The sequence below is a fragment of the Aestuariibacter salexigens DSM 15300 genome (genome assembly GCF_000429145.1).
GTDB classification, from domain to species: Bacteria; Pseudomonadota; Gammaproteobacteria; order Enterobacterales; family Alteromonadaceae; genus Aestuariibacter; species Aestuariibacter salexigens.
Window position 1 is genome coordinate 288,357 of record NZ_AUBH01000002.1, and the last position, 57,671, is coordinate 346,027.

Sequence of the window (57,671 nt, forward strand, 5' to 3'; positions counted from 1 at the left end):
CACGGTTGTCGAATCTTATAGCCATAGGGTTCCCTTGTTAACTTGGATAGCGAGCCTGCAGGCCGGCATAGACCTGGTCACTGTAGTTTTCGGCACTGATATCCAGACTGTTCAACACCTCAACGAGGTGTTCATTGTCCTCTCTCTGGTGCCAGATTTTAATGTAAGTACCTTCTTTATAGCCGTTATCCTGACGGAAAAAGTTCAATACATTCTTGCCGACGTACTGACGGTATAATTCATCGGAATTCATCTCAGCCTGCTCAACGATACGAATGAACAGTGGCACATCAAACCGATTCGCCGCGCACAGCCCCGCCATCAGTTGCAAATTATCCAGAATATCTCGGTTAGCAAAATCATAGTCTTTGCCGTCAAAGGTGACGTTCTGACGGCCTGAGGCCAGCTGCTGAGCAATAGTGGCTGCGGATTTATCGATATCTCCTGCAAACTCAATAATGATGGCAGACAGCGCGAAATGCCAGATATCAACCAGTTCCATCTGCAGCTGCGGCAGGTCTTTTGACTGCGCCTTCCACCACTTCCAGCCATGATGTTCAATGCCTTCTACCGACTCAATCATGGCGGCACGCAAGTAGGCGTACCCCGCAGTTAACCACTGCGGATTAACCTTTTTATTCATTTTATCTTGCAGAGTAAGCATGGTGGAAAGTTGTGTAGAAGAGAGCATCAGTGACCCACAGTTTGAAAATTTTCGACCATTCTAGCGACCTTGACGGGGCTTGCAATGTGAATAACGCAAAGTCGTGTTTTCGGAAAAAGCCGAAGCTCTATAAAAACCGTCGTCACGGCAAAGGCTGGAAACTCATTCAAAATCAGTCGTCCCAGCGAAGGCTGGAAACTTACCCAAAAGATGTCGTCCCGGCGAAGGCCGGGAACTCCTTGAGTCAACGTCAGAACACGTAAATAAAACCTATGCCCACCTCGGTTTCGTAATCGCTTCGCGCGATAGGGCTATCACGTACCTCACTGCTGTAGTATTCAAACAGGGCTTCACCGTATATCTGCCAGTTATCATTGATGTACGTTCGATAACTATAATCAATGCCAACCGAGCGCATTCCGCCATTCAGCGTGGTAAGCGCTAACCCAGACCTTTGCGCTTGTTCAGCAGTAATGCCGAACCCCTTGTTCGCATAGTCGCTGTCATGAAAAACGGCAACAACGTTTATTTCATGTCCGGACCCATCGAGTTGCTCACCAAAACGCCGTCCTACACCGAATAACCCCAGATTACCGTCACCACCGGTCACAATTCGACCCACCAGCCAATTACGCCAATCTGAAGAAAATGCACGACGCGCCTGCAGCACCAGTTCAAACCCTTCATCTTGTTCGCCAAGTCCATCTAACCAGCCTTCATCAGAGTCACTTTCTTCCCGGCCTTCCTCGAATCCCAATAGAGCCTCTAACAACCAACGGTCATTATGCAAACCCCTCCAACCAAAGGCTTCACCCGCAAAGTAAAAAATATTGTCGCCGCTTCGCCATTGCACTGCACCGGCTGGCTGAAGCTCCAATCCAAATTCATCAGAGCCTTCATACGCTGTTTCATATTCAACACCAATACCGAGCCCAAAGGCCCAGCCATCCTCGCCTTTGGTGAAGTCATCAAGCGAGGGCAATGGTACCAGTGCGTTTTTTTGCGTTTGTGCAAAAGCAGATTGGACGGAAACGATATTGACGAGTGTGAATAAGACGACAACAAGGAGGTTTAACATGCTGAACACATCCAGGATTTTATTCCTGAAAATACTAGTCCAGTATTATAAAAGTTCACAATCAGGTTTTGTTTTTACGTTCTCTTAGCTGATGGACCTTGGTGGTCACCACTTCGAAAAGGTTTACCCAATTGTCATTCTGTGCTTTAAACGAGTGGTTCTGATAGCGTCCGGAAATTAATACGGCATCACCTTTTTTGAGCTGTCGGGCACCGCGGATATTGGGCTCACTGAACACAATGACCCGATGGGTTTCGGGTAAGGTTTTGTGTCCTGGTTTGGTTATTACCTCATCGGTCATGACAATCAGTTCTACGACGGGAATGCCACCGCGCTGTTTGTCTTTTGCGTCGGTTGCCAGAAAGCCCAGAAGTACTATTTCGTTGTAATAGACTTCTTTGGCGTCCTCGCTATGTTTGCCATAGTTGGCTAATCCGTCGATGCGTTGTCCTTTGATGTACATACCGGTTTGCCATTCACCTGGCGAGGACTCAAACCGATAAGGTTTTGCTCTGCCTTCCACCATCACCAGTGAGCCTGACCTTAACGCCTCTAGTGCAAATGTCGCCTGCGCATCGTAAAGATGAACGCGCAGGCGATTGTCATAGTTTACGCCGCCAAAGGTTTTTTCTCTGGTGACCAGATTAAACTTGCAGCGCAATGTATCCTGCTTACCCTGTTCAGCTTGCGGCGTGTCTTCTAGGAAACCGATCAGGCGTATTTCATTCAGCGTTTGCATGGTGTCTATCCTACGATTTCATTCTCTGAACAACAGCCCTGTTTTTGTGCGAATTGCACCATTACGGGTAACTACACTGAGTGTTTTCTGCAGCGAATCTCGCTAATACTATGAATTTACTCAAAAAGTCACGTTGGCACCATAGTTGCTGAGTATTCTGTGCATGCACGTAGGGTGCTGCATTTTACTTGGTATGAAAACCCTAAGGTCGAATTATTTTGGCCTGAGTGTTTGGCAATGCTGCCCGCGCAAACTTTATGTGTCCTGAGGTTTGCGCGGGTTTTTTATTGGGCTACACCGCGTTCCTAATGCCCTGAAAGAACTTTGAGCTATGCACGGTCGTACGTTACAGTACGGGAAAATTCAACGATGGTTTAGGTTGTCATCCAATACACTAAACCAACGTGAGGTGGTGTGCGTTTGCTTGAAGATAAATACGGTAGAAAATTTCATTATTTGCGGCTGTCAGTAACAGACGTATGCAATTTTTCCTGTAATTACTGCCTGCCAGATGGATACCAATGCGATACCCAACGTGATTTCCTGACACTGGACGAAATCCGCACGACTGCAACCGCATTTGCCGGTCTTGGCACTAGTAAAATACGTATCACCGGCGGCGAGCCTTCACTAAGAAAAGATCTTACCGACATCATAGAGATATGCGCATCGATCAGAGGCATAGAGCATGTCGCTATGACCAGTAACGGGTATCAACTTGAGAAAGATGCCGAGCGCTGGGTTGACGCCGGTTTAACATCGCTGAACATCAGTATCGATAGTCTCGACCCGCGTATGTTTGAAGTAATAACGGGGCATGATCGTCTGCAGAGCATTTTACGCGGCGTTGAAAAAGCGATAGCCCTTGGACTCAAGGTCAAAGTAAACGTCGTACTGATGAAGCAGTACAATCTTGCGACCTTACAAACGTTTATGGACTGGGTACGCAACACTCCGGTGACGTTGCGTTTTATCGAGCTGATGCAAACCGGTGATAACCTCAATTTTTTTACTCAAAATCACGTGTCAGGTGAAGCGCTTAAAAAGCATGTCATTGAACGTGGATGGGGCAAGGTTATCAGCGACAAAACGGCAGGGCCGGCGCATGAGTTCCAGCACCCAGGCTATGCTGGTCGGCTGGGATTTATTACCCCATACAGTAAAAATTTCTGCGACACCTGTAATCGTCTGCGGATCAGTGCGCGCGGTAAGTTACATCTATGCCTGTTTGCCGAGTACGGGCTAGATGTGCGCAGTTACATGCAAATCGGTGATATACAAGGCCTGCAAACTAGATTGCGAAGCCTGCTGGAGGACAAAGACGCAACGCATTATTTGCATGAAGGCTATGCGGGAGCTACGACACATCTTGCCATGCTCGGAGGATAGACTGTGCTGGTTGGTGTAGTGCTGGCAGGCGGTCTCTCTTCCCGCATGGGTGCCGACAAAGCGCTATTGCAGTGGCAGGGGCAGTCACTTCTTGACCGTGCCCAAACATTACTCAATGAAAGCGGAGTCAGCAAGGTAGTGGTAAGTGGCGAACTTGGTATCGCCGACCGTTACACTGCTCAGGGACCTGTAGGCGGTATTGTTTCTGTGGTGATGAATTTACAGATGCAACCTCATGACCAACTGATTGTCCTGCCCGTTGATATGCCACTGTTGACCACTGAGCATATTAACAATCTGTGCCAGTATGCTGAACAACATCACACGTCAGCGTATTACGAGGGGTATGTATTGCCGTCATTGCTACGAATTGAACACGCTGTCAGCAATAAGGTGATAAGGTTGTTTGAAAACGGTGAGACCATGTCAGTCAAACGCCTATTGGCGTTATGCAATGCCGTTCCCATACCATGCTTTGAGCAGAACAAATTTATTAATTTGAATACGCCAGCCGAATGGCAAAGGTTTCACACACATCATGTCTGACCTTACTGCCATAAGTGGGTGATTAATCTATAAATGTCACGTTAGAATAGACGTTACGAACAGCAATTATTGAGGCGTTCTTTGCTCTCACTGTACCCGTCCAATCGACTCGAACATCTTGCCGTACTGCTGGAAGCGGTGTTGAACCAGCGTCAAAGTTCGGTGCTGGCAGCCGACACCATTCTGGTTGAAAGTCAGGGTATGCAGCACTGGCTGAATCTTCATCTTGCCAACACGCAACGCATCGCGATGAATATGCATTATCCCATGCCAACCCGGTTTATCTGGGATTGTTGCCGAAGGTTATTGGGCAGCGACGCTATTCCTCAACAGTCACCCTATCGTCGTGAAGTGATGACCTGGCGCATTGAACAGATTTTTGCCAGTCAAAATTTTCAACGCCATCCTGTCGCTGAACCGGTAAATCGATACTGGCAGTCTGGCAGTGACAACGATGGCGATTTCAAACGCTACCAACTGGCGGTGCAACTCGCCGATTTGTTCGAGCAGTATATGTTGTATCGTCCGGACTGGCTGCTGGGCTGGGAGCAATCATCTGAGCTGTACTTTACCGAGCTGGCTGACGAAGCGTGGCAGTCATTAGTATGGCGAGAGCTGGTGGCAGACATGCCGGATCACCCAGTCAGGCTAATGCGTCGGGCCATGCAGGTTATGCACGACAATCAACATAAACTACCGTCCCGTGTGATGGTGTTCGCCATCAATACGATGGCGGCGCAAAATGTTGAGTTTTTGGCAGCACTTTCTCAGTACATTGACATTCATTGGTTTTATTTAAATCCCTGTGTTGACTACTGGGGCGATCTGGTGACCGACCGCAGCCGCGCAAAGGTGCTTCGCCAGCAGCAGGTATCCGCTTATTTGTCAGAGCAAAATAATAACCGCCTTTTGGCGAACCTTGGCCAGCAGGGTAAAGACCTTTTCAACTTGCTGAATGAACAACAAACAGTCGATATTGCTGCGTTTGAGGCGCCCTGGCAGGCAGATTCAAAAGATAAAGGCAGCGTGTTGCACAGCGTTCAGCAGGATATCCTGAGTCTGAGCCAGCCGTCACACACTGAAAAGTGTATAGACAGCAGTATTCAGGTAGTGTCGTGCCACACCGCGCTGCGTGAAATTCAGGTCTTGCACGATAAGCTGCTGCATTTATTGAATGCCGATCCATCACTCAAGCCTTCTGATGTCGTGGTGATGTGTCCGGCAATAGAAGATTATGCCCCATATGTTGAAGCGGTTTTTCAGACCGTTGGCGGTGATGAAAGGGAGCAGACCGGGCCAAGATTGCCTTGCTCTGTTGCCGACCGTGCGCCCCTTGACGCCGAACCCGTGGTAAATACATTTCTGGAGTTGCTACGGCTTCCCGATAGCCGGTTTAGTGTCAATGCGCTGTTGGAAACACTGCGCCTTCCAGAAGTGCAAAAACGCTTCGGTATTCATTCTGCAGATCTGGATACCCTGCACTGGTGGTTACAGGATGCCGCGGTGCATTGGGGATTGAACGACTCCCATCAGGCCAGCATCGTAGGTGTAGAACAAGTAAGTGGCATGTTTAGTTGGGAGTGGGGGTTAAATCGCCTGCTAACCGGCATGATGCATGGCGACCAAACTAGTATGGTCGGCGACACCGCAATTCTGCCCCATGTGGAAGGCCAGCATGCTCATTTACTTGGCCAGTTGATGCAGGTGCTTGAATGTATGGCCCGCCACCGTCAACGGATGGTTGCGCCCAGAAGCGTGCAGGAGTGGCAACAGTATCTGCTAGCCCTGCGTGATGACATGTTCGCACAGGTTGACGATGAGCAGGGACTGGCGCTTATTACGCAAGTGATTGGCGACTTTGCACAAACCTCGGCCGAAGCAAGTCTGGAGGGAACGTTAACGCTGTCAGTGGTGCGAGACTTTCTGACCAGACATCTGTCCAAAGCGGACGCAGGTAATCACTTTATGACCGGTCAGGTCACATTCTGCTCAATGGTGCCGATGCGCTCTATCCCCTTCAGAGTCGTAGCCATCCTCGGTTTGAATGACGGCGCATTCCCCCGCCTGGATAGTGTGATGAGCATTGATTTAATGCGCCAGACATCCCGTCGGCGCGGTGACCGTTCGCGTCGTGGCGACGACAGATATTTATTTTTAGAGGCGTTAATTTCTGCTCGCGATATGCTGTATTTAAGCTATCAGGGCCGACACATTAAAGACAATACTGAACGCCAGCCATCACTGGTTCTTGCAGAGCTGCAACGTTATCTGCAGCAAGGCTATGGCTGGAACTTTTCGCCAGATGCGTCCGATAGTCAGCTCTATCAGGCACCCATTCACCCCTTCAGTGCCGATAACTATCGCGGTGACTCGCCAAGCTTTGATAAAGGTTGGTATCAGACTATTAACCCAGACATCCAGGCCATCCCGGAGATCTCCTATATTCATCCGCTGGAGCCAGAGATTGATGTCGACGCAATGAGCAGATGCTTTGCCAATCCGCTTAAATATTATGCACAACAGGTGCTAGGCCTGTATCTGGATAATGATGCTGAGCTGCTGGATGACAATGAGCCATTTGATTTTAGCTATCTGGATCGTTATCAGGTGGTGGACAGGTTCACCCATGCTGTGCTGAATAACGAAGACCTTGATCATTTGCGTTATCAGGTTAAACAATCCGGCCGCATGCCTGATTCGCCACTCAGCGACCAATTACTGGATGACTGGCAGCAGACGGCGCAGCTGTTGGGCGACGCGCTTGCAGGAACACGAGAAGTTCGCCGCCACGTGGTTTCTATAGCCGGTCACCAACTTCATAGTCACATTGAGTGGAGTGAACGTGGGCCGCAGTTGGCCAGACCGGGCAAACTGCGCGGGCAGGATAAGGTGGCGCTGTGGTTGCATCATTTAATTGCCTGTATGCAGGACAACGGCACCGTAATGAGCGAATACGTTTACCTGCACAAGGAGAAGGACAGCACCATACCGACAGTATGCCGAGCCAGTATTCAACCGCTGTCGTCTGACCAGGCTGAAGAATATCTGACTGATTGGCTCGATACTTATCGGCACTGTCTGGGTGAACCCGTACTGGGTGTCCATGCCGAGCTGGCGTTTGTGCTGTACGACAATACTGCACGAAAATGCAAAGATGAGCAGGGCGCACTGGAGCGCATGGCTCAGGGCTGGCATAAAGCACTCTATGATGAAAACAACTGGTATGCCTTACATCATGACCGCTACTTTAACTGGTTTTATCCGCAGACGCTTGAGCCACTGCCAGCTGTGATAGAGCAGCTTTACAAGCTATATCGTCCGCTGGCGGCGCTGATCATTGAGGAGAAGAGTTGATGCAGGCACAACTGCTAAATACATCAACGCTGCCTCTGTATGGTCGTCATTTGATTGAGGCCAGTGCGGGTACCGGCAAAACGTTTAACATTACCCGTCTGTATTTACGTCTGTTGCTGGAGCGCCGTCTGAGCGTGCAGCAAATTCTGGTCATGACTTTTACTAAAGCGGCGACAGAAGAGTTACGAGGTCGTATTGCCAGCATGTTGACAGAGGCCTATGCCGAGCTAGAGCAGGACACCATAAAAGAACCCTGTCTTGAGGCAGCGCTGCACCACGTCGATAGAGATGACGCGCGGCGACTTCTGGAGGCGGCCATGCTTGAAATGGACGATGCGTCTATTTTCACTATCCACGGTTTTTGTGCGCGAATTGTGAAGGAACAGGCATTCAACAGCGCCATGACAATGGACTTGCGCCTGGAGACAGACCTTAATGAATTGAGACTTGATGCGGTGCGCGACTGGCTCAGGGAAACCGCTCAGCAACCACAGCAGTTTGCATTACTGATGGAACAGGGCTGGCATCAGCCGCACGAATTTTATCGCACATTTTCTCGCGCGCTGACCAGTACGCAGCCCACCTATGCAATTGATGTTGAGCAACTCGAACAACAGTTTGAAGAAGCAAGACGGCGCTTTTTACAAGACCTCAATGTCAAAAAACGCGCCGTGCTTGATGATGTTCACGCTCATCAGGAGCAGATAGTTGATGAACTGATCAATACGCAAAAGGGGGCGAAGAGAGAACAGCGTCTTCACGAGTGGCAAGTATTAAATGACTTTCTCGCGGACAGTGAACTTACTGAATTACCAAAGGCTGTAAGCGACTTTATTCACGGTCGTCGATACCCGAAAAAGGAATATTTCACTCAACTTTTCGCGCCAATTAAATCAATCAAAGATGACCTAAATAACTGGTTTGGTAGAACAACCGAAACGCATCAAGCCCGCCTAGCTGCAGTTGATGCGATGCAGCTGGCCGCCACAGGTATTGATGATATCAAACAGCGTATTGCGCGTCAGAAGGCACGCCTGGGCGTGGTCGACTACGACGATTTGATTTTATCGGTGCATACGCATTTGCATCACGAGCATGCACAGCATCTGGTGGACGCTATGCGAGGGCGCTATCCGGTTGCACTGGTTGATGAATTCCAGGATACCGACAGCCACCAATACGAGATTTTTAATCGCATCTATCCATCGGCCAGTGAACAGCTCGGTCTGTTTATGATTGGCGATCCCAAACAGGCTATATACGGTTTTCGCGGTGGCGATATCTTTGCCTATCTGGAAGCCAGGGGAGAGGCAGATGCCCATTGGGTAATGGACACTAACTGGCGTTCCAGTGCAGAGGTGATTACCGGTTATAACCGATTGTTTTGGGGCAGCTCACTGGACGCCGCCGCGCGCGATCTGTTTGGCTATGGGATCCACTATGAGCAGGTTAAGGCAACCGATAAGGCAAAGGCCGCTGCCTCGCCACTTGTTGATCCACAGTCTGACCGCAGGGCGCTGACCTATGTGTTGGCAACCCAAACAGAAGAAGATGGCAATAAAGTGAATAAAGACACCTGGCGTGCCCGTTTAACCGACTGGTTTGGTGCTGAAATTCATCGTCTTCTCCGCGATGTTCGCCTTGGTGACAAAGCAGTCGAGCCGGGCGATATCGCGATCCTCGTGCGCTCGCGCACAGAAGCCGAAGTCGTGCAGGCGGCGCTAGCGCAAGCGCAGTTAAGCAGCGTGTTTTTAAGCAATAAGCATTTGCTGTTTGCCACTGAACAGGCTCGTGACATGCTGACCTTGCTGACCGGCATTTGGGAGTGCGAAAAAGACGATGCGTTAATCGCCGCGCTGTCCACGCCGCTGATGGGCGGCAGCGCAGAGCGTCTGCTGGCACTGCGCTATGCACAGGATGACAGTCTTTGGGAAGCGCAGCGTGAAAGCGCACTGGCATTACGTAATATGTGGCTAACGCAAGGCTGCATGGCGATGATCCTGACCATCATGCAGCATTACTACCGACCTCTTGAAGCGCAGCGCGAGAGGGCACTGACCAACACACTTCATCTGGCTGAAATTTTGCAAAAAGCCGCACGTCGATACCGCCATCCGGGTCAGTTACTGGCGCATTTTAAACAGCAAATAGACTTCCCGCAGGAAACAGAAGAGGCTGAGCAGCGTCTGGAAAGTGATATGGCGCTGATAAAAATTGTCACCCAACACAGCAGTAAGGGACTGGAATACCCCATCGTATTTATTCCCTTTGCATCAGACTATAGTGACCCGACAAAGATTGGACTGCGCACGCAAAGCACCTTTTACTACCATCCGGATCGCGACGCCAAGGCACGTTTCCAGCTTGGGATCAGCGATCAGGCGCTGACCCTGACCCGTGAGGAGGGGCAGGCAGAGGCGTTACGACTGCTTTACGTCGCCGTGACCCGGGCCAGCCATCGCTGTTATATTGGTATTGCCCCGTTTAACGATTCCCATCATTCGGCTCTGGGCAGAGCGCTGGATGTGAATGATCCGAAACAGTGGCAGGAAAGCGTAGAAGCCATGATTGCAAGTAGCAGAGGCTGTGCCGGGCTGATAAACGCATCTTCTTTACCGCAGCGACCGCAGGTTATCGATACACAGGACGATACGCAGACACCATTGGTGGTGGCAAATGTTGAGGGACATATCGACCGCAGTTGGCGACTGGCATCATTCAGTTCACTGGCACGGCAGACACATACAGTCAGCCAACAGCAAAAAGATCGCGCAGACTTCGGTGTGACTGCGCACCGTGAGACTGAACAGAGTACCTCACAGCGTGAAGAAGATAACACGCTGCGCTTCACCCTCAAGAAAGGTGCGGATGCGGGAAATCTACTACACGATATTCTAGAGCACACTGACTTCACTGTGCCTAACTGGCAGCAGACCATGACAGCGCCCGCGCAGCGCTTTGGTGGACTGGATGAACAGCAACAACGTGGTCTGATCGCCTGGCTTGATGATGTGCTGAGTACACCATTACCCACACTGGTTGACGATCAAACACCCTTCACACTGCGGGAGCTTCATTGGCCACAAACGCTGCGCGAAGCAGAGTTCTATTTTCCGATTGAAGGGCTGAATCAAACGGCGTTGTTTCAATGCCTGGCACAGCATCGGGGCGAGCCCGATAGCGTGGGTTTGCGTTTAAAACATGATATCAGCGGCATGATGCATGGTTTTATCGATCTTATATTTGAGCACAAAGGTCGGTATTACGTTGCTGATTACAAATCCACCTATCTGGGAGACCGACTTGAAGACTATGACAGTGAATCGCTCAGGCAAAACAACCAGTCTCATCTATATGATTTGCAATACCTGATTTACAGCGTTGCCCTGCACCGATACCTGGCAGTGCGTATCGATAATTACCATCCTGCGACGCACTTTGGTGGCGTGTATTATCTGTATTTACGTGGCATGTCTTCCCGTAATAAGAACTATTCAGGTGTCTTTTCCACAGCGATAGATGTTGACTTGCTTACGCGGCTGGACAACTGCTTTTCCTTGTCGAAGAAGGAGGCGTCATGAGCATGCCATTTGCCTCCAGTGTGCAGTGCATCAACGCACTTGCCGGCATTGCGGCAATCGACTACTTTGTGGCCTGTAAGTGGTACCAGCAAGCATTAGGCGAGGAGAGTTTTTATCTGTTGCTGGCATTAAGTTATCACCAACGCCATGGGCACAGCTGTGTAGACTTGAGCTGTCTGGCCGGCAGCACATTATGGCGTGACGATGACACACGCATGCGAGGCTATACGTTCAGCGATCAGTCAACACTGACAGGATTAGCACGGCGACTCTCCGACACATCTGGTGGCGCACTGGTGGTATTTGAACACTGGTTCTACAGTGCGCGATTTTTCGAATTTGAGCAGGACGTTGCCACGCGCCTGTGTCAGTTAGATAGGCCGGTTCCGCTGACGCCCGAGGGGCGGCCGCGATTACAGGAAATGTGGCACTTATTGTTTCCTGCTAATAGTGATAATGCGTCTCCCGATGCCCAGCAAATAGCGGTTGCCAACGCCGTCGGGCGGGGGGTAACCCTGTTGTGTGGTGGACCGGGTACGGGCAAAACCTACACCGCAGCGCGTATGCTCAGTGCCATGCTGCTGGCCGACCCCGCTCTCAACATTATGCTGGCTGCGCCAACGGGCAAGGCGGCACAGCGCCTGACGGAGTCCATTATCGATGCGAAACAGGGGCTGGCAGCAAGCGGTATCCCTGATGAAGTACTCAAGGCTGTGCCGGAGCAGGCTGCCACCATCCATCGCTTGCTTGGCGTGCGACCTGATTCTGTGGACCTGAGGCATAACCAGAAGCACCCTTTTGCTGTCGATGTACTGCTGATAGATGAAGCATCCATGTTGGATGTGGCAATGATGGCGCGGGTTCTGCGTGCCATGCCAGAGCATGGGCGTCTTATCTTGTTGGGTGATGTGGACCAGCTGCCCGCAGTGGAGGCCGGCAATGTGCTGGCAGAGTTACACCAACCCGAGTCTTCCGGTTATGGAAAAGAGGATGCCGAGCGGATCCTTGCATTGAGCGGGCAACGCGTAGCAGTGAAAAACGGTTCGACCGGTCGGTATGTCAACTTACTCACCCGCAGCAGACGTTTCGGCGGTGATATTGGTCATTTCGCAACGGATATCATTCGCGGCGATGCGCAGCAAAGCTGGCAGCGACTGCTATCCGACAGTGAACAGCTTTTCTGGCTTGAGTCTGACAATCAGGCATGGCTGCAGCAACTGGTGGCAGAATATTATCTGCCTGTTTTCACCTCAGATACCGTACATGAAGCCTTTGCGAGGCTTAAGCAATTTCGCATTCTCAGTCCTACTCGGCATGGCATACATGGCATTATCAACCTGAATGAAAAAGTCGAAAGCCTGTTGGCTAAATCGTTCCCGTTTGCCAGTCAACAGCGCTTTTATCAGGGACGCCCCATCATGGTGACTGAAAATAACTATTCCAGTGGCCTGTTTAATGGTGATATCGGGCTGATTTGGCCGGATCAACAAGGTAAATTATACGCCTGGTTTGAAACCGGCAACGACAGCTATCGGCGTCTGAACATCGCGCGCTTGCCTGCTCACGAGACCGTTTACGCCATGACCATACATAAAACCCAGGGTTCAGAGTTTAACCATGTGGCGCTGGTACTGCCTGACATGCCCAATGCGCTGCTCAATCGGGAACTACTTTATACGGCGGTGACAAGGGCGAAAATGACGGTGACAGTGTGCGCCAACGAGCACGTTTGGAAGGATGCTGTATTGCGTCGGGTAGAGCGATATTCTGGATTGGCCCGCCTACTTGAAACCTGTCGACTATCGTCGTGATAATAGGAAAAATTTGAGTAATTGGCAGTATGGCTGAAAAGTTAACCTATAACTAATTAAGCAGTGAAGATGGATACACGGGATATGCAACAAGTTGCATACAGCGAGATAAAAAATCCGACCAAGTATATGACGGTGACTTATGTTGTCTCGCTTGCGATTATCGCGGTGCTTTCGTTCCTCGTACATTTCATGTTAGATAAAGTCATTGCTCAGCAGGCAAGCAGTGGTACCTATATTAACGTGAGTGGTCAGCAAAGGATGCTATCACAGCGCAGTGCTCTGTTTACCATTGAGTATCTAAAAACAGGCGATGCAGAAGCGAAACGCTTGGCGCAGGCTACGTTGGACAAATTAGTCAACAATCATCAGTTTCTGTTGACTGGTCACTACAGGACGGTTGAAAGCAACCAACCGTCTCCACTTAGCGATGAGATGCAGGCGATGTATTTTCACGCGCCTCTTAATGTGGACAGCAAGATAGAAAGATACGCCGCCCTGGTTACTGCAGCGCTATCACAGAACATGGATGGTCAGCGCCAGCAAACAGCAACAAATGAATTTTTAGCCTTGGCCAAACAGCCATTGTTGGATGCGTTAAACACTGTCGTCAGCCAATATGAACTTGAGAGTTCACAGAAGGTTGATGAGCTTCGTTCAGCGCAAAACATCGTCTTATGGATAATTATTATCACTATCCTGGTTGAGGCATTATTTATTTTCCGGCCTATGGTCAGGAAAGTGAGCCTGTATGCTGAGCGTCTCCAGTATGAAGCCAACCACGATGTGCTGAGTGGTTTATTCAACCGCCGCGCATTCACCCAGGTTACTCAGCGATATTTTGCCGGTTTTAAGCGTTACAACAATGCGCTGTCAGTGGTGGTTGTGGATATCGACCACTTTAAACGTATCAACGACCGCTACGGCCATGACGTTGGTGATAAGGCTATTCAGTGGATCGCCAAATGTATTCAGTCTTCATCCAGAGAATGTGACTATGTTGCGCGCATGGGTGGGGAAGAGTTTGCAGTGTTGTTGCCAAACACCAAAGCTGAAGGGGCAGAAAAAGCCGCGGAAAAAGTCAGGAAGCTGATAGCTGGCTCGCCACTTCAGACTGGGGGAGACATTATCGATATTACCGTCAGTGCGGGTGTCAGTGCAGCATTGAAAAATGACGTGGATTTTGACGCCTTGCTCAAACGTGCCGACAACGCGCTGTATCAAGCGAAAGAGAGCGGACGCAACAAGGTGTATTGTCTCTAACTACATTAAGGTATCTGAGGCGTTATCTGCTTTTACAAAGTACATCAGACAGTCTGATTTGGCGATGTCCGCGCGGGTCGTGACCATAAAAAGCTTTAATGGCGTTTTGACCGTCAACTCGCCAAAATCAGCATTAAAATAGTCTCCTACCGATTCACTTTCGCAATGTTCATCTAGCCTGAAATGTGACAGGCGCAGGTGGTCTACCCAGCCCAGAATCTGGCCGGGTTGGGTGACGCCAAAATTGTATTTCTCAACATCCTGACAAATCGTAATATTGCTGCCAAATACAGGGCGCTCGGCGAAGTTAATCGACGCGTCGCGACGAATCTCCAGCCGTCTTGGCTGGCAAAGTACTTCAACCGGGCTGCGCGGCTCGAATACATCACTGCAATGCAGCATTGAAACCAGTCCCCGATAGGCATTGAAATCGGCTTCCTCGTCCTGACAGCCACCACATTCAACGGTGATCATCGGACAGCCGACGTCCTGTTCCATTAGCGCACCTAATTTGATGTCGGTATGGATAAACCAATGCGCAAAGTGTGAGGCGAGGGCGATATGATAAGGTTTTTTATGCACCGACACGCAAAACGCAGGGCCGCTGCCAGACGTGTTGTGCATATCAATCACTGCCTGGGGCTTCTGAGCGCGCACAAATGACAGTATCGCGTGGGCAAGGTTACCTTGCAGGCCATGGAAAGGTGGACTGAAACAGCGGTTCAGGTCACGCTGGTTGGGTAACATTCGGTGGCTGAATAAGGGCTCCGTTGTGGCTGCAACGACCGATGCAATAATGAATTTGACGTTCGTGGCAGGTTTGGTTTCCTGCCGTAAAAAGTGATGAATTGCGCGTAGTCCGGACGGTTCATTACCGTGTAGTAATGTGACGACAATCCTTGTTTGAGCGCTATCGATGCCGTCAACATGGATCACCGTGGGGCCGGATAAATATTTCAGGAACGCCACGCTAGTGGGCGGCAACGCCTCAGGTTTCGGGTTATGAATGTGATTCAGGCGAATCGAATGCATGGCGCTATCATCTACTTCCAACATGCCACTGGCTCTCCCTCGGTCATGTTGTCGACGTAATCACGCAACATGGCTGCAAGCGCTTGTGTCCTGTTCATTTTACTGTTGTATTCCTGCAAGGTCTCCAGTTGCCAGCTTGCGCCGGTTTGTCCAAATGCCAGACGCCGCTCGATAATATCTAGGTAATGGTCGATTTCCTTTACGTCTACTGACAGTTCGAGAAGCCCATCCTTCGCCATCTGTAAATGATCCTTTATTACCTGTGCAACGGGCACCTCCTGCGGATGATGCTGAGTTTGACTGGGCCATAATATATTGGCATTTAATCCACACTGCGCAGTGCGATAGAAATTGTACTCGGCATATTCAAATGGCAGTCTGACCAGATATTCCTCAATATTAGAGGCTAAAGAGACGGTGAGGCCGATCAGCAGCGCTGCGTTCGCCATGCTGTCTGCGACAGTGGGGCCGGCGGGCAGGGCGCGATATTCGATTCGTACATGGCCATCGATACCGGCCTGTAATACCGCGCGATTCCAGGGCCACACGGTACCGTGATGCAGACACAATTCGCCGAACGGCGTATTGTCGAATAAGTAGGGCAAGATCGGAGGATACAGTGCGACATTTTGCGCAAACAATTCCCAGGCTCCCTCGCGCACCCAACCATGCCCAAAACTCACTCGCGCCGGTTGACGCCACTGCGTCGTGTCTTTTAATCGGCTATCGATACTCTGCTTGAATAGTGCGATACGTGTTTCCTGCCAGAGCCGTTTGCCAAGCAGGAGCGGTGAGTTGCCGGATAACGCCAGAACCAGCGGCGTCGCGAGCTGAGCAGCGTTAAACATGGCACTAAAACGGTTAGCCGGGACTTTTAAATGGAGTTGAAACGAGGTGTTCGCTCCCTCCAACGTCACGTCACTGCATTCTGTTCGCAGCGTGTCCTGACCGTGAATGTCAATCTGAAAGGCCTCTCCGCGCAGCGCCGTGAGCTCTCTGGTTAATGCTCGATATCGAGGCAAGTCCGTCATGTACTGCGGTGACAGGTGCTGCTCTTCGAGTGTGGGTAATATTCCAATCGGAATAACCTGCGTATCGATGTCGCGGGCTTTGTTCTGCAACTGAGTTAATAACGTATTTAACTCATTGCGCATGGCGCTAAAAGGAGACCCCGCTGCGGCAACCGGCGAAAGATTAAATTCCAGATTGAAACGGTTAAGTTCTTCAGTCAGTTGCGGGTGTTGCATCGCCTTAATTAGCGTTTGGTTCACTGATGCCGGCGTAAATTGCGCATCCGTCAGATACACTTCCAGTTCAGCGCCAATGGATGCTTGTCCTTTTGAATAGCAAGGTCGCGTTAACTCAGTTTGCAGATGCGCAAGCTGCTCATGTAAACGGGCTGCAAACATCTGTCTTTGCGCGTCATCAAAGCTGTCCTGTTCGAAAAAAAGTCCCATCAGTTTTTGAAGAAAGTGAGATTGCAAACAAGGGTAGTCAATGACGTGAGCCTCCATATTGACACAGATCAACCGTGGCAGAGCTGCGCTCACTAAATAGGTATAAAGCATTGATGGAGGTCAAAAGATAAAATGACCAGGCAATGCTGTAGCAGCTCATTTTCGTTTGGCGCTGGATATTGCTATCCCGTCTTGCTACTTTGAGGCACCTAGTCAGTTAGCTGTAACATTAGAAGCCTATGTTGAAAAAAGTCACTTTCTTATTGTTTCTGTTTACTTCAGTCGCCAGCACCGCAGCCGTTGCTGATGAATGGCCTGCGATAGACGATTTTACGTCCTCAATGCAGGTTCAGCCTGGTTTCTACGCGCATTATTATGACGCTGATTCAGGCAAGTTGTATCTGCGCATAGAAACGCTACAGCAGCCCTTCATATTTCAGAGTAGTCTGCCACGCGGTGTCGGTTCAAACGATATCGGACTGGATAGGGGACAACTGGGGGACACCAGGCTGGCACAGTTTGAGCGTTTCGGAAAAAATGTCTTGCTGAAACAGCTCAATACAACCTATCGCGCGATGTCTGATAATCTGGCTGAGCAGGCGAGTATCGATGAAGCATTCGCTGACTCTGTCATAGCAGGGTTGCCGATTGTGGCAGTGGATGATGATGCGATTTTAGTTGATTACACCGATTTTCTGCTGTCCGATATTCACGGTATTTCATTGCGTCTGGCACGCACCGAACAGGGAGCGTTTAAAGCAGATAAAAACCGCAGCGGTGTATACATGCCGCGAACCAAGGCGTTTGCGGACAATACCGAAATGGAGGCGCTGGTTACTTTTGTCGGTTCCAAGCCGGGTCAATATGTTCGTCAGGTCAGTCCTGAGCCAACCAGTATTAGTGTGCATTTGCATCACAGTTTGATAAGGCTGCCGGATGATGAATACCAGACTCGCCAGTTCCACCCTTATTCCGGCTTTTGGAAGGTTGGCTATAAAGATTACGCTACCCAGATTGACGAATCGATGGATGTTGAGGTTATACCCCGCCATCGACTGCGTAAGAAAGACCCCACCGCCGAAGTAAGTGAAGCGGTTGAACCGATTGTTTACTATCTCGATCCGGGGATCCCAGAGCCGGTGATGAGTGCCCTGAGAGAAGGGGCGCAGTGGTGGGATCAGGCGTTCGCCGCGATCGGTTACAAAGATGCGTTCCAGGTCAAGGTTTTGCCCGAAGGGGCAGATCCTATGGATGTCCGATATAACGTTATCCAATGGGTGCATCGCGCAACGCGAGGCTGGTCGTACGGCAGCTCGGTTATTGATCCCCGCACTGGGGAAATTGTAAAAGGGCATGTGACGCTTGGCTCACTCAGAGTGCGCCAGGACTACCTTATCGCGCTTGGCCTCACCAGCCCGTTTGATAGCCTGAACGCCTCTACTGATGAGCAAAAAGAGATGGCGCTTGCGCGTATCCGTCAGCTGTCTGCTCATGAAGTCGGCCATACGCTGGGCATTGCACACAACTTCGCGGCCAGTGAAGACGGTCGCGCCTCAGTAATGGACTATCCACACCCTAAAATTACCATCAAAGAAGGGAAAATTTCCTTAGATGACGCCTACGCTACTGGTATTGCAGAGTGGGATAAGCATGTTGTTGCCTATGGGTATCAGGACTTCAGTGACCCACAGCAGGAACAACAGGCGTTGATGGCGCAGCTACAAGAAACCCGACAGCGCGGACTCAAGTATAAATCGGATCCCGATGCGCGGGTGCCTCAACGGGCCTCAGCAGATGGTCATCTTTGGGATAATGGAGCAGAGCCTATCGCTGCGTTTGAGCAGATCAGCGCAGTACGTAAGTTGGCGCTATCGAACTTTGGTCTTAATAGTTTACCAACAGGCGCTAACCTGTCATCGCTGGCTGAGCGCCTTGTACCTATCTATTTGCTGCACCGCTACCAGTTGGATGCGCTGGTTAAACTGATCGGCGGGGTTAACTACATGTATGAGCAAAAAGATGATTTTGATTCCCCCCAGGGCGTGACTGCCGTTGATGCGGATACGCAGGAGCGCGCGCTTTTGACCCTGCTATCGAGTATCAGGCCGAGCTATCTGCAACTACCGGAGTCATTGCTGCGTCTCATCCCGCCGAAAGCGTATGGTGAGCGACGAGATCGCGAAAGCTTTTCTGGTCGCACCGGTATAACCTTCGATCCCGTCAGTGCGGCAGAATCTGCAGCCGCCTATAGCCTGGATATTCTTTTACATCCGAGCCGGTTAAATCGTTTATCAGTGCAACATGCACTGAATGATGATCTCCCCGGTGTCGCCTACACGGTTGCCAAGGTTATCGATGCGGGTATCAAAGAGCCCGAAGAGGACGAATCTGCCATGCTGGCAGGGCGGTTAAAGCATATTACGCTGGACCGATTGATGGCCGCACAGCAACATTCCGACCTTGCCCCGGAAGTAAGAGCTGAGGTGCTGTCAGCGCTGGTTGATCTGGAAAAGTGGCTGTCTCGTCGTGACGATGAGGCAAATCATCAGATCATGCTGCGTTGGCTGCGCCACTATTGGCAGACCGGCGAGTGGATGGGCAAGGTTGATATCAGGCCGATGCCGCCAGGTTCGCCAATCTAACAGGATAGTGAAGAAAGTTAGGTCTTTTCATTATTGGTGTCACTGTCTATCGGCAGTGACACCAGACGATTGCGACCTTGCTGTTTCGCCTCATACAGTGCTTTATCCGCCATCTCAAACAGATCATCCTGGTCGCTCTTTGCGGTTGGCGTAATCGTTGACAGCCCGATACTTACCGTCACGAATGGCCGTACAGGGCTGTACTCGTGAGGGATATGGGCTTCTGCTACGCTTTCCAACATCGACTGCGCCACACTTAACGCACCGCTTGTGGGGGTATCTGGTAACAGACACACAAACTCCTCTCCACCATATCGCCCCACAAAGTCGCCGCTGCGTTGCACCTGGGTGTTGATAATATTCGCCACCTTACGAATGCAGACATCGCCTGCGCCATGACCATAGTGATCGTTGTACTGTTTAAAATGGTCGATATCGATTACCAGCATCGACAGTGGCCACTGATGACGAATAGCAAGATTGAATTCCTGCATAAGCTGCGCGTCAAGCGCACGACGGTTTGATATGCCGGTCAAATCATCCGACAGTGACAGGCGCATCAGTTCCAGTTTCTGACGTTCAATGGTGCGCGCAAAATCATCAAAGGTATGGGCAATATCAGATATCTCATCGTCGCCAACAATCAACTCCTGCTCGCCCTGCATGCGGTTCTGTACCATGTCATTGAGACGTTCAAGGCGTTTAACCACGCGCTGGTGGATAAAATACACGAATGCCGAGAACATGAAGATTAACAGTACAAAGCTCACGCTGATGATAATGATATGTTGCTCTATCTGTGAGGCGGTTTGCCGGGTGTTCTGCAGCACACTGTCACTGAGCTGATAGGCTTTAAATTCATTCAGATTGGCAAAATCGAGGATCAGATTACGCACAAAGTTACCCTGGCCATTTGCCCGACCGGAGACCCTCAGCCTTTTTGCGGCAAGATCGATAACGCCGTCGGTGCCCGTAATAATGTTGGCAAGTTCGGTATTGGCCGCGGCAAAATAAAAATCAATATCGGTAGAGGTCTGGCCGGTAATATCGCGCATTTGGGCCAGAGAGCGATTAATCCGCTGTTGCAAGTCTCGTAGTTCCGTCAAACGTGACTGCTGTCGTAGCTGACTGGCCAGGGCAATGACACGGCCAAATTGTTGTCGCCAGCGGTAGGTAAGTTCAGCGTCGGTGTCTGTTGCACCCTCGGTCAGTGTTTGAGTCTGAATACGCTGGTAGGCCTCGTCTAAATCCTGCCATGCACTATCCAGTCCAGCCTCTATATTAAGACGTTGTCTGACTAACTCAAATAAATAGTCAATTTCACGTTGAATAGGCTCCAGACGCTCCACCGTGACCGTGTTGGATTGCGAGTCAGCAAGCTCTTCAATGGTTGCTATTCGCTCACGTATTCGAAACATGGCCAGCCGCAGCGCAGGCTCATTGCGGGCTTCTGAGAGGCTGTCACTGAGGTAGGCGAGGGCATTGATATGGGTGTAGGTTTCACCGGATGAAATGACCGTTGGCACAGATTCGTTGGCAACCTGCAGCAAAATACTTCTCACCTCAGTTAAACGTTGAAATGCTAATACTGAGACCACGACCAGTAGTAACAGCGTAGACAGTAGTGCACCGTTAATAATGAAAGATATGCCTTTACGGCGATAAGTACGATCCTGCTTATCCGTCATTACTGCCTCGGGTAATCGGCAGTAATCTTGACTCGATCGGTGTGGCAAACTGCTTGAGTGTTAACAGCTGGTCAATCACGATATCTGAAATCAGAGGTGCACTTTGTTTGCGGTAGCTAGTAGGCTGCGCCTGCTTCAATGAAACATAGCCATCGCCTCCCCCTGCAAGGTAATCAGTTGTAGCCAGTTTGTATATGCCATCAAGTTGTAAACGTTGCCCGTCTACAGAGACGGAAATTACTCTTTTCCCGGCTGGTTGAGCGGGATCGTAGGCGACCTGCATGCCTGAAATCTGCGGAAAGCGGCCTTTAACCTGCTCAATCTGGCTAAAGCCATTTTCCAGCGCTGCAAGGAGTTGCTGTCCGGTAACCTGGATAACGGCAATGCGACTTCTGAAAGGCAACTCGACTGCAATATCCCGGCGCGTCAGCACCGTGTCGGGTTGGTAAATGCGCTCACCACGAATGACGCCGCCATTGATTAAGCTGATATCCGCCTGGCTTGCTTTGCGTATGGCATCGGCAACAAAATTACCAAAACCGCTTTCCCGGGTTCTGACAATGACTCTGCGGGTATCCATGCTGGTCGTCAGCACAGCAAGCTCTTCATTGAGCAAGTTAGCCAGCCTGCCACTATAAGAGGTGACCAAAGATTCAATACTTGGCAAGGCGGGGTAGTCTTGTAGCGACACATTCTGCCAGCTCAGTTCAACATCAGCATTATTTGGATTTGCCTGGATGCTAACCAGTGCAGCGTGTCCTGCGTCGGTAACCAGAATGTTATGCGGATGCTGTGGTTCAACGTTGTGTACTGATAGTTCAAAGTGAGGGTCGCTACGCAACGCGACATCAATCACACTTTCCGTCAGAAGATTGTCAACAAACGGGAAATTGCTGGAATAGACCAATACGATAATATCCACCCCGGATTCGCGCAGCTCGACAGCATGGCGCGTGATGGCCTGTTCGGGGTCAAGCACACCGACACGCTGTAGCAGGTACTCTTCTGTAACAGACTCATGTACGGCAGATATAATGCCAATTTTAAGCCCCTGACGCTGAATAATGACGGTCTCTTCCAGACCATCCATGTTTCCTTCCGTAATTGGATCGCGAACGTTTGATATCACCATGGGAAACGCCGCCTCATAGGCGCGCAGTGAAAGTTCGTCTTCGAAGTAGCTAAACTCTCGTTTAGTCACCGTCATGACGTCAGGCTCCAGTGAGTTAAGCAAGTCGATAATATGTGCGCCGCGATCAAACGATGACATGGGGCTTGGGGCCAGACTGGCGCCCCCGAAGATAAAAACAGTGGATGGGTCTTGACGACGTTGTTGTGTCAGTACTGTGCCCAGTTCGGCATAGTCGCCGTGATCTTGGGAAGCAATGACAGGCAGATCGGCAGCAAATACAATATGTAGAGGCTGAGCATTCCCTTTACAGATAAAGCTAAACGTAAAAAATAACATCAGCGCGTTAACGCATTGCGTGACGGCGTGCCTGTGAATAAACAAAAATTTGCTCAGCATTGAATGTTATTATCCATTTATACCAACTATTTAGCTTGCTTGCCAATGCATGAACTCTGTGTTCATTGCGTTTAACAGGGAATATTTTCGGCGTATGACAACCATTGAACAATTACCCACCCCGACGCTGTTGCTGGACAAACAAAAACTGCACAACAACATTGCCGTCATGCAGCAACAAGCCAGCAAGCTTGGCGTCACGTTAAGGCCGCACCTGAAGACCGCCAAGTCGGTACAGGTGGCAAACTGCTTTGGTAGCGGGACGAGTTTGCCCATTACCGTATCTACACTGGCGGAAGCGGAGTATTTTGCTAAGCATGGCTTTACCGACATCACTTACGCGGTAGGGTTTAATCCCAACTTAATGGCGCGCTTGGCCAGTCTGTACCATTCAGCAGTACCCGTCAGAATAATAGTAGACGATCTGGCGGTGGCCCGACAGGTGGCACAGTCTGCCGCACAGTATGACATTACCGTAAAGGTCATGATTGAAATTGATACTGATGGTCACCGTGCAGGTGTGGAGCCTGATGATCCGCAGCTGCTAAAGATTGCCGAGGCACTGTCCGCATCGGCACATATTGAGCTTTGTGGCGTATTAACTCATGCAGGCGGCTCTTATGATTGTCACAGCGAGTCTCAACTGATTGCGCATGCCGAACAGGAAAGAGCCGGCTGCGTCGCGGCAGCCGACGCTTGTCGTGCTCATGGGATAGATATTCGCGAGGTCAGTGTGGGCTCAACACCCACCGCCATGTTTGCCAGTCATCTACAGGGCGTTACAGAGTTACGGGCTGGTGTGTTTGTGTTTCAGGATTTATTTCAGGTGGGCCTGGGTGTCTGCGAGTTGGATGATATTGCGGTCAGTGTGCTGACCACGGTTATCGGACACAAAGCCAGGCAACACAGGCTTATCGTTGATGCTGGAGGGCTCGCGTTGTCAAAAGACAGAAGCACGCAGACGCAAGGCGTTGACTGTGGCTATGGCTCACTGGCCGATGCTGTGACGGGCAGGGTGATTGAGCAGGTGAAGGTGACGGGGGCGAATCAGGAGCACGGCATCATCGATTTACCTCGACACATCCCTCTATCAGATTTTGCGATTGGCTCTAAATGGCGAATTTTGCCCAATCATGCCTGTATGACCGCAGCTGCCTATGATAACTATCACGTGCATGATGGCTGCGGGGGTGTGCTAGACAGATGGGCACGCATTAACGGCTGGTGATCAGGTGAGCTGCTGATAGTGGGTAAAACACTTGTACAGCTGCGTTCCGCTTAACACCGACGCGGAGGGAAAGTGCAGGATTGGGATCAGATCGCAGGGTGCAGTGATGGTTTCAGTGGCATCAGGCGTATCCAGTGCATCAACGTTTAGTACTCTTGCCAGCGCTTGTCCCTGTTTGACATGTTCGCCCGGCTTGGCCAGATATTCGACTATACCGCCCTGGTGAGTAAACAGGGTTTTGTAATGATGAAGATCGACAGCATAGCGCGCGATATTCTCAGCGCCGACGTCAGCATCGGCGAGACAGCCTTTGCTGTTGAGGTATGACAGGATGCTGCGCGCATCATATTCGCCTTCCGTAAAGTTGATCACCTCCTGACTGCCCATCTCCAGGGTGAACGCCTCGACACCAAGCTCAATTTCGCGGCCTTTGTTGGTTTTGAGATACTCTGCCAATGACCACCATGGACAAAATGTTGCCTCATCCAGCGCGCCAGCAAATTTGTTCGGAATAAAAATGACATGGGGAATATTAAACTGTGTCGCTGCAGCTGATGCATATTTCGGAATGTAGATATGTCTGGTCGACACAGGCCCATTGTGAATATCGATAACGATGTCGGCATCAAACGCCAGCTGCTGTAGTTTTAAATTGAGTTGCTGCGCCAACCCAATGCCCCAGGGGGCATCAAGTGCTTGCTGCAGGCGCTTTTTAATCTGCGCACGAAAACGTTGTTTGATGGAGGCGACGGACTCTTCTGCCAATACCGTTTGTGCAAAACTTGTCACGAGGTCTTCATCGTACAGGTAGCCACGATTCCAGTTGGTACCATTGACAGGGTCGAAGCGCCCCAGCGTGTATTCGCCCGATTTAATATTGGTCCCCACCGGGTTGCAGTTGGGCACCAGCATCACTTCACCACAAATGGAATGTTGTTTAAGCCACTGGACCAGATGGTAGATCACAACATTGCCCTGTACCTCCGCACCGTGAATCGAGCTCTGAATGTAAACTTTGGGTCCCGGCCGATGGCCACTAAAGCGATACAAAGGCACATGCATATTGCGGCCAGAGGCATTTTGCGCAACAACCAGATATTCTTTACTGAATTGATTCATAAGGTGCGAAACGGAGCAGTGAAGTGACTTTGCGGCTAACTTAGCATATCGCCTTAAAACTGTAAGCTATCGCTTGGTTATCAACAGTCCTTTTGGTAGCGTAACCTCAAGATGCATTGTCGTAAGTGAAGGAGCGACGTTTTGTCTGAAGATGCGTTTATTCCCCTTAATATAGCCGTGTTAACGTTGTCCGATACCAGAACTCTTGAGCAAGACAGCTCTGGTCAGTATCTTGTTAACGCGCTGACGCAAAGTGGTCATCACCTTGCTGCTCGGGAACTCATAAAAGATGATATTTATCAGATGCGTGCGCTGGTTTCCGCGTGGATTGCGTCGCCGGTGGTCCAGGTGATTTTGGTGACGGGCGGCACGGGATTTACATCCAGAGATTCCACACCTGAGGCACTCAGTGTCTTGTTCGACAAGCCTGTCGAAGGGTTTGGTGAGCTGTTCCGTTACTTATCATACGAGGAAATTGGTACATCAACGATACAGTCGCGAGCTACAGCGGGCTTCGCTAATAATACGGTGATATTTTGTTTGCCAGGTTCTACTGGGGCGTGTCGTACAGGGTGGACAAAAATCATTGCTGAGCAGCTTGATAATCGCTTTCGGCCATGTAACTTTGTCTCTCACCTCAACACACCGGACTAGGAAAATGTCGAATGAATTCAGTCATCTCGATGTCCATGGCAATGCTAATATGGTGGACATCAGTGCTAAAGCAGTGACCGCTCGAGAGGCCACAGCGGTGGGGTATGTATCTATGCAAGCATCCACCCTACAAAAAGTGGCCAGTCAGGACATTGCAAAAGGTGATGTGTTCGCAGTGGCACGTATCGCCGGTATTCAGGCTGCCAAAAAATGCTCTGACCTTATTCCTCTTTGTCATCCACTTGCCTTGAGCAAAGTACAGGTAGATTTTGTCATTGAAGCGCATCAGCAACGTATCCGTATTGAAAGCTTGTGCAAGCTGAATGCCCGGACGGGGGTCGAGATGGAGGCACTCACAGCAGTAAGTGTGGCCGCACTGACCCTGTTCGATATGTGCAAAGCTATTGATCCGGGTATGACTATCGACGGCATTAAGGTGTTGAGCAAAGCCGGTGGTAAACGCGGTGAGTGGCGGATGGAAGATGATCACGATTAAGTTTTTTGCCAGCCTTAGAGAACGTCTTGGTGTTGATTCAATACAACTTGAGCTGACCAGTTCAATCACAGTGTCTCAGCTGCAACAGCACCTGATAGCGCAACATGAGGATTGGAGTGACTTGCAGCAGGGTAAGGTGTTGTGTGCGGTCAACCATACACTTTGTGACGCAAACACCACGATCCATGACGGTGATGAGGTAGCATTTTTTCCACCAGTGACGGGCGGCTAAGATGATTAGCATTCAGCGTGAAGATTTTAACGTTGGCGATGAATATGAGTTGCTAAGAAAAACGTCACGCAGTGAAGGCGCGGTCGTAACGTTTGTTGGCCTGGTCAGAGATGTCAATTTGAGTGATAGCGTGACAGCTCTGGAGCTCGAACATTACCCAGGTATGACTGAAAAAGTGTTGAACGAATTATGTGATGAGGCGAGACAACGTTGGGTGCTTGGCGCAATCAGAATCATTCATCGCGTGGGCAAGCTGCAAGCTAATGATCAGATTGTTTTCGTCGGTGTCAGTAGCCGACATCGTCAGGACGCGTTTGACGCTGCTCAGTTCGTTATGGATGTGCTCAAAACTCAGGCACCGTTCTGGAAAAAAGAACACGGTGTAAATAGTGCCAAATGGGTAGAAGTAAGAGAAACTGATATGCTGGCGCTGCAGCGCTGGCAAAATCCACAGGATCCTCAGTGAAAACAGCCTTGCTATGGCTTGCCTGTTTAGTGACGCCATATGTATCATGCGCTGGCGAAATGCTGCGTGTCGCAGTGGCATCAAACTTTTATCCAACCCTACAAAGTCTTAGCAACACATTCAGTCAGAAAACGGGTATTGGTGTCTCCCTCTCTTCTGCGTCAAGCGGTACCCTATATGCGCAGATTGTGAATGGCGCGCCGTTTGATCTATTTCTGTCCGCCGATGCGTTGCGACCACGGCGTTTGCAGGAGCAACAGTTAATCTTGGCAGGCAGCCGAAAAACCTATGCGCTGGGTAAGCTGGTATTGTGGATACCGGGCCAGACTGAGCCCACTATTCAGCGACTACAGGATGTCTCTGGTCGTATCGCTATCGCCAACCCCCGTGTCGCCCCATACGGAAGCGCCGCGAAACAGGTCATTGAGCATGCAGATCTGTGGACGCAGTTGCAGGGTAAGTTAGCCATGGGAAACAATATCACTCAGACCTATCAATTTGTGCGCAGCGGTAATGCAGCTGCGGGTTTCGTAGCGCTAAGTCAGGTAGTAAAAAGTGCTGAACAGATGCTGATAGTGCCACAGGCATGGTATCAACCTATTGAGCAGCAACTGGTTATACTCAAGCGTACCAAACAGCAGCAACTCGCCCAGCAATTGAGCGATTATTTACTTTCTGAACCCGTGCAGAGAACTCTAGCAACATTGGGGTATTGGCAGGCAGGAAGCGTCATCCCATGAGTGGCATGGATATCAATGCGCTTTTGCTGACCGTAAAGCTGGCTGCATTGACTAGCATTATCCTGATCGGTATCAGTGTGCCGTTGGCCTGGTGGCTTGCACACTGGCGTAGTCCGGCTAAATCAATAGTGCTGGCAATCCTTGCCTTACCGCTGGTACTGCCACCCACAGTGCTGGGCTTCTACTTACTCATCTCGTTTGCCCCTGATACATGGCTAGGCCAAAGTTGGTTGGCGCTGAGTGGCCGGCAGCTGGCATTCAGTTTTGAAGGGATCCTCCTTGGCTCTGTGATCTATTCACTGCCATTTGCCGTGCAACCTTTACACAATGCGTTTGAGCAGCTAAATCCGCGTTTTGTTGAAGTAGCAAAAACCCTCGGACTTAACCGCACTCAGCAGTTTATGCAGGTAATTTTACCCATCACCAGGGGCAGTTTTTTTACGGCTGCCGGCCTAAGTTTCGCACACACACTAGGGGAGTTCGGTGTTGTGCTGATGATAGGCGGAAATATTCCTGGTGAGACGCAGGTGGTGTCAATTGCATTGTTTGACCATGTCGAAGCTATGGCTTACGAGCAGGCCCACGCTCTGGCGCTGGTTATGCTGCTTTTTTCATTATGCTTGCTAACGGTGTTGTACCGCTTCAATAGCAGCAGGATAAGTCTGTGGAAATAAAAGGCCGTCTTTGTAAACAGGGTAAAACCATCCTCGATGTCGACCTGACGCTGCCGATAAGTGAGAATATCTGCGGCGTTTATGGCGCCTCTGGCGCCGGTAAAACGACTTTATTACGATGTCTTGCCGGGGTAGAGGCGGATTTTGAGGGGCACATATCGGTTAAACCTGAAACCCGCATTGCGCTGGTATTTCAGGACAGTGCCTTATTTCCCCATTTGACTGTGCAGCAGAATTTACAATTGGCAAGGCGTTTTGCCGCGCCCAGACAAGGTGCTCTGTCGATTTATGAACTAGCTACGTTGTTCGAATGTGAGCATCTCTTTTCCCAGCACATCAGCAGTTTGTCCGGCGGTGAGCAGCAGCGAGTGGCATTGGCCAGAGCGCTGGCAAATAATCCCGATGTTCTGCTACTGGATGAACCCGTGTCGGCATTAGATGAAAACCGACGATATCGCCTGTTACAACACGTGCTAGACCTGCATACTCGTGACGGATTTTCTGTGCTTATGGTAAGTCACAGTCTGCGGGAGTTGGCTTTTGTCAGCGATTATATTGTGCAGCTCAATGCGGGTAAGATAGAAGCCGAGGGGCCACTATCATCCATGATAAACAGATTGCAGCAGCATGAAGATGTCAGACAATACCGCTCTTTGTTCAGTGTGCTGATGGGCAAGGTCATTCAACATCACGAACATTATGGCCTCACCGAATTACACTGTGATGGGCAGCGGCTTTTTGTCCCGCGGGATTCAGTCAAAGGAGAGAGTGTTAAGGTCAGGGTTGAGGCCAATCAGGTGAGTTTGGATCTGAACGAGCGCAGCCAAAGTTCTATTATTAACTGTCTGCTGGCCAGGGTGGTGGACATAGAAGCCGTGACCCCGACACGCCAATTGGTCACACTTAGCCTTGGCACACACACCCTGTTCGCCGAGATTAGTGCATGGAGTGCCGATAAGCTAGGTATCCACACGGGACAAAATCTGTATGCACGTTTCAAGCTACCCTAAGGAGAGGCTGATGAATTTCAAGCACATGTTAAAGGTAATGTCCTGCCTTATATCGCTTGGTACAGTGACAGGCGTGCATAGTGAATCAAATCAACCCTTTCTGCTCATACTTGGGGTAGCACAGGATGCAGGCTATCCCCAGGCCGGTTGTTTTAAACCCCATTGCATGCCAGGCTGGCACGCGCCACAAAAGCGCCAGCATGCCACATCGCTAGCGCTTGTCTCACCTGCATCAAATCAAACCTATTTATTCGAGGCTACGCCCGATCTACCTGAACAGCTGTATACCTTGCACAACCGCGTATCATCGACACAGTATTCACTCGCCGGTGTATTTGTGACACATGCTCACATTGGTCACTATGCGGGACTGATGTATTTGGGGCATGAAGCCATGGGCGCATCTGACGTTCCGGTGTATGCCATGCCAAGAATGACAACGTTTCTGCGTGACAATGGTCCCTGGAGTCAACTGGTTAGCTTTCAGAATATCAGCCTACGGAAATTACAAAACAATACCCCTGTAGGATTACAGCAGATTTCGGTCATTCCTTTTCTGGTACCGCACAGAGATGAGTTCTCAGAGACGGTCGGTTATTCTATTCGAGGTCCCAACGCCTCAGCAGTTTTCATACCAGACATTAACAAATGGCATATCTGGCAACAAGATCTCGCCGAGGTTGTACGTCAACATGATTATGCATTGCTGGATGCGACATTTTTCTCGGGCGACGAGTTGCCGGGCAGGGATATGTCAAAAGTGCCTCATCCACTGGTCACAGAAACCATGCAGCTACTATCAAATCAGCCTGATGACATCCGGCAGCGCGTATGGTTCATCCATATGAATCATACCAATCCCTTGCTAGATAAGGCCTCAGAAGAATATCAATCCGTTACCAACGCAGGTTTTAACGTAGCGTTTGCGGGTCTTGAGCTTATTTTATGAGTGTTTAGCTTTGGCAAACTTAGCTTGTTGTTCCGAAGTTGCCTCGGTCTGGTACTTTTGTTTCCACTCATTAAAAGGCATACCGTAAACAATTTCTCTGGCCGCATCTTTATCCAGCTCAATGCCTTTTTCGCTTGCTGCTTCAGCGTACCAGCGACTCAGGCAATTGCGACAAAACCCGGCCAGGTTCATTAAATCAATATTTTGTACGTCGGTGCGGGTTCTGAGATGGTCCCGCAGGGCGCGAAACGCGGCAGCTTCAAGCTCTAGAGTGGTTTGGTCGTCAAATTGATTAGTCATTATGTTATTTAGAAATGAAGAGAGGGTTTGTAGAATAAAGTGTCGTGCATATCAGATCAATTCAGTACTTAGTATCCTTAATATTTGCGTTATCCATAAAACGTTCAACGAATTATTATGCCCAAGCCCAACAAAAAACAGCCCAAACGTACGGTGTTGATTTCCTGTATGCACTGTAAAACCAATCTGTTCAAATACCGAAAAGGGGGCAAAGGCGCGCTGGTAAAATGTTTTGTTGAGCGTATAACGGAAGATTACACGCATGACAAAATCCATTGCCCACAGTGCGAGCAGGAGTTTGCCAGAGAAACGATGATTCGGGGTGCTCCGGCACTTAAAATTATCGGCGGAAAAGTACATATGAAGTGAGCAATAGACCATGCTAACGCCATCCATACAATCTCGCTTTGCACAGGCGTGTAAGGCAGCCAGTGCTAATATCCATCGACACCGGCCACTTTCTACTGCGCAGGAACTCCAAGGCATACGCAATGCTGTCCTGCCAAAAGACGATCGTGACGCATACGGCAAAGGCGGCTGTGTAGCTGACTTTGAGCAGCAGTTGTGTACGCTATTTGATAAACCAGCGGCGGTGTTTTTACCTACCGGCACGCTGGCGCAATGTGCTGCGATGAAGTGCTATGCCATACAGTCAGAACGTGATGGTGTTGCGCTTCATCCCACTTCACACCTGTTACTTCATGAGCACATGGCAATAGAGCAGCTGTGGGGCCTCAAGGCGATTTCCGTGGGGCACACACATCGGGCAATGACATTAGATGATCTTATGCAGGTTGATTCCTCTACTCTGGCGGCGCTGATCATTGAGCTACCGATGCGCGAGATTGGTGGCGTGCTGCCCAGCTGGCAGGAACTAGAGTTGATCAGAAAATGGTGCGATGAATATGGTGTAGCTCTGCATCTTGACGGCGCCAGGGTGTGGCAGACGAGCACCTATTATCAGCGCTCTCTGGCTGAGATACTGTCATTATTTGATTCAGCCTATGTCAGTTTCTATAAGGATATGGGTGGAATATTCGGTGCGGCGCTGCTGGGCAGCGAGGCGTTGGTTGATGAGGTGAGAATTTGGGCACGAAGGGCCGGTGGCAATCCTATCACCATGTATCCGGAAGTGCTTGCCGCTCGGATTGGCTTGCAGCGTTATTTGCCTCAGATGCCGGTTTTTGTTGATTATGCAGCAAGGTTAAGCCAGGCACTGGCGGGTATAGACCTGTTGATCAACCCACAAACACCTCCATGTTCCATGTTTCACATCCAGTTGCCCATAGCACCACAACGTCTGGCTGAGCGCATTGTGGCGTATGCTGAGGCTACCGGCATTATCGTGTTGCCATTACCACGCATTGGTGATGACAACAGCAGCATTTGTGAAATCAGCGTAGGAGACAGTGCGATACAGCACCCTGTGTCATATTGGGCTGAGCACGTGAGTCTGTGCCTCGGTCAATCCAGCCAGGCTAAATAACTCTGGAAAAACGCTGTTGAGCAATTTTTTCCTGGCTGTATACATCAAACGTCAGACAGATATTGCGTACCAGCAAGCGGGCTTTGGGTACCACCTCGAGGCTGTGCGGCCGGTTGATGACCAACTGATCGTCAATAAAGGGGGTTAGCGCAACTATGGCATTTGTGAAATAGCGATCAAAGTCAATGCCATACTTTTCGGCAATAAGCTGTTTATCGACCCGTAAATTGCACATCAACGCCTGAATCACATCGCGACGGATGACGTCATCCGCGTTTAATACAAGCCCTTTATCTATCGCATGTTCACTGCTTTCGATGCTGACATAATAGTCCTGTAAGGTTTTCTTATTCTGGCTGTAGCAATTGCCGATGGCACTGATGGCAGACAGGCCAAGCCCCAACAGATCTGACTGTTTCTGTGTGGTATAGCCTTGAAAATTGCGGTGCATATCACCTTTTTCCTGCGCAATGCTGAGCTCATCATCGGCGCGCGCAAAATGATCAAGGCCGATCAAGACATAACCGGCCTTATTTAATGTCAGAGCGGCCTGACGCATCAGGGCCAGCTTTTGGTTCGCATCCGGCAGCCATTCATTACGTATCTTACGCTGAGCCGCAAAGCGCTGCGGCATATGTGCATAGCTAAACAGCGACACCCGGTCCGGTGATATTGACGCAACCGTGTCCAACGTGGTGGCAAAGGTCTGCTCATTTTGATGGGGCAGGCCGTATATTAAATCCAGGTTGATAGACACAAAACCACAGCGTCGTGCTTCTTCGACCAGTTGCTTGATGAACGCCGTTGACTGCACACGGTTTATGGCACGCTGCACATTCAGATCGGTATCCTGTACACCAATACTTAGCCGGGTAAAGGCGCTATCCGCCAACATCTTAATGTAGTTGAGAGGGATTTTTCTTGGATCTATCTCGATACTGATTTCAGCCTGCGGCTGAATGTCAAATGCCTGATGCAGGGCGCTCATCAATTGCTTCATCTGAGATGGGTTCAGAAAACTCGGCGTACCGCCACCCAAATGCAACTGTGTGACGGGCTTGGCAGACAATTGGTTACCACGGTAGGCAATTTCACGCTGTAGAAAAGCAAGGTACTTATCGGCTTTTTCGCTGTGTCGGGTGACGATTTTATTGCAGCCGCAGTAGTAGCAGAGGCTGTGACAAAACGGGATATGTACATACAGTGACAGAGTGTCATTGCTGGAGGATTGTGCTGCCTGTATGAATGCTTGTTCGGTGAATGTAGGCGTGAATTCCAGTGCCGTTGGATAGGACGTGTAGCGCGGCCCACTGGTGTCATATTTGGCAAGTAGCGAGGGGTCAAAAAAATCGATGTTCATTGAATCAGGTGTATGGAAACTGCTTAATAAAAGGAGTGTATCGGAGTGCGCGCACGCAGCCCTTGATCTATAACAATGCATCGGCAATGTGGATTCATTTTGTTGTAAATGAAATGTTAAAAGTTTTGCCTTTTACGCCGTGATAGGTAAAATCGTCGAGCGCTTGGAGTGCAGCGAAGCAATGGAAAAATGGCGGAATAGGGTATGCAGGATAAGCCTGATTTTGTTTGCAAAGTGCCTATACCCATCGTAAAAACCTGGGTTTGGATGGTTACTGAATCCGATGATCCAGCAATCATCGACCAGGGCACTGACAATCTTGTTGAGCAGTTTGGCACACTTGCCGAAGCTAACAGATATATTGAATTCCATGAGCGAGAACGCTAAGGAAAAGAACCAAAAAGAGCCGCACGTGCGGCTTTTTTTTTGAGTGTCATTTGGTCACAACCTAGATCACGCAATGCATGCATGGTGTGAATAGAGCAATATCAACAGAATAAATTAAACTTATTACCACTTTGTTCTTAACATCATATTTACGAAAAATCAGGACAGGGTCTTATGGCAGAGTTTTATCTCGTCAGACATGGGCAGGCTTCGTTTGGTAAAGCCGACTACGACCAGCTCAGTGAACTTGGATATCAGCAATCAGAGTGGCTTGGTGAGTATTTTGCCGAGCGTAATATAAAGTTTGATGGTGTCATTCGCGGCGCAATGAAGCGTCATCATCAGACTGCCGAATCAATCTGCAAGGCAATGCAAGCCGACACGCCGCATGAAATCGACGAGGGACTGAACGAATTTGATTTCGAAAGCGTTGTGCGGGCTTACCTGGCAGATAATCCAGCCCATACTCCGGCCAAACAGGCGACGCCCGCCGAGTATTATCGATTACTGAAAAATGCAATGCATAGTTGGTCGAATGAGCAGCTCGACAGTAGCCTTATCTCTGAAACCTGGCAGGACTTTTCAGCCCGAGTAGAAAACACGCTTCAGCATGTATGTCAGCGACGGCCCGAAAAGCCCCTGTTGTTGGTCAGTTCAGGCGGCGCAATGTCAGTGATGATGGGGCATGTGCTGGGGCTATCGATTGAGTCCATTATCAACCTCAACATGCAAACGAAAAACGCCAGTTTCAGTCATTTCTATTTCAACCGTGACAAGGTTACGGTTAACAGCTTTAACAGCATTCCGCATCTTGATAGACCATCCAGACTGCATGCGGTTACTTACAGTTAACAGGAGTCACACATGAATTTTGACTACACCGATAAAACGCTTGAACTAATGGAAAAGTTACAGGCGTTCATGGATAAAGAAATCTATCCTATTGAATCTGAATACGTCCACGCGGTTGAAACCAGCGCAACGCCTTGGCGTACACCCGATATGATGCATGAACTTAAAGCCAAGGCCAAACAGCAGGGCTTGTGGAACTTGTTCTTGCCTGAAGAGTATTTGCCCTACGGGGCTGGTCTCACCAACCTCGAGTATGCGCCACTGTGTGAAATCATGGGAAGAGTACCCTGGAGTGCAGAGGTGTTTAACTGTAGTGCACCCGACACCGGCAATATGGAAGTGTTGGCGAAGTACGGTTCCGATGCGCACAAAAAGCAGTGGCTTGAGCCACTCCTTAACGGTGAAATCCGTTCTGCCTTTGCCATGACAGAGCCTGAGGTTGCGTCATCGGACGCGACAAATATCTGTACGTCCATTAAGCGCGATGGGGACGACTATGTGATCAATGGTCGCAAGTGGTACACCAGTGGCGCGATGAATGAAAACTGCAAAATCATGGTGGTGATGGGTAAAACTGACCCTGATGCACCGCGTCATGCGCAGCAGAGTCAGATCCTGGTACCGCTGGATACCCCTGGCGTCACGGTAGTGCGTCCTATGTCGGCGATGGGTTACCTTGACCAGCCTGTCGGGCATGCTGAGGTACTGTTCGATAATGTCAGAGTGCCGGCAGGAAATTTATTAGTCGGTGAAGGACGAGGTTTTGAAATTGCTCAGGGCCGCCTTGGTCCGGGCCGAATTCATCATTGTATGCGTTTGATAGGCGTTGCGCAGCGCGCACTTGATTTGTCATGTGCCAGAGTCGAACAGCGCGTTGCGTTTGGTCAGCCACTGAGCAAACAGCAGTCAGTGCGAGAGAGCATTGCGCAAATGCACTGCGATATTGAACAAGCGCGTCTGTTGACTCTGAAAGCGGCAGATAAAATGGATAAGTACGGAAATAAAGTCGCTCGTGACCTGATCGCGGCGATTAAAATTGTAGCGCCCAAAATGGCCTGCCGGGTGATCGATGAAGCTATCCAGATGCATGGTGCAGCGGGCACCAGCCAGGACACTTTCCTGTCCGCCGCGTATGCCTATGCCCGTACCGTACGACTGGCCGATGGACCGGATCAGGTACATATGATGCAGCTTGGACGCAATTTGGTTAAAGACTACAACGCAGGTTAAGTGATGAACCAGACCACCCATCAACTTGATCTGGAGATACTGCAGAGCTATCTGCAGGACAAAGTACCAGACCTTGCTGGTCCACTGCGTGCGACAAAGTTTGCTGGCGGGCAGTCTAATCCAACGTTTAAGCTGGAGTCTGGAGGGTCAACATACGTATTGCGCCGCCAGCCACCCGGCAAATTGTTGAAGTCTGCACACGCGGTAGACCGCGAATATCGCGTGCTTGAGGCCCTACAAAAAACCGATGTGCCGGTGGCAACGCCGTTCCATTTATGTACAGATCCTGATGTCATCGGCAGCATGTTCTATGTGATGGAATACGTACAGGGAAATATCTATTGGAACAGCGCGTTACCTGAAGTCGACAGCAATGCTGTGCGGACCCGCATTTACGACGAAATGAATCGCGTATTGGCGGCCTTACACAGCGTTGATATCGATGCTGTGGGGCTGAGTGACTACGGTAAGCCCGGCAATTATTTTGAGCGCCAGCTTAGTCGCTGGACGTCTCAGTACCGCGCGTCGGAAACCGAGAAAATTGAGGATATCGAATCACTGATTGCCTATCTTCAGCAGCATGTGCCTGCCGACGATGGCAGGGTATCTTTAGTCCATGGTGACTATCGCTTAGACAATATGATTTTCAGTGACGGGCCATCTCCACAGTGTTTGGCAGTGCTGGACTGGGAGTTGTCTACATTGGGTCATCCACTGGCAGATCTTGCATACCAGTGTATGCAGCTGCGCCTGCCTCATGATTTAAAACTCGCTGCCGGACTGCGAGGTCTCGATCGACACGCAATCGGTATTCCGAGTGAGCAGGAGTACGTTGACACATATTGCAAGCGCACTGGACTGGAGGGTATCAGTAACTGGCAGTTTTATCTGGCATTCAGTTTCTTCCGTCTCGCTGCCATTCTACAGGGTGTGGTTAAGCGTGCTCTTGATGGCAATGCCTCTAATCCAAAGGCTCTGCAACTGGGCAGCATGGTCAAACCGCTTGCTGCTCTGGCGATAGAATTAATTAACGAATAACCGAACGCGGCGCGCAACGTCGCTGGAGAAGTATAATGAAAGCAATCGTATGTCATGAGTTTGCCGAACCGGAAAAGTTGGCGTTTGAAGATGTACCAGACCCTCAGGCGAAAGCTGGTCACGTGGTGGTAAAAGTAGAAGCGGCCGGTGTAAATTATCCTGACGGCCTGCTGGTACAGGGACTATATCAGATGAAACCGCCGTTTCCATTTATTCCTGGCAGTGAGGTGGCGGGCGTGATCACAGAAGTCGGCGAGGGGGTTTCACACTTGAAAGCAGGGATGCGTGTGATCGCACTGTGCATGTTAGGCGGTTATGCCGAACAGGTTTGCGTGCCTGCCACACATGTGTTGCCTTTGCCTGACGCTATTCCTGATGATGAAGCTGCAGCATTGGTGACTGCCCATGCAACCGCTCACCACGCATTAAAACAGCGCGCGAATCTGCAGCCAGGTGAAACGCTGGTTGTCACTGGCGCCGCCGGTGGCACCGGGCTGGCCGCGGTGCAGATAGGTAAACAAATGGGCGCGAAGGTGATTGCAGTATGCTCAACGGCGGAGAAGCTTGAAGTAGCCCGCCAGAATGGTGCGGATATTCTGATCAACTACACCGAAAAAGATCTCAAAACTGCCCTTAAAGAAGTGACCGATGGCAAAGGCGCTGACGTTGTGTACGAGTGCGTGGGAGGTGATACGTTTCATGCCTGCTCGCGAAACATGGCCTGGAATGGCAGATTGCTGGTGATTGGATTTGCCTGTGGTGAGATCCCCGAGTTTCCAGTCAATCTGGCGTTGGTCAAGGGGTACTCGGTCGTCGGTGTATTCTGGGGTTCATTCACACAGCATCAACCGAAGGAATTCGCCGCAAACATGAAGGAGCTGTTGACCTGGTACGTGGAAGGCAAAGTGAAAGTGATTGTTGATGAGGCGTTGCCACTGTCTCGGGCTACCGATGCACTGCACAAAGTGATGGGCAGGGAAGTAAAAGGCAAGATGGTACTGACGCCGTAATCTGTCTCAGCAGATAGTAAAAAGGCCTCTTACGAGGCCTTTTTCAATTTAACACGTTAGAAGCGCTTACCATCCAGCGCGAGTTGCAACAAACGCAGTGTCAGGCATCTTTCTCACCATCAGTGAGTCAGACTCCACCATGCTAGCCAGTAGGGTAGCACGACCTGAACCGGCGTCAGCACATTGCACATTTTGCAGTGCGGTTGCTGAGCGTTGCATCGCATTTAACGAGAACACAGGCTGCTCACTGCGAGCCTTTTTTCTTACCTGAGTATTATCGCCAGCTTCTGTTGCAGAGCAGGTCGCAGACACGGCGCTATTTATGTTAGCGTGCGCAGCGCCCGCCATTGTGCAAGAAGCGATAGCGATAACGAGAGCAATTCGGGCAAGTTTCAACATAGTATCGTTCTCTGTTTGGTTAACGTTCCCAACGTCAGTTGGATAGTTGTTTTGCGTAGACAAGTAAAGCGCACTTCAGGTATTGAAAAAATCTTAAAACTGATACTCAGGTATAAAAAAATATACCCAGTGTCATCCCGACGATATCAAGCGTCAACCCGGCCATATCAAGCGTCCTACCGGCCATATCAAGCGTCTCCCCAGCGAAGGCCGGGGCCGCTCAAACCAATAAAGTGGATATGAAAGCAAAGGGGATTTGCTGCAGATTGCGGCCTACGCCGCAATGACGTGATTTATTAGCCGCAATGACGCTTTTTGAGGGCCGCTATGACGGGTTATAAACCCGCATGATTAATAACTGTGCCGGGGGCGCCCATTTCCAGCGCGTCTTTGAGATGCTCAGGGATAGGCATCTTATTAAAATGTGTCGCATCGACCATCACATAGACCACCTCAGCCTCTGCGATGTTTCGTCCACTATTAATCTCTTTCATGTGCAGCGCCAGAGAGAACGACGTATTTCCAACGCGGGACGCGTTAACACTGATGGCGATAACGTCATCAAATTTGGCAGATGACTTCCATGAAATATTCAGATTTACAACCTGGTTTTCTATCCCCTGGGCAACCAGAGACGCATAATCCCCCCATATCGCGCGCATAAATTCGGTTGCGGCGATATCGGCGTAGTCGGCATAACGTGCGTTAAAGACAACATTTTGAGGGTCACATTCGCCGTAGCGAACTCTCAGTAAATGGGTAAAGTGTGCATGTGAAGACGACATTGCGGTTATCCAATACGTTGCTGAAGGGCGAGGGTTTGGCCGGGTGCCAGAGATACGTCACCGGTGACAGCGGTTTCGACGCACAGCATCGTAAGATAGCCGTCTTCTCGCATATCTGCCATTGCCGTTGCCTTATCCTGCCAGGGATTCCACACCACAATGCTGTTGTGCCCACTTGAGTCGACCTCGGTTACTCCGCCCGGGTGCTGAATCGTCAAGTGCTCAGCAGCATCAAGATGGATCCTGTCCGTTTCCATGGTAAAGCGATAGGGAGAAGGTGTGCTGAATGTGTCAAAGCCACGGGTCTTATCCAGATATTCACCTTTCAAGCCAATGAGTTCGGAGCGCTGAATATCCTCTACCGCAAAGTAAGTATGCAGCGCACAGCTCAGGGGAAAAGGCTCTGAACCAAGATTTCTGGTGACTAAGGTGATGCTGAGTTGTTCACCCAGATGCACCACGATTTTAAGCTGTGCAGCATAATCAAATCCGGGCCCCTGCACGCTTTGGGGGACCAGCGTAACGGCAGTGCCGTTGTCATCATCCTTACAGTCGTTGAGTGTCCATTGCTGCTTGCGCACATAACCATGGGAGGGAAGGTCTTCCTGCCTATTACCGTGGTTATCACTAAACCATGGCCAGCACACTGGCACGCCGCCTCGTATGGCACTTATACCATCAAAAATGGCCGACTGACTCAGCCACAGGCGCTCACGCTGGTCGCTTTGTGGGACATAACTGAGCACATGGGCGCCGAACAGACTGATCTCGCATCGACCAAAAGCATTGGATAACACCAGAGTGTCAAGTGACCCTCGGCTGGCTTGCGTAATAGATGAAGGTAACTGCATGTAATGCTGATCCTGAAGAAAATAGTGGCATAAAAAAGGCGACTTAACGTCGCCTATTTTTATCACAACTTTCTATATCTATCACTTGCTGATGTGCGCAACCAAATCCAGTACGCGCTCTGAATAACCCATTTCGTTATCGTACCAGCTTACAACTTTGACGAAGGTATCGGTCAGGGCGATACCGGCAGTGGCGTCAAAAATGGATGCATGACTATCGCCAATAAAATCCTGCGAAACCACAGCATCTTCGGTATAGCCTAAAATGCCCTTCATTTCGCCTTCTGATGCGCGCTTCATTGCCGCACATATCTGCTCATAAGAAGCCGGTGACGCCAGATTCACGGTCAAATCTACCACTGACACGTTAGCCGTCGGTACGCGGAATGCCATACCCGTTAGCTTGCCATTGAGTGCAGGGATCACCTTGCCTACTGCTTTAGCCGCGCCGGTAGAGGATGGAATGATATTTTGTGACGCACCGCGTCCGCCACGCCAGTCTTTGACCGAAGGACCATCAACCGTGTTCTGGGTTGCCGTTGTCGCATGAACCGTGGTCATCAAGCCATCAGTGATGCCAAATTCATCATTCAGTACCTTTGCTACAGGTGCCAGACAATTGGTCGTGCAGGATGCGTTAGACACAATGTCCTGACCGTCATAGCTTTCGTGGTTAACGCCCATGACGAACATTGGGGTATCGTCTTTAGATGGCGCTGACATCACGACTTTTTTCGCGCCGGCAGTCAGGTGGGCTCGCGCTTTTTCGTCAGTCAGGAAAATGCCCGTTGCTTCCACAACAACATCGACATCCAGTTCACCCCAGCCAAGGTCAGCCGGATTTTTCTCGGCAGTCACGCGAATCTCCTGGCCATTGACGACCAGCATACCGTTTTTAACGTCTACCGTGCCGTCAAAGCGACCATGGGTTGAATCGTATTTGAGCATGTAGGCGATATAATCCAGGTCTAGCAGGTCGTTGATGGCCACAACTTGAATGTCACTGCGTTTAGTTGCTGCGCGCAACACCAGACGTCCGATACGACCGAAACCGTTAATTCCCACTTTGATCGACATAGTAGATCCTCTTTGGAAAATGAAATTAAATTACGTAAAGTATGGATCAATATGGCCATGAATTCAAAATTAATCCATAATTTTGTAGTTAAATTACATTTATTTTTGAATGCAAACGTATTCAGTTACGAATTTTTAACATTCTAAACAATAATGTATGGACACCAAGTACACACATTCAGAATAGGACATAACTTCGCATGACTTCCACTTTGCTGGATCAGCTCGTCACGCTGCGTGGTATCGAATCCAATTATGTTGATGCATGGGGAAACCCAGCCACGGTAGACAAGGACAGTAAACAAAAGTTACTCAAAGCAATGGGATATGCCGTTGACGACAGTGACAAACTCCAGTCTCAGGTTGAACAGGAGGTGCGCAGTGCATGGCTGACGCCGCTAAACCCTGTGCAGGTCGTGCGACGTGGTGAAGCAGTGAATGTGACGGTGCGGTTACCTATCGAACTGGTAAATGACAGTTATAACGTAGCGATAACCACTGAACAGGGTGAACAGATTGTGCAGACGCTGGTGCCGACGGACGGCGAGCTGCTCAACGTTGCAGAATTCGAAGACGGAGAGTTTCAGGAATACATGTTCACGCTGTCAGAGGCGTTGCCACTTGGTTATCACGATCTCAATTTGCTCGCCGAAGATGGCGATCATATTGCGGATATGCGCCTGATTGTCTGTCCAACTTCTTGTTTTAAGCCAGCTGATATTGAACAGGGTAAAAAGGTGTGGGGGCTAAGTGTACAGCTTTACTGTGTGCGCAGCTCGCGCAACTGGGGCGTCGGCGATTTTACTGATTTAAGCGAACTGGTGCGTGATGCCGCATCACACGGCGCACATTTTATCGGCCTGAATCCGATTCATGCGCTGTATCCTTCCAACCCTAATGCCTGCAGTCCATACGGCCCCTCATCACGCCGGTGGCTGAACATTATCTATCTGGATGTGACGGCCCTGCCTTGTTACGAAGACCCTGCCGTACAGGAGATTGTTAATAGTAATGACTTTCAGGCCACGCTTGAGCACGTCAAAGCGGTAGATTACGTTGATTATGAAGGGGTGATGCAGTTGAAATTAAAGGCGTTGAACGCGGTTTTTGACGCCTATCGCAGCAAGTATCTGAGCAAAAATACAAAACAAAACAAAGCGTTTAAAGCGTTTGTGGAAGCCGGTGGCGAAAGTCTTGATATGCTGGCGGTGTATGATGCGTTGCAGGAATTCCTGAGTAGTGAAGGTAAGCCCTCATGGGGATGGCCTGTGTTTCCGGCCCGATATGCCGATTACCATGCACCAGATGTAGCGAAGTTTAAGAAGGCCAATAAAGAACGAGTGATGTTCTATCTGTTCTGTCAGTGGCAAGCTGCATTGCAACTTGAGCAAGCCCAGCAGACGGCGCTGGATAGCAACATGATGATTGGTTTATATCGTGATCTTGCCGTTGGCGTCAGTGAGGGCAGCGCCGAGATTTGGGGCAACAAGGATTTATACTGTATCGACGCAAGCGTTGGCGCGCCGCCCGACATTCTTGGTCCACTGGGTCAGAATTGGGGATTGCCGCCGATGGATCCGGATAAGCTCTACGCGCAACGTTATCAGCCTATTATTGATTTGTTCGACGCGAACATGCGCGCTGCGGGCGCGTTGCGTATTGACCACGTCATGGCGCTGTTACGTCTGTGGTGGGTGTATCGTGGTGATAACGCCAAGCTTGGCAGCTACGTGTATTATCCCGTGGATGATTTGCTGGGCATCTTGGCATTGGAAAGTCATCGTCATCAAGCGTTGGTTATTGGTGAAGATTTGGGTACGGTACCGGAAGAAATTCGTACCAAATTGGCGGATGCCGGTGTGTATTCTTATCGGGTGTTTTTCTTTGAGCAGGCCGAAGACGGTGGATTCTTCTCGCCGTCTCATTATCCTGAACAGTCGATGTCGACCCTGACTACGCATGATATGCCGACATTAATCGGCTTCTGGCATTGTCTTGACCTGGAACTGGGTAAAGAACTGGGATTGTATCCCACGGATGAAATACTCAGTACGCTTTATAATGATAGACACATCAATAAGCAGGCGATTCTGGATACGCTACACGGACACCATTCAATTGGTGAAGATGTAGGACGCAGGGTAGAAGACGTGGGTATGAATCAGGCACTTAATTTTGGCATGCAAAAACATATGGCCACAGGGTCAAGTGCACTGCTGTCCTTGCAGTTAGAAGACTGGCTGCAAATGGATAAACCGGTAAATATTCCGGGTACATTTAACGAATATCCAAACTGGCGGCGCAAACTCAGTCGCAATCTGGAAGATATTTTCGATGATCAAAATATCCAGCAGCTTGCACAAGAGTTGACACAGCGCAGAAACGCTGCCAGTAATTAGCGTCACAATGACGCACAATAATGGGATAGTATCCCTCTAATGACCGGCCTGTGCCGGTCATTTTTGTACAAATAAAATGGAGCAAGACCATGCAGTTACGCGACCAACTCCAACAGGCCCGATGTACCCACCCATTTCAGCATCTGGGATTACAGGAACATGAAGGTAAGGTGTCCGTAACCGCCTGGTTGCCCGGCGCAATCGATGTTGTCATGGTTGATCACGACAGCAATGCTGACATCTGTGCGTTGACACGGCAGCCGGACAGTGACCTGTTCGTCGCGGAAATATCCGCAAAGCCGCGCCCACAGACCTATCACTTCCGAGTACGCACGTCAGAAACAGAGTTCGATGTGCTTGACCCTTATCAATTTCGTGAGCAGGCCTATCACGCCGTGCACTATGTCGACCATGCGCCGGAAAACCTCTACCAGCAACTCGGTGCGCAACTTATTGAGGTCACCACAGCAGACGGTAAACCAATAGCGGGAACACGCTTTGCGGTATTTGCGCCTAACGCCAGCGCGGTATCAGTCGTTGGTGACATGAACTACTGGAACGGCACCTGCCACCCCATGCAAAAAACCGATATGGGCTATTGGGTGCTATTTATTCCTGGGGTTAAGGCTGGTGTTAAATATAAATATCAGCTCAAAGATGCGCACGGTCATGAATTACCCCATAAAGCCGACCCTGTCGGCTTCAGTGCAGAGCAGTATCCCTCACATGCATCGACCGTCTATGACCATGGGCGTTACCAATGGCAGGATAAAAAATGGATGGAAAAGGGCAGGGCAGAGGGGGCGCAAGCTGCAAAATACTACCAGCCTATGAGTATTTACGAGGTGCATCTTGGGTCGTGGAAACGTCCTGGAGATGTATCAGGGCGGCGCTATCTGAGCTACCGTGAACTGGCTGAACAGCTCATTCCTTACGTAGTAGATATGGGTTACACCCATATTGAGACATTACCTGTATCGGAATACCCGTTTGATGGTTCCTGGGGCTATCAGCCGGTTGGCATGTTCGCTCCCACCAGCCGCTTTGGCGATCCGGACGACTTTAAGTACTTTGTCGATCAGTGCCACCAGCACGGCATTGGCGTCATCATTGATTGGGTGCCCGCGCATTTCCCTGAAGATGGTCATGGCCTTGCTCGCTTCGATGGCACGCATGTGTACGAATATGAAGATCCACGCAAGGGCTGGCATCCAGACTGGAACTCCTGCATTTATGATTTTGGTAAAGATACCGTCAGGCAATTCCTGGTCGCCAGTGCCTTATACTGGCTGGATAAGTTTCATATTGATGGGCTGCGGGTCGACGCCGTGGCGTCAATGTTGTATCTGGACTACTCGCGGGAAGACGGCGAGTGGATCCCGAACGTCGATGGCGGGAATCACAATTATGAAGCCATCAGTTTATTGCAGTGGATGAATCGGGAAGTATATGAAAAACACCCCCACGCCATTACCATTGCCGAAGAATCGACGTCTTTCCCTAAAGTGTCTCGCCCCGTTTACGAAGGCGGCTTAGGCTTCGGTTTTAAATGGAACATGGGGTGGATGCATGATTCTCTGCACTACATCAGCAAAGACCCAGGCTATCGCCGTTATCATCACAACGAAATCACCTTCTCTATGGTCTATGCGTTCGATGAAAATTTTGTGTTGCCAATTTCACATGATGAAGTCGTGCACGGCAAGGGATCACTATTACGCAAAATGCCCGGCGACGAGTGGCAGGCAGCAGCCAATCTGCGTTGCTATGCGGCGTTCATGTACGCGCATCCGGGCAAAAAGCTCAACTTCATGGGCAATGAACTGGGCCAGAGTGCAGAATGGAATCACGATGGTTCATTAAACTGGCACCTGCTGGAGTTCGACAAGCATGCGGGTATTCAGAACATGTATCGCGACCTGAACAAACTTTACAGTAAACATCCAGCATTACATGAGCTTGACCATCAGGGGGAAGGGTTTGAATGGATAGATCACGGCAATGCGGAGCAGAGCATTCTGGCATTTGTGCGCAAAGATAAACAACAGCGCACTAAGGTCTATATGGTCAGTAACTTTACACCGGTGCCACGGGATAACTTCAGACTGGGTGTGTTGGATGAGGGCAATTACTCTGTGATTTTCAACAGCGATGACAAGGGGTACTGGGGCAGTGGCTATAAAGTGTCGAAGAAGTGCAAAGCACAGGACACATCCTGGCACCATAAACCGTTCTCGGTGCAGTTGAATTTGCCACCATTAGCGACACTGTTCTTGCTGTATAAAGGAGACTAAATGGCAGCGTCATCATGGCGTATTGATGATGGACGTCCTTTTCCGTTAGGCACACTGCTCAGTGAAAAGGGCTGTAACTTTGCGGTGCACTGCCCAGATGCAACGCAGGTATATCTTTGCCTTTTTCATCCGGACACGGAAGAACAGACCGCGAAAATTCCGCTACCCCTCAAAACTGGCAGTATCTGGCATGGTTTTGTGTACGATATTCAGCCCGGCCAATTATATGGCTTCCGCAGTGATGGCAAATATAAACCGCGCGCGGGTATGCTGTTTGACGTGGACAAATTACTGATAGATCCCTACGCCAGAGAGCTAAACCGTCCTGCAGTATGGAATGCAAGGCAATATGAGGGAGACAGTCAGTTTATGGTGCCCAAATGTATCGTGCATGCGGGCACAGCACTGGCAACCAGTACGCTTAATCACAAACCTCATGTAAAACCTGAACACACTGTACTTTATGAGGCCCACGTCAAGGGCCTAACCATGCTCCATCCTGACGTACCTGATGAGCACAAAGGCAAGTTCCTTGGCGCCTGTCATCCCTCGGTGATAGCCCATCTTAAACGTCTGGGCGTGTCGTCTGTGCAGCTATTGCCAGTGATGGCATTTATGCCAGAGCCCTATATTAGTGAAAAAGGACTAACGAATTATTGGGGGTATAACCCGCTGAACTTTTTTGCGCCCGAGCCTCGTTATGTGGTGAAAAATGGCATTGAGGAGTTCCGTCACATGGTGGAACAATTTCACCAGCAGGGTATCGAAGTCATTCTTGACGTGGTGTTTAACCATACCGCCGAATCAGGCTTGCCTGGTCCAACGCTGTCATTCAAAGGACTTGATAATCGCGCCATGTATTTGTTCGAGCAGGACGATTTTCATCAGCCTCGCTACGAGCACTACGCCAACTACTCCGGTTGCGGAAATACCGTGCATTGTGCGCATCCGTATGTGATGACGATGATAATGGATGCGCTGCGTTACTGGGTATCCGAGATGGGCGTCGATGGATTCAGATTCGACCTTGCTGCCAGTTTGGGCCGGGATTCCTACGATTTTTTCAGCCAGGCTGGTTTATTCCGTGCCATTCGTCAGGATCCGGTGCTGGCTGATGTGAAATTGATTGCTGAGCCCTGGGATATTGGCCCAGGCGGCTACCGTTTGGGACAGTTTCCTGCCAATTGGCACGAATGCAATGATAAATACCGCGACTCGGTTCGCGCTTTCTGGCGCGGAGATAAAGGCCTGATGAGCGAGTTTGCCACCCGTATTATGGGCTCACGTGACGTGTTTCATAAGGGCGTACGCGCCATTCATACCTCAGTCAATAACATCACCTATCATGATGGCTTCACGCTGCACGATTTAGTCAGCTACAACCAGCGACATAACCTTGCCAACCTCGAAGATAATCGCGACGGTCATGGCCATAATCTGTCATGTAATTACGGCATCGAGGGGCCAACCTCAGATGCAAAAATACTGGCGTTACGTGAGCGTCAGAAACGCAACTTGTTTACTACATTGATGCTGTCGCAAGGCATTCCGCATATTCTCGGTGGCGATGAGTTGAGCCGCACCCAGCAGGGTAACAACAACGCATACTGTCAGGATAACGAAATAAGCTGGATTGACTGGACCATGAACCAGCGTAGTCAGGACTTTCTGGAATTTTGTTGTTATGTGGTGAAGTTCCGTAATGGTAGCAAAGTACTCAGCAATATCAGTCTCGAAGACGACCCCTATCATAATTTTTCCAACGTTGAGGCAGTGCGTTGGTATCGCCCTGACGGAGAATATCAGGCTGCAGAAGACTGGCATGATCATAATAACCAGTCATTTGCGATGGAAATTGTGGGACGTGAGGGACGTGAAGAAGGCTATGAACATTGGTTAGTGTGCTTCAATGCCAGTGACAACGATGTGCGTTTTCATTTACCGGTATTGTCCAATAACAGCGGCTGGTGCCTAATCCTGGATACGCGCTACTCGTCATTGCGGGAACAGCCTGATATTTGTATGAAAAATGTCTTTTTGCAGGCAGGTAAAAGCGTTGCAGTGTTGTGCTTTTCCAGTGCCAGTGAGGAGCTGGCAGCGCCCGTTGCGAAGCACTGAGCTGTTCCCTCTGCCTGCTCTATAAGAAAAACAGCTTCTGATGGATGGAAAAAACCAGACTGAGCGTCGCTGACGGCGTACCAATTCAGCGTCAGGTGTGTATAATCCGCCAGCAAAATCGGCAACTGCAGGTTAATGCGATGACAGACACTCCCCAACAATGTGATATCGGCTTTATTGGACTCGGCGTAATGGGTAAAAATCTTACCCTAAACCTGGCAGATAATGGCTACCGCATTGCCTGTTTCGATTTAGACCAGGATAAAATTGATGCGCTGCTAGCCCAGGATGAGGCTGAGCGTGGTGACGCCCCGGCACGCATTGTTGGTTGCCGTTCCTATACCGAGCTATTGAGCAAACTTAACGCGCCTCATCTGATCATACTCTCTGTACCTGCGGGTGATCCTGTGGACCATGTCTGTCATCACCTGATTGACGCTGGTATTCAGGCTGATGATATTGTTGTCGATACGGGCAACAGTCTATGGACAGACTCTGTAGAGCGCGAAAAACAGTACAAAGGTAAGTTCATTTTCTTCTCTACCGCTGTTTCCGGCGGTGAAATAGGCGCGCGTTTTGGCCCGTCACTGATGCCATCAGGTGACCCCTACGCCTGGACACGTATTGAGCCGGTATGGAAAGCGATTGCGGCCAAGGTCGACCCGACAACAGGTAAGCCTCTTGTGTCACAAACCATCGGTAAACCCGTGACCGAAGGGGAGCCATGTGCGACCTACATCGGGCCTGTGGGCGCAGGTCATTACGTGAAAATGGTACATAACGGTATTGAATACGCCGACATGCAGCTGATTTGCGAGGCCTACCATGTCATGCGCGAAGCGCTGGGTATGACGCCGCAAGAAATTGCCGCTATTTTTAGAGACTGGAATGAGGGCGAATTAAACAGCTATCTGATTGAAATCAGTGCCGAAGTGCTCGAGCAACAGGATCCGGAATCGGACCAACCGTTAGTGGATGTGATCCTTGATCGCGCCGGCCAGAAAGGTACCGGTCTGTGGACAGCAGTCAGTGCGCTGCAAGTAGGAAGCCCTGCACAAACCATCGCTCAGGCGGTTTTCGCGCGCAGCATTTCAAGTTTAAAAGCCGAGCGGGTGCATGCGTCCGCAATGTTGGCAGGGCCAGCAAAGCCTGAGTTGACCGATGAGCAGAAGCACGCCGCCATCGAGCAGCTACGCGATGCGTTGTATTGCTCGAAGATATGCGCCTATGCACAGGGCTTTCAGCTTATGGATATGGCGTCAAAAGAGCAGGGCTGGACGCTGGATTTTGCTGAAATTGCTAAAATCTGGCGCGCTGGCTGTATTATCCGTGCGGTATTCTTACAGTCGATTACTAATGCCTATGAACAGGATGAGGAGTTACCTAACCTGTTACTGGCACCGTTTTTTGTCGAGCAGATTGCCCGTTATCAGGCCAACTGGCGTCAGGCTATTGCGATGGCAACACTGAACGGTATTCCCTGTGCGGCCATGTCTTCTGCACTGAATTACTATGATTCATATCGTGCCGGTGTGCTACCCGCCAATCTGCTGCAGGGACAGCGGGATTACTTTGGTGCGCATACTTTTCAGCGTGTCGATAAACCGGAAGGGAAAAAATTCCATATAGAATGGAGCGATCCGGCCAGACCACAGGTAATGATTAAGAAATGAGCGACACCAAGCACGACCCTAAACTGATCAGCGATGCCGAATGGCGGCAAAAACTGACGGCAGAAGCGTATCGTGTGACCCGTCAGAAAGGTACCGAATACCCGGGTACAGGTGAGCTACTGCACAACACTGAGACAGGAAAATACCACTGCACCTGCTGTGACGCTGTGATATTCGATTCAGCTGACAAATTTGATGCAGGTTGCGGATGGCCGTCATTTTCAGCACAAAGCGAAGAGGGCAATGTTGATTATCGGTTCGACGACAGCCACGGCATGCGTCGCACTGAAATCATCTGTAAGCAGTGCGATGCACATTTAGGGCATGTTTTCGATGATGGTCCTATGCCGACTGGCAAGCGCTACTGCGTCAATTCAGTGTCGATGACATTTGAAAAGCGCGAGCAGTAGTAAAAATTGAGCGTTTCATAAATTTTTTTATGAAAGTTTATTACAGCGGCGCCATGTTAAACTGCCGGTCTTCCAGCATATCTATAATCCGGTCCGCGTAGTCTTCCAGGCGATCGGTATTGCTGCCTGCCTGACGAGCCATCACTTCCATCTGCACTGCATCAAGGCCATCGACCTCGAAAGCTTCCGCCACTTTAGTCCAGACATACGCTTTGTCTACCTCACCGAGTTTAAGATAAATACCGATAAAACTGCTAAACACGTCAGTATTGATGTCGTCATCATCGGTATAAAGTGAAAGTGCATAATGGAGCGTTTTCAGCGCCTGATGGAAATCGAATTTTACCTGATGGCTGGCTAACGCAATTTGTAACTCGGCGCTATTCAGTCTGCCTTGCTGCTCGAATGATAAAAACTTCTGCATCGCGTCTTCGTTACCGAACCGCGATGCGCAGTAGTATAGGAGGTAAGGACTATCAGAGTTACAGGTGTTGCGCGATAAACGTTTCAACTCGCGCTCAGCAGTCAGAAGGCCCTTTATTCGTCCTGCTTCTTTTTCTCTTAGCTTGATATGTTCAATCTGTGACGCCTTTTCAATACACTTTTTGTAGTGTTCAAAATTGATTAACTGATCATAGGTATTGCGTGGCGTCAGCGTCTCCTGATGCTCAAACCGATGCTTGATGATCTTTGCTTTTTCTGCACGACACCATCCGTCGGGGTTAAGGTCATCGCACATTTGTGGATTTTCAGCACAGATTTCGTTAACGCTCTTTTCAAATAATCCCCCACATCCCGTTAGCAGCATTAGGCCACATAAGGCAATGAACAAATGAGCGGTCCCCGCTACATATGAAGGTTTTTTACGAACAAAATCGTCTTTGTACATCGAATAACCCGATTTCTGAAAATTTCACACAATTTGGCTAGGACACGCGCTTTCATTAGAATACCGCCGATTTTTTGCAGGCGGGCACGGCGCCGGTCTGAATTCAAAAAAGAGTATATCTCTACCCTACGTTTAATTACACCATTGTGAAGGCTGAAGTATGAACCAACCATTCGAACAGGAATTGCAGTCAAGTTGGCAGGAGCGTCAGGAATACGCTGAAATGATGCTGCCACTGCTAGGCAAACTCTATCGTAACCAATCAGTGGAAGTGACTGTTTATGGTAAGCCGCTATTGAATGCGACCGCGATTGATATCATCAAAGCGCATCGTTCTGTTCGTCTGCATGAAGGCGTAAAACTGCGTCTCAGAGAAAGTTACCCACTGCTGGAAGCAATGAGTAAAATGTCTCTGGCGCCGGCTACGATCGATTTGGGTAAACTGGCTTACGAGTACCATTACAAGAACGATGCGAAACAAAGCATTGAAGACTTTCTGTCAGGTGCACTGACCGATGCGCTCAACGGCGACAAAGACCATCCTCCTACAGACGTTGTGCTTTACGGCTTCGGTCGTATTGGTCGCTTGCTGGCGCGTTTACTGATTGAGCGTCAGGGAAAAAATAACAAGCTTCGCCTCAAAGCGATTGTCGTACGTGGCGGCAGAGACGGTGACCTTGAAAAGCGTGCCAGCTTGCTGCGTCGCGATTCAGTACATGGACCATTTAACGGCAGCATCACCATCGATGAGGAGCGCAAGGCTCTGAAGGCAAATGGCAGCTTCATCCAGGTTATTTACGCCAACAGCCCTGATGAAATAGATTACACGCAGTACGGTATCAACAACGCCATTGTTATCGACAATACCGGTATGTGGCGTGACCGTGATGGTCTGGGACTGCATTTGAAAGCGAAAGGCACCTCCAAGGTCATCCTGACCGCGCCAGGTAAAGGCGATATCAAAAACATTGTGCACGGTGTAAATGATAAAGACGTGCTGCCTGAAGACACCATTTTGTCTGCAGCCAGCTGCACGACCAACGCTATTACGCCGGTTCTCAAGGCATTGGATGAAAAATATGGTATCGATAACGGCCATGTGGAAACCGTGCACAGCTACACCAATGACCAGAACCTCATCGACAACTATCATAAAGCTGAGCGACGCGGTCGTAGTGCACCATTAAACATGGTCATTACCGAAACGGGCGCAGCCAAGGCAGTTTCCAAGGCTTATCCTAAGCTGGAAGGAAAGCTGACAGGTAATGCTATTCGTGTGCCTACACCTAATGTATCGCTGGCGATTTTGAACCTGACTTTGGCACAGGATACCGACAAAGAGTCTGTGAACGACTTTCTGCGTGACACGTCACTGTTCTCGTCGTTACAGCACCAGATTGACTTCACTGCGTCAAAAGAAATCGTATCAACAGATTTGGTCGGTTCGAGAGCAGCCTGTGTTGTCGATTCGCAGGCCACGATCGTCGCTGGCAATCGCGCGACTCTGTATGTGTGGTATGACAACGAGTTTGGCTACAGCTGCCAGGTGATGCGTGTTGTCCGTGATATGGCCGGACTTGCCTATCCAACCATCCCTGCATAATTACAAGATAAATTGCATGTACGCATTGGCCGGGTTTCCCGGCCTTTTTTATTGCTGTGAAAGAAAGGTCGCTGACATCCGGTTTGCAGTATTATCAATAAAACAGGTAATGAGACTGTCGATGACGATATTTAACAAACAGAGAGTAAAAAGATGGGTAAAGGAGATAGCTATCGTTGTGCTGCTCATTACTGCTGTTTATGCATGGCAGTCACGGCATCTGCTGGATGAGGGCAATATTGTCACTGTACCAACACAACGTCTTGTCTCTTTACAGGGAGAAGTCCAGCCATTGCTGTCAGCGCAGAAACCGACACTGGTGTATTTTTTTGCGCCCTGGTGTGGGGTATGCCGACTGAGTATCAACAACCTCGATTATATTGATAGCGACGCCTTTCATGTTGTCCGTGTCGCTTTAGATTATGAATCAGTGCAGAGTGTGCATCAGTTCGTTGCTGACAACGATGTGCAAGGCAAGGTGCTGCTCGGCAGCAACGAACTTAAACAGCACTTCAGCATACGCGGCTATCCAACCTACTACCTTGTGGATGAAAATAACACCATCATCGACAGCGCCATGGGCTATAGCACTGCACTGGGTTTAAAATTAACCGAGTTGTTGCACAAATAATGCGATTGGGTGGGTAATTGCCTGCCCATTTAACCTGCGAGTATGGTAGATTAACGCGGTTTTCAAAAGGAAGCCGATGAATGAAAATTAGCAGTAACTTCGACAGTGGCAATATTCAGGTTATTCATGCTCAGGACCCTCAAGATATTTCGCTGCGCATCAACAAAGATAACCAATCGGATTTTTATCAATGGTTTCATTTCAGGCTGGATAGCACGCCGTTTGTTGAGCACCGTATTACCATTGGCGACTTAAAAGGCTCTGCCTATCCAAATGGCTGGAATAATTATCAGGCCGTGGTCTCCTATGATCGCGACGAATGGTTTCGAGTCGACAGTGAATTTGATGGCGACAACCTGACCATCCACTTTACACCCGAGTACGCACAGACCTATTTCGCCTATTTCGCCCCTTACAGTTATGAGCGGCACCTCGATTTGCTGGCGCGCGCACAGATGTCTTTTGATGCGTCTGTGGTCAACTTAGGTAACACGCTTGATGGTCGTGACCTGTCGCTTATTCAGGTTGGCCAGCAGGAAGAGGGCAAAAAACAGGTTTGGATCACCGCTCGTCAGCATCCCGGTGAAACCATGGCTGAGTGGTTGGTTGAAGGGCTGTTGGAGCGTTTGCTGGACGAAGACGATGGCGTGGCTCGCGCGCTGCTTGATAAAGCCGTATTTTACATCGTCCCAAATATGAACCCGGACGGAAGTGTACGTGGACATTTACGTACTAACGCGGCTGGCATTAATCTGAACCGTGAATGGGCGTCCCCGAGTATTGAGAAGAGTCCTGAGGTGTTTTACGTTCTGGACAAGATGCAGGAGACCGGCGTTGACATGTATCTTGATGTGCATGGTGATGAAGACCTGCCGTATAATTTTGTGGCGGGTAACGAAGGCAACCCAGGCTACAATGACCGTTTGCAGGCGCTGGAGGAAGCATTCAAATCGGCTTTGCTGACCGTCACGCCAGAATTTCAGGACGAGCATGGTTATCCAAAAGATGAGCCGGGCAAAGCAAACCTGACCGTCGCTTCAAATGCAGTGGGCGAGCGCTTTGACTGCCTGGCATTTACTTTGGAAATGCCATTTAAGGATAACAACGATTTGCCGGATCCCGCGTATGGATGGTCGCCGCAGCGCTGTCGCCAATTAGGCGAGGACGTCTTGGTTGCGTTATTATCCGTCGCTGACAGATTGCGCTAAAACGCTACGCTTTTTAACTTAACTACAACATACATAACAACAATAACTAGGGGACAACATTGGAAGCGTTTCATGATTTTCTAAAACTGCTGGACGGCAATCTTGGTGGCGCCTGGTGGTTTCCATATGTGCTACTCGGCACCGGCCTGTTTTTTACGTTTTACCTGAAATTTCCGCAGGTTCGCTACTTTTCACATGCATGGAAAGTGGTTACCGGAAAATTCGATCGTAAAGGTGCGAAGGGCGATACCACGCATTTCCGGGCGCTGACGACGGCACTATCAGGAACGGTAGGAACCGGTAACATCAGTGGTGTGGCGTTCGCTATCTTTTTAGGTGGTCCGGCAGCACTGTTCTGGATGTGGGCAACGGCATTTTTCGGCATGACGACCAAGTTTGTTGAAGTCACCTTGTCGCACAAATACCGTGTGCAAACCGAAGATGGCACCATGGCCGGTGGCCCCATGTACTATATGGATCGCCGCTTGAATATGAAATGGCTGGCTGTCGCCTTCGCAATTGCTACTGTGATTAGCTCATTTGGTACAGGGAATCTGCCGCAAAGTAACGGCATTGCCATGAGTATCGAAGCAACCTTTGGATTTGAGCCCTGGATTGTAGGTAGCGTGCTGGGCATCCTGCTGGCGATGGTGATCTTAGGTGGTATCACTCGCATCGCAGCGGTGACATCGCGTATTGTGCCATTTATGGCGGTGGTTTATTTGATCGGTGCGTTTGCGGTCATTTTTGCCAATATTGAAAATATCGGGCCTGCGTTTGCGTCAGTCATCTCCGATGCCTTTACCGGCTCTGCAGCGGCAGGGGGCTTCCTTGGTGCAACGATAGCTTATGCTTTTAACCGTGGCGTAAACCGTGGCCTGTTCTCTAACGAAGCGGGTCAGGGTTCAGCACCTATCGCCCACGCAGCTGCGAGAACTGACGAGCCTGTTTCCGAAGGCATGGTGTCCATTCTCGAACCGTTCATCGATACCATTATCATCTGTACCATCACCGGTTTGGTGATCCTGTCGTCTGGCGTATGGACGGAAAAGCACCACAACGTGTTTGAGCGTTCAGACATGATGATCATTTCTGGTCAGTATTCTGAAGACAGTGCTGAAGACAAGGAACAGCTGTATAAGTACCTCAACGGTGTGGGCGGCAGCAGTGTGGAATATTACACAGGACCCATCAATGTTGTGAATGGTGTGGCGGTCAATCAGGACTTCACCTTGTTAAACGCGCGCTCCTTTGCTGAAGATGTGCGCTTTGGCGTCGGCTCTGAAGAAGACCTGTTTAGCGGCACAATACAGGTGGTTGACGGCAATATCCAACGCGAGAATATCGTGGTATCAGGGAAATCCCTGGTCCATTCAGCCGCATTGACCACCATCGCCTTTACCCGCGGGTTCTTCGGTGACTTTGGCCAATACATCGTATCGGTAGGTCTGCTGCTTTTTGCCTTCTCGACCGCGATAGCCTGGTCTTATTATGGTGACAGGGCAATGACCTATTTGTTTGGTCCGCGCTCTGTCGGACCGTACCGCGTTATCTACGTAGCGGGATTTGTGTGGGCGTCGTTCTCAGACACGACCCTGGTATGGACGCTGTCTGCGGTTGCCATTGTGGTCATGACCTTGCCTAACCTGTTTGGTATATTGTTACTGCGCAAGGAGATGCGTGAATCTGTCGACCAGTATTGGCAGACGTTTAAAAAGGATTAACTCGCTTTCATCCTGCGTCGCGTGCTTGTTCTGAGCACCCGACGCAGTGATCCCGACAATCAATGTGATGCGTAGACATAAGCAAATGTCGGCATCGTGGAGTATTGAATGGCATTAACTGATTGCCCATCGTGCAATAAAAAGATATCCGATAAATCAACCTTGTGTCCGCATTGCAATTTTGCAGTGGGAGATGCCTCTTCTGAGGACATATTGCGCAAGCAAAACCTGCAAAAGTTCCACCGTAAACAGCGCGTGCAAAACCAGTCGCTGGTCGCCATGCTGCTGTTCATAACTGGCTTTGGGTTCATGTACTGGGGCGGCACACAACCCGGTGATTTGCAGCATAACCTCGCCATTATGGTGTCCATCGTTGGCTTTGTCTGGTACATCGTTAATCGCGTGCGACTGGCATTGTTAAAAAGGTAGAGAATGGACATAAATGCATTGCTCAGCACCATGACGCCTGAGATTTATGAGCGCATGCGTCAGGCCGTTGAGACCGGTAAATGGCCGGATGGTAAAGCGTTAACCGAGGAACAGCGCGACAACAGTCTGCAGCTGGTGCTGTTATATCAGTCGAAAGTGCTGAAATCTGCTGAGCATATGACGATTGGCGAAGATGGCAACATTGTGCAGAAAAGTCGTCAACAACTTAAACAAGAAATGGGTCTTGATAAGCCAGACCCCAACACCATTGCGCGGTTTAAACAGGATGATATTTAAGCGTCTTTTCCAACCAAAATATAAGCATCCTGATGCTCAACAACGACTTCATGCCATCGCAGAGCTGACACCGGATAACCCGGAGCAAAAGAGCATTTTGCATGAACTTGCATTCAATGACGGTAGTGCCGACGTGAGTATTGCTGCGCTCGAAAAGCTCAATTCATTTCCACTGTGGAATAAGATGGCGGAAATTGCCTCTGATGAAAAAGTTCGCAAGGCGGCACGACGTAAAGTTGAGCAATTGCTGCTGGCTGGAAAGGGTGCAGGTCTTGATGCGCAACAGAAGCGAGACTTTATCATGCAGAGCAAAGACTTCGCTACCCTCGAGCTGTTGTTAAGACAAGACCCTTTAGTACAGCAAGATCTTTCGCTGGTGCGCCATATTCTTGAAAAAGTCGACAAGACCGCCTTGTTTAACCATGTGTTTTATAACGTGCTAGACGCCTCAGCACAGCTGCAATTTTTGCCGGAATTTGACAGTGACAGCGACTTACAGCGCATCATTAAAAAAGTCGACAATGATGACGTCAGACAGGCAGCACAGGCGTTGCTTGCCGAGCGGGAAGCGCAGGCCAATAAACCGAAAGAGATCGCTGCAGCAGCCAAGCTGGTGCTGGCGAAACTTCTCGCGCTCAGAGACGAGCAGGACTTTGGACGATTCTCTGAGCAGCGCCAGACATTGACGGATGAATTTGGCCAGCTTGCTGAGCAATTTGACTGCCTTGCCGATACCGAAGCCGCCACGTTCAATGAGAAATATGCGCAACTAACCGGTAAATTGGATAGTACCCAACAAGTCTTACAGCAGCGTTTTGATGAGCAGCAGCAACAGCGTGAAGCAAAACAACGCATAGAGTCGGCTGAGGCGTCTGCCAGAC

General features: G+C 49.9%; 51 protein-coding genes (2 of these 51 cut by a window edge). 35 read left to right on the forward strand and 16 right to left on the reverse strand.

Translation table 11 applies throughout. The features are described 5' to 3' along the window. The 4 genes from G441_RS18000 to G441_RS0105470 form a co-directional block, all read right to left on the reverse strand. A protein-coding gene (locus G441_RS18000) for an SDR family NAD(P)-dependent oxidoreductase (RefSeq protein ID WP_051275367.1) crosses the window boundary here: on the reverse strand, nucleotides 1–25 show its 5' end (the start). 932 nt of this gene lie to the left of the window's left edge; only the first 25 of its 957 coding nucleotides appear in the window; it begins with the start codon at nucleotides 23–25; its stop codon lies beyond the left edge, outside the window. A gap of 12 nt (nucleotides 26–37) precedes the next feature. Continuing rightward, complete coding sequence (locus tag G441_RS0105460; RefSeq protein WP_026375409.1) at nucleotides 38–691, reverse strand: dUTP diphosphatase; 654 nt, start codon at nucleotides 689–691, stop codon at nucleotides 38–40. 223 nt (nucleotides 692–914) lie between these two features. Continuing rightward, the gene (locus tag G441_RS0105465; RefSeq protein ID WP_026375410.1) at nucleotides 915–1,742 is read right to left on the reverse strand and encodes a MipA/OmpV family protein; all 828 of its coding nucleotides are present in this window, start codon (nucleotides 1,740–1,742) and stop codon (nucleotides 915–917) included. Nucleotides 1,743–1,803: 61 nt separating this feature from the next. Further along, nucleotides 1,804–2,481, reverse strand: a complete 678-nt coding sequence (locus tag G441_RS0105470) for a single-stranded DNA-binding protein (protein ID WP_026375411.1) — start codon at nucleotides 2,479–2,481, stop codon at nucleotides 1,804–1,806. Nucleotides 2,482–2,901: 420 nt separating this feature from the next. Between G441_RS0105470 and moaA the strand changes: the two genes are divergently transcribed. The 6 genes from moaA (at nucleotide 2,902) to G441_RS0105500 (ending at nucleotide 14,425) form a co-directional block, all read left to right on the forward strand. Beyond that, nucleotides 2,902–3,870, forward strand: a complete 969-nt coding sequence (gene moaA, locus G441_RS0105475) for a GTP 3',8-cyclase MoaA (protein WP_026375412.1) — start codon at nucleotides 2,902–2,904, stop codon at nucleotides 3,868–3,870. A 3-nt stretch (nucleotides 3,871–3,873) separates the two neighbouring features. Beyond that, nucleotides 3,874–4,416 (forward strand): molybdenum cofactor guanylyltransferase, encoded by a 543-nt coding sequence (mobA, locus tag G441_RS0105480; RefSeq protein WP_026375413.1) that lies wholly within the window; start codon nucleotides 3,874–3,876, stop codon nucleotides 4,414–4,416. 81 nt (nucleotides 4,417–4,497) lie between these two features. Further along, nucleotides 4,498–7,770, forward strand: coding sequence for an exodeoxyribonuclease V subunit gamma (gene recC / locus G441_RS18010; protein ID WP_051275368.1), 3,273 nt, complete (start codon nucleotides 4,498–4,500; stop codon nucleotides 7,768–7,770). Next, entirely contained in the window at nucleotides 7,770–11,351 is a 3,582-nt protein-coding gene (recB, locus tag G441_RS18015; protein WP_051275369.1) for an exodeoxyribonuclease V subunit beta, read from the forward strand. Before recC ends, recB begins: the two co-directional genes overlap by 1 nt. Further along, nucleotides 11,348–13,162 (forward strand): exodeoxyribonuclease V subunit alpha, encoded by a 1,815-nt coding sequence (recD, locus tag G441_RS18020; protein ID WP_051275370.1) that lies wholly within the window; start codon nucleotides 11,348–11,350, stop codon nucleotides 13,160–13,162. Before recB ends, recD begins: the two co-directional genes overlap by 4 nt. An 84-nt stretch (nucleotides 13,163–13,246) precedes the next feature. Further along, the gene (locus tag G441_RS0105500) at nucleotides 13,247–14,425 is read left to right on the forward strand and encodes a diguanylate cyclase (RefSeq protein ID WP_026375414.1); all 1,179 of its coding nucleotides are present in this window, start codon (nucleotides 13,247–13,249) and stop codon (nucleotides 14,423–14,425) included. Here G441_RS0105500 and G441_RS18025 read toward each other — a convergent pair whose 3' ends face one another. Both G441_RS18025 and G441_RS0105510 read right to left on the reverse strand, forming a co-directional pair. Then, the gene (locus tag G441_RS18025) at nucleotides 14,426–15,481 is read right to left on the reverse strand and encodes a M14 family metallopeptidase (RefSeq protein WP_051275371.1); all 1,056 of its coding nucleotides are present in this window, start codon (nucleotides 15,479–15,481) and stop codon (nucleotides 14,426–14,428) included. Then, nucleotides 15,469–16,914: a glutamate-cysteine ligase family protein gene (locus G441_RS0105510; RefSeq protein ID WP_026375415.1), complete on the reverse strand. Its 1,446-nt coding sequence runs from the start codon at nucleotides 16,912–16,914 to the stop codon at nucleotides 15,469–15,471. Before G441_RS0105510 ends, G441_RS18025 begins: the two co-directional genes overlap by 13 nt. A gap of 239 nt (nucleotides 16,915–17,153) precedes the next feature. Between G441_RS0105510 and G441_RS0105515 the strand changes: the two genes are divergently transcribed. Continuing rightward, entirely contained in the window at nucleotides 17,154–19,556 is a 2,403-nt protein-coding gene (locus G441_RS0105515; protein ID WP_026375416.1) for a zinc-dependent metalloprotease, read from the forward strand. Between the two features lie 17 nt (nucleotides 19,557–19,573). Here G441_RS0105515 and G441_RS0105520 read toward each other — a convergent pair whose 3' ends face one another. Continuing rightward, on the reverse strand, nucleotides 19,574–21,244 hold the full coding sequence (locus G441_RS0105520) for a GGDEF domain-containing protein (RefSeq protein WP_051275372.1): 1,671 nt from the start codon (nucleotides 21,242–21,244) through the stop codon (nucleotides 19,574–19,576). After that, entirely contained in the window at nucleotides 21,234–22,772 is a 1,539-nt protein-coding gene (locus G441_RS0105525) for a bifunctional metallophosphatase/5'-nucleotidase (RefSeq protein ID WP_051275373.1), read from the reverse strand. Before G441_RS0105525 ends, G441_RS0105520 begins: the two co-directional genes overlap by 11 nt. Before the next feature lie 94 nt (nucleotides 22,773–22,866). Here G441_RS0105525 and G441_RS0105530 point away from each other — a divergent pair, with 94 nt between their 5' ends. Then, nucleotides 22,867–24,000 carry an alanine racemase gene (locus G441_RS0105530; protein ID WP_026375419.1) on the forward strand — a complete coding sequence of 378 codons (1,134 nt, stop codon included), beginning with the start codon at nucleotides 22,867–22,869 and terminating at the stop codon, nucleotides 23,998–24,000. Here G441_RS0105530 and G441_RS0105535 read toward each other — a convergent pair whose 3' ends face one another. Continuing rightward, nucleotides 24,001–25,119 carry a M14 family metallopeptidase gene (locus G441_RS0105535; protein ID WP_026375420.1) on the reverse strand — a complete coding sequence of 373 codons (1,119 nt, stop codon included), beginning with the start codon at nucleotides 25,117–25,119 and terminating at the stop codon, nucleotides 24,001–24,003. 141 nt (nucleotides 25,120–25,260) lie between these two features. On the opposite strand from G441_RS0105535, the gene moaB reads away from it, so the two are divergent. Genes moaB through G441_RS0105575 form a run of 8 tightly spaced genes read left to right on the forward strand, consistent with a single transcriptional unit; the run spans nucleotide 25,261 to nucleotide 30,340 of the window. Further along, nucleotides 25,261–25,773, forward strand: coding sequence for a molybdenum cofactor biosynthesis protein B (moaB, locus tag G441_RS0105540; RefSeq protein WP_026375421.1), 513 nt, complete (start codon nucleotides 25,261–25,263; stop codon nucleotides 25,771–25,773). A gap of 4 nt (nucleotides 25,774–25,777) precedes the next feature. Beyond that, nucleotides 25,778–26,269: a cyclic pyranopterin monophosphate synthase MoaC gene (moaC, locus tag G441_RS0105545; RefSeq protein WP_026375422.1), complete on the forward strand. Its 492-nt coding sequence runs from the start codon at nucleotides 25,778–25,780 to the stop codon at nucleotides 26,267–26,269. Continuing rightward, nucleotides 26,256–26,501: a molybdopterin converting factor subunit 1 gene (gene moaD / locus G441_RS0105550; protein ID WP_026375423.1), complete on the forward strand. Its 246-nt coding sequence runs from the start codon at nucleotides 26,256–26,258 to the stop codon at nucleotides 26,499–26,501. Before moaC ends, moaD begins: the two co-directional genes overlap by 14 nt. Before the next feature lies 1 nt (nucleotide 26,502). Beyond that, complete coding sequence (gene moaE, locus G441_RS0105555) at nucleotides 26,503–26,967, forward strand: molybdopterin synthase catalytic subunit MoaE (protein ID WP_026375424.1); 465 nt, start codon at nucleotides 26,503–26,505, stop codon at nucleotides 26,965–26,967. Beyond that, entirely contained in the window at nucleotides 26,964–27,707 is a 744-nt protein-coding gene (modA, locus tag G441_RS18030; protein ID WP_034474507.1) for a molybdate ABC transporter substrate-binding protein, read from the forward strand. Before moaE ends, modA begins: the two co-directional genes overlap by 4 nt. Further along, the gene (gene modB / locus G441_RS0105565) at nucleotides 27,704–28,381 is read left to right on the forward strand and encodes a molybdate ABC transporter permease subunit (RefSeq protein ID WP_026375425.1); all 678 of its coding nucleotides are present in this window, start codon (nucleotides 27,704–27,706) and stop codon (nucleotides 28,379–28,381) included. The genes modA and modB overlap by 4 nt, the downstream gene beginning before the upstream one ends. Continuing rightward, nucleotides 28,372–29,391 carry a molybdenum ABC transporter ATP-binding protein gene (locus G441_RS0105570; RefSeq protein WP_026375426.1) on the forward strand — a complete coding sequence of 340 codons (1,020 nt, stop codon included), beginning with the start codon at nucleotides 28,372–28,374 and terminating at the stop codon, nucleotides 29,389–29,391. The genes modB and G441_RS0105570 overlap by 10 nt, the downstream gene beginning before the upstream one ends. A gap of 10 nt (nucleotides 29,392–29,401) precedes the next feature. Then, nucleotides 29,402–30,340, forward strand: a complete 939-nt coding sequence (locus G441_RS0105575; RefSeq protein ID WP_026375427.1) for an MBL fold metallo-hydrolase — start codon at nucleotides 29,402–29,404, stop codon at nucleotides 30,338–30,340. Here G441_RS0105575 and G441_RS0105580 read toward each other — a convergent pair. Further along, on the reverse strand, nucleotides 30,335–30,640 hold the full coding sequence (locus tag G441_RS0105580; protein WP_026375428.1) for a DUF1244 domain-containing protein: 306 nt from the start codon (nucleotides 30,638–30,640) through the stop codon (nucleotides 30,335–30,337). The two genes, G441_RS0105575 and G441_RS0105580, sit on opposite strands and share 6 nt — an antisense overlap. Nucleotides 30,641–30,757: 117 nt before the next feature. On the opposite strand from G441_RS0105580, the gene G441_RS19900 reads away from it, so the two are divergent. Then, nucleotides 30,758–31,009, forward strand: a complete 252-nt coding sequence (locus G441_RS19900) for a hypothetical protein (RefSeq protein WP_026375429.1) — start codon at nucleotides 30,758–30,760, stop codon at nucleotides 31,007–31,009. A gap of 10 nt (nucleotides 31,010–31,019) precedes the next feature. Further along, nucleotides 31,020–32,126, forward strand: a complete 1,107-nt coding sequence (locus G441_RS0105590; protein ID WP_026375430.1) for a threonine aldolase family protein — start codon at nucleotides 31,020–31,022, stop codon at nucleotides 32,124–32,126. Here G441_RS0105590 and hemN read toward each other — a convergent pair. Continuing rightward, complete coding sequence (gene hemN / locus G441_RS0105595) at nucleotides 32,119–33,486, reverse strand: oxygen-independent coproporphyrinogen III oxidase (protein WP_026375431.1); 1,368 nt, start codon at nucleotides 33,484–33,486, stop codon at nucleotides 32,119–32,121. The genes G441_RS0105590 and hemN overlap by 8 nt on opposite strands. Nucleotides 33,487–33,690: 204 nt before the next feature. Here hemN and G441_RS0105600 point away from each other — a divergent pair, with 204 nt between their 5' ends. From G441_RS0105600 to G441_RS0105620, 5 genes are all read left to right on the forward strand, one after another. Then, complete coding sequence (locus tag G441_RS0105600) at nucleotides 33,691–33,873, forward strand: hypothetical protein (RefSeq protein WP_026375432.1); 183 nt, start codon at nucleotides 33,691–33,693, stop codon at nucleotides 33,871–33,873. Nucleotides 33,874–34,047: 174 nt separating this feature from the next. Continuing rightward, nucleotides 34,048–34,725 (forward strand): histidine phosphatase family protein, encoded by a 678-nt coding sequence (locus G441_RS0105605; RefSeq protein ID WP_026375433.1) that lies wholly within the window; start codon nucleotides 34,048–34,050, stop codon nucleotides 34,723–34,725. 12 nt (nucleotides 34,726–34,737) lie between these two features. After that, nucleotides 34,738–35,955 carry an acyl-CoA dehydrogenase family protein gene (locus G441_RS0105610; RefSeq protein WP_026375434.1) on the forward strand — a complete coding sequence of 406 codons (1,218 nt, stop codon included), beginning with the start codon at nucleotides 34,738–34,740 and terminating at the stop codon, nucleotides 35,953–35,955. A 3-nt stretch (nucleotides 35,956–35,958) separates the two neighbouring features. Continuing rightward, on the forward strand, nucleotides 35,959–36,993 hold the full coding sequence (locus G441_RS0105615) for a phosphotransferase (RefSeq protein WP_026375435.1): 1,035 nt from the start codon (nucleotides 35,959–35,961) through the stop codon (nucleotides 36,991–36,993). 35 nt (nucleotides 36,994–37,028) lie between these two features. Continuing rightward, nucleotides 37,029–38,003: an NADPH:quinone oxidoreductase family protein gene (locus tag G441_RS0105620; protein ID WP_026375436.1), complete on the forward strand. Its 975-nt coding sequence runs from the start codon at nucleotides 37,029–37,031 to the stop codon at nucleotides 38,001–38,003. Between the two features lie 66 nt (nucleotides 38,004–38,069). Here the strand turns inward: G441_RS0105620 and G441_RS0105625 are convergent, their stop codons facing one another. The 4 genes from G441_RS0105625 to gap form a co-directional block, all read right to left on the reverse strand. After that, entirely contained in the window at nucleotides 38,070–38,402 is a 333-nt protein-coding gene (locus G441_RS0105625) for a hypothetical protein (protein WP_156896292.1), read from the reverse strand. A 335-nt stretch (nucleotides 38,403–38,737) separates the two neighbouring features. Continuing rightward, nucleotides 38,738–39,187 carry an acyl-CoA thioesterase gene (locus G441_RS0105630; RefSeq protein WP_026375438.1) on the reverse strand — a complete coding sequence of 150 codons (450 nt, stop codon included), beginning with the start codon at nucleotides 39,185–39,187 and terminating at the stop codon, nucleotides 38,738–38,740. A gap of 5 nt (nucleotides 39,188–39,192) precedes the next feature. Continuing rightward, a complete protein-coding gene (locus G441_RS0105635) occupies nucleotides 39,193–40,038 on the reverse strand; it encodes a D-hexose-6-phosphate mutarotase (RefSeq protein WP_026375439.1) in 846 nt (281 codons plus the stop codon). Nucleotides 40,039–40,119: 81 nt separating this feature from the next. Beyond that, the gene (gene gap, locus G441_RS0105640) at nucleotides 40,120–41,115 is read right to left on the reverse strand and encodes a type I glyceraldehyde-3-phosphate dehydrogenase (RefSeq protein WP_026375440.1); all 996 of its coding nucleotides are present in this window, start codon (nucleotides 41,113–41,115) and stop codon (nucleotides 40,120–40,122) included. 200 nt (nucleotides 41,116–41,315) lie between these two features. Here gap and malQ point away from each other — a divergent pair, with 200 nt between their 5' ends. The 5 genes from malQ to msrB all read left to right on the forward strand — a co-directional run bounded on the left by malQ (nucleotide 41,316) and on the right by msrB (nucleotide 50,009). Further along, nucleotides 41,316–43,514 (forward strand): 4-alpha-glucanotransferase, encoded by a 2,199-nt coding sequence (gene malQ, locus G441_RS0105645; protein WP_026375441.1) that lies wholly within the window; start codon nucleotides 41,316–41,318, stop codon nucleotides 43,512–43,514. Between the two features lie 89 nt (nucleotides 43,515–43,603). Next, the gene (gene glgB / locus G441_RS0105650; RefSeq protein ID WP_026375442.1) at nucleotides 43,604–45,808 is read left to right on the forward strand and encodes a 1,4-alpha-glucan branching protein GlgB; all 2,205 of its coding nucleotides are present in this window, start codon (nucleotides 43,604–43,606) and stop codon (nucleotides 45,806–45,808) included. Next, nucleotides 45,809–47,926: a glycogen debranching protein GlgX gene (glgX, locus tag G441_RS18035; protein WP_034474511.1), complete on the forward strand. Its 2,118-nt coding sequence runs from the start codon at nucleotides 45,809–45,811 to the stop codon at nucleotides 47,924–47,926. A 140-nt stretch (nucleotides 47,927–48,066) separates the two neighbouring features. After that, nucleotides 48,067–49,599: an NADP-dependent phosphogluconate dehydrogenase gene (gndA, locus tag G441_RS0105660; protein WP_026375443.1), complete on the forward strand. Its 1,533-nt coding sequence runs from the start codon at nucleotides 48,067–48,069 to the stop codon at nucleotides 49,597–49,599. Further along, the gene (gene msrB, locus G441_RS0105665; protein WP_034474513.1) at nucleotides 49,596–50,009 is read left to right on the forward strand and encodes a peptide-methionine (R)-S-oxide reductase MsrB; all 414 of its coding nucleotides are present in this window, start codon (nucleotides 49,596–49,598) and stop codon (nucleotides 50,007–50,009) included. The genes gndA and msrB overlap by 4 nt, the downstream gene beginning before the upstream one ends. A gap of 40 nt (nucleotides 50,010–50,049) precedes the next feature. Here msrB and G441_RS18040 read toward each other — a convergent pair whose 3' ends face one another. Next, nucleotides 50,050–50,817: a DUF2989 domain-containing protein gene (locus G441_RS18040; protein WP_169726050.1), complete on the reverse strand. Its 768-nt coding sequence runs from the start codon at nucleotides 50,815–50,817 to the stop codon at nucleotides 50,050–50,052. A 241-nt stretch (nucleotides 50,818–51,058) separates the two neighbouring features. Between G441_RS18040 and G441_RS0105675 the strand changes: the two genes are divergently transcribed. The 7 genes from G441_RS0105675 to G441_RS0105705 all read left to right on the forward strand — a co-directional run. Continuing rightward, nucleotides 51,059–52,501: a glyceraldehyde-3-phosphate dehydrogenase gene (locus G441_RS0105675; RefSeq protein ID WP_026375445.1), complete on the forward strand. Its 1,443-nt coding sequence runs from the start codon at nucleotides 51,059–51,061 to the stop codon at nucleotides 52,499–52,501. A 121-nt stretch (nucleotides 52,502–52,622) separates the two neighbouring features. Continuing rightward, a complete protein-coding gene (locus tag G441_RS0105680; protein ID WP_169726051.1) occupies nucleotides 52,623–53,132 on the forward strand; it encodes a redoxin family protein in 510 nt (169 codons plus the stop codon). Between the two features lie 80 nt (nucleotides 53,133–53,212). Next, on the forward strand, nucleotides 53,213–54,340 hold the full coding sequence (locus G441_RS0105685; protein ID WP_026375447.1) for a M14 family metallopeptidase: 1,128 nt from the start codon (nucleotides 53,213–53,215) through the stop codon (nucleotides 54,338–54,340). A 59-nt stretch (nucleotides 54,341–54,399) separates the two neighbouring features. Further along, the gene (locus tag G441_RS0105690; RefSeq protein ID WP_026375448.1) at nucleotides 54,400–56,064 is read left to right on the forward strand and encodes an alanine/glycine:cation symporter family protein; all 1,665 of its coding nucleotides are present in this window, start codon (nucleotides 54,400–54,402) and stop codon (nucleotides 56,062–56,064) included. 108 nt (nucleotides 56,065–56,172) lie between these two features. After that, nucleotides 56,173–56,493, forward strand: coding sequence for a hypothetical protein (locus G441_RS0105695; RefSeq protein WP_026375449.1), 321 nt, complete (start codon nucleotides 56,173–56,175; stop codon nucleotides 56,491–56,493). A 3-nt stretch (nucleotides 56,494–56,496) separates the two neighbouring features. Further along, on the forward strand, nucleotides 56,497–56,790 hold the full coding sequence (locus G441_RS0105700) for a YeaC family protein (protein ID WP_026375450.1): 294 nt from the start codon (nucleotides 56,497–56,499) through the stop codon (nucleotides 56,788–56,790). Continuing rightward, nucleotides 56,780–57,671, forward strand: partial view of a DUF349 domain-containing protein gene (locus G441_RS0105705; protein ID WP_026375451.1) — the beginning only. The gene runs 1,910 nt beyond the window's last position; 892 of the gene's 2,802 nt are visible here — the first part of the coding sequence; its start codon is at nucleotides 56,780–56,782; the stop codon falls past the right edge of the window. The genes G441_RS0105700 and G441_RS0105705 overlap by 11 nt, the downstream gene beginning before the upstream one ends.

What these genes read in the sequence shown, in the direction of transcription:
- G441_RS0105460 (WP_026375409.1), bottom strand. Translation starts at nt 691, where the DNA reads ATGCTCTCTTCTACACAACTTTCCACCATGCTTACTCTGCAAGATAAA.
- G441_RS0105465 (WP_026375410.1), bottom strand. Translation starts at nt 1,742, where the DNA reads ATGTTAAACCTCCTTGTTGTCGTCTTATTCACACTCGTCAATATCGTT.
- G441_RS0105470 (WP_026375411.1), bottom strand. Translation starts at nt 2,481, where the DNA reads ATGCAAACGCTGAATGAAATACGCCTGATCGGTTTCCTAGAAGACACG.
- recB (WP_051275369.1), top strand. Translation starts at nt 7,770, where the DNA reads ATGCAGGCACAACTGCTAAATACATCAACGCTGCCTCTGTATGGTCGT.
- recD (WP_051275370.1), top strand. Translation starts at nt 11,348, where the DNA reads ATGAGCATGCCATTTGCCTCCAGTGTGCAGTGCATCAACGCACTTGCC.
- G441_RS0105500 (WP_026375414.1), top strand. Translation starts at nt 13,247, where the DNA reads ATGCAACAAGTTGCATACAGCGAGATAAAAAATCCGACCAAGTATATG.
- G441_RS18025 (WP_051275371.1), bottom strand. Translation starts at nt 15,481, where the DNA reads ATGTTGGAAGTAGATGATAGCGCCATGCATTCGATTCGCCTGAATCAC.
- G441_RS0105510 (WP_026375415.1), bottom strand. Translation starts at nt 16,914, where the DNA reads ATGGGACTTTTTTTCGAACAGGACAGCTTTGATGACGCGCAAAGACAG.
- G441_RS0105515 (WP_026375416.1), top strand. Translation starts at nt 17,154, where the DNA reads ATGTTGAAAAAAGTCACTTTCTTATTGTTTCTGTTTACTTCAGTCGCC.
- G441_RS0105520 (WP_051275372.1), bottom strand. Translation starts at nt 21,244, where the DNA reads ATGACGGATAAGCAGGATCGTACTTATCGCCGTAAAGGCATATCTTTC.
- G441_RS0105525 (WP_051275373.1), bottom strand. Translation starts at nt 22,772, where the DNA reads ATGCTGAGCAAATTTTTGTTTATTCACAGGCACGCCGTCACGCAATGC.
- G441_RS0105530 (WP_026375419.1), top strand. Translation starts at nt 22,867, where the DNA reads ATGACAACCATTGAACAATTACCCACCCCGACGCTGTTGCTGGACAAA.
- G441_RS0105535 (WP_026375420.1), bottom strand. Translation starts at nt 25,119, where the DNA reads ATGAATCAATTCAGTAAAGAATATCTGGTTGTTGCGCAAAATGCCTCT.
- moaC (WP_026375422.1), top strand. Translation starts at nt 25,778, where the DNA reads ATGTCGAATGAATTCAGTCATCTCGATGTCCATGGCAATGCTAATATG.
- moaD (WP_026375423.1), top strand. Translation starts at nt 26,256, where the DNA reads ATGATCACGATTAAGTTTTTTGCCAGCCTTAGAGAACGTCTTGGTGTT.
- moaE (WP_026375424.1), top strand. Translation starts at nt 26,503, where the DNA reads ATGATTAGCATTCAGCGTGAAGATTTTAACGTTGGCGATGAATATGAG.
- modB (WP_026375425.1), top strand. Translation starts at nt 27,704, where the DNA reads ATGAGTGGCATGGATATCAATGCGCTTTTGCTGACCGTAAAGCTGGCT.
- G441_RS0105575 (WP_026375427.1), top strand. Translation starts at nt 29,402, where the DNA reads ATGAATTTCAAGCACATGTTAAAGGTAATGTCCTGCCTTATATCGCTT.
- G441_RS0105580 (WP_026375428.1), bottom strand. Translation starts at nt 30,640, where the DNA reads ATGACTAATCAATTTGACGACCAAACCACTCTAGAGCTTGAAGCTGCC.
- G441_RS19900 (WP_026375429.1), top strand. Translation starts at nt 30,758, where the DNA reads ATGCCCAAGCCCAACAAAAAACAGCCCAAACGTACGGTGTTGATTTCC.
- G441_RS0105590 (WP_026375430.1), top strand. Translation starts at nt 31,020, where the DNA reads ATGCTAACGCCATCCATACAATCTCGCTTTGCACAGGCGTGTAAGGCA.
- hemN (WP_026375431.1), bottom strand. Translation starts at nt 33,486, where the DNA reads ATGAACATCGATTTTTTTGACCCCTCGCTACTTGCCAAATATGACACC.
- G441_RS0105600 (WP_026375432.1), top strand. Translation starts at nt 33,691, where the DNA reads ATGCAGGATAAGCCTGATTTTGTTTGCAAAGTGCCTATACCCATCGTA.
- G441_RS0105605 (WP_026375433.1), top strand. Translation starts at nt 34,048, where the DNA reads ATGGCAGAGTTTTATCTCGTCAGACATGGGCAGGCTTCGTTTGGTAAA.
- G441_RS0105610 (WP_026375434.1), top strand. Translation starts at nt 34,738, where the DNA reads ATGAATTTTGACTACACCGATAAAACGCTTGAACTAATGGAAAAGTTA.
- G441_RS0105615 (WP_026375435.1), top strand. Translation starts at nt 35,959, where the DNA reads ATGAACCAGACCACCCATCAACTTGATCTGGAGATACTGCAGAGCTAT.
- G441_RS0105620 (WP_026375436.1), top strand. Translation starts at nt 37,029, where the DNA reads ATGAAAGCAATCGTATGTCATGAGTTTGCCGAACCGGAAAAGTTGGCG.
- G441_RS0105625 (WP_156896292.1), bottom strand. Translation starts at nt 38,402, where the DNA reads ATGTTGAAACTTGCCCGAATTGCTCTCGTTATCGCTATCGCTTCTTGC.
- G441_RS0105630 (WP_026375438.1), bottom strand. Translation starts at nt 39,187, where the DNA reads ATGTCGTCTTCACATGCACACTTTACCCATTTACTGAGAGTTCGCTAC.
- G441_RS0105635 (WP_026375439.1), bottom strand. Translation starts at nt 40,038, where the DNA reads ATGCAGTTACCTTCATCTATTACGCAAGCCAGCCGAGGGTCACTTGAC.
- gap (WP_026375440.1), bottom strand. Translation starts at nt 41,115, where the DNA reads ATGTCGATCAAAGTGGGAATTAACGGTTTCGGTCGTATCGGACGTCTG.
- malQ (WP_026375441.1), top strand. Translation starts at nt 41,316, where the DNA reads ATGACTTCCACTTTGCTGGATCAGCTCGTCACGCTGCGTGGTATCGAA.
- glgB (WP_026375442.1), top strand. Translation starts at nt 43,604, where the DNA reads ATGCAGTTACGCGACCAACTCCAACAGGCCCGATGTACCCACCCATTT.
- glgX (WP_034474511.1), top strand. Translation starts at nt 45,809, where the DNA reads ATGGCAGCGTCATCATGGCGTATTGATGATGGACGTCCTTTTCCGTTA.
- gndA (WP_026375443.1), top strand. Translation starts at nt 48,067, where the DNA reads ATGACAGACACTCCCCAACAATGTGATATCGGCTTTATTGGACTCGGC.
- msrB (WP_034474513.1), top strand. Translation starts at nt 49,596, where the DNA reads ATGAGCGACACCAAGCACGACCCTAAACTGATCAGCGATGCCGAATGG.
- G441_RS18040 (WP_169726050.1), bottom strand. Translation starts at nt 50,817, where the DNA reads ATGCTGCTAACGGGATGTGGGGGATTATTTGAAAAGAGCGTTAACGAA.
- G441_RS0105675 (WP_026375445.1), top strand. Translation starts at nt 51,059, where the DNA reads ATGAACCAACCATTCGAACAGGAATTGCAGTCAAGTTGGCAGGAGCGT.
- G441_RS0105680 (WP_169726051.1), top strand. Translation starts at nt 52,623, where the DNA reads ATGACGATATTTAACAAACAGAGAGTAAAAAGATGGGTAAAGGAGATA.
- G441_RS0105685 (WP_026375447.1), top strand. Translation starts at nt 53,213, where the DNA reads ATGAAAATTAGCAGTAACTTCGACAGTGGCAATATTCAGGTTATTCAT.
- G441_RS0105695 (WP_026375449.1), top strand. Translation starts at nt 56,173, where the DNA reads ATGGCATTAACTGATTGCCCATCGTGCAATAAAAAGATATCCGATAAA.
- G441_RS0105700 (WP_026375450.1), top strand. Translation starts at nt 56,497, where the DNA reads ATGGACATAAATGCATTGCTCAGCACCATGACGCCTGAGATTTATGAG.